We start from the raw sequence: 54,954 nt of genomic DNA, 5'->3' as shown, positions 1-54,954 counted from the left end.
GGCGGCAACTGGAGCTTCGAGTTCTACATGGAACAAAAACACGTCGGCTTCGCAACCGGAAATCACAACATCATGCAGCTGGGGAAGTGAAAACGACTGCACTCGAAATACGCGCTAAGAAACTCTAACTCCAGGAGGAGACCATGGGAGAAATCGTACTTGCCGCCAAAATGACTCACGTGCCTACCCTGCTCATGTCCGAGCAGGAAGGACCGATCAAAGGCAAGCGTCAACCGGCTATTGATGGCCACCGGGAGATTGCTCGTAGCGCCAAGGAACTGGGCGCAACAACTGTTGTCATCTGTGATACGCATTGGGTGTTGAACGCGGGCTTTCACATAAACGCCAACGACCATTTTGAGGGTCTATTTACATCGAATGAATTCCCCCAGTTCATTCAGGACCTGCCCTATAAATATGAGGGCAATCCCGAATTGGGTGATGCGATTGCGCGGATTGCGACCGAAAAGGGTGCTTATACGTTGGCCCATCACCTGGACAGCCTTGAGGTGGAATACGGCACGCTGGTGCCGATGCGGTTCATGAGCCGTGAACACGAAATGAAAGTGGTGTCGATCGGTGCGTGGTGCACTGTGCACGCTCATGACGAAAGCCGTATCGTCGGCGAGGCAATCCGCGAAGCAGTCGAGGCCAGCGACGAAAAGGTGCTGCTGGTTGCGTCGGGTTCGCTGTCGCACAAGATCTGGGCCAACAAGGACTATGCCGCCAATAACGGCACTTTCACAATCAGCTCAGAATTCAATCGCCAGATGGATCTGCACGTGCTGGAAATGTGGAAAAACGGCGATCACGCTACGTTCCTCAAGATGCTGGGTGACTATGCCAACTTCTGCTGCGGTGAAGGTTCGATGCATGATACCGCGATGCTATACGGCGCACTCGGCTGGGACGCTTACGACAAGAAATGCGAGGTTGTGACCGAGTATTTCCCGTCCTCTGGCACCGGTCAGACTAACGTCATATTCCCGGTCTGAGGGTCGCGGTTCCCATACCGATTGCTTGCCCCTGGTGCCTTTTGGCGGGGCAAGCCGTTGATCTATCTAATTCGAACTGATGCAGGTCCCCAAATGTTTCCTTTGAAAGACCCCGGTTTGCTGCGAGAGGCTGCCCTTGTAGGTACACGCTGGAATGAAGCTGACCCGGCCAACGGCCTTGCCGTCACCAACCCTGCCACCGGTGAAGTTATTGGTCATGTTCCCAATCTGGGCGCCGCCGAAACCGCCGAAGCTATTGCTGCCGCCGAGACCGCGCGCCACGGGTGGGCTAAACGCACCGCCAAAACGCGTAGTCAAATTCTGCGTCGCTGGTACGAACTGATGATGGAGAACCAGGACGATCTGGGTGCCATCCTGACAGCTGAGCAGGGCAAGCCACTGGCCGAAGCCAAAGGTGAGATCGCCTATGGTGCCAGCTTCATTGAGTGGTTCGCAGAAGAGGCCCGCCGCGCCTATGGTGATGTCACCCCAGGCCACGCGCCAGACAAACGCATCCTGACGATCAAACAACCCATCGGGGTTGTAGCCGCGATTACGCCGTGGAATTTCCCAAACGCTATGATCACGCGCAAGGCTGGCCCTGCTCTGGCGGCGGGCTGCTCCATGGTTCTGAAACCGGCCAGCCAGACTCCATTCTCAGCTATCGCGTTGGCGGTTCTGGCCGAAAGAGCGGGCCTGCCTGCGGGGCTGTTCTCGGTCGTCACCGGCTCAGCCCGTGGCATTGGCGGCGAGATGACCGGGAACCCGACAGTACAGAAACTGACCTTTACCGGTTCGACCGAGATCGGAACGCTTCTATATGCGCAATGCGCACCAACGATCAAAAAACTGGGGTTGGAGCTGGGTGGCAATGCGCCCTTCATTGTTTTCGATGATGCTGATCTGGACGCTGCTGTGGAAGGAGCGGTGATCGCCAAGTTTCGAAATAATGGTCAGACCTGCGTTTGTGCCAACCGCATTTACGTGCAGGCCGGTGTCTACGATTCCTTTGCCGCCAAGCTGCGCGACAAAGTAGCGACTTTGCCCACTGGTAATGGCTTTGACGAAGGTATCATATTTGGTCCGCTGATCGATCAGGCGGCAGTCGACAAGGTTGCTGAGCACATCGCTGATGCGACCTCGAAAGGTGCCGAAGTCACTCTGGGCGGCAAGTCGCACGATCTGGGTGGCACATTCTTTGAGCCAACCATTTTGACCGGTGTTACTTCGGAGATGGCGGTCGCGACCGAAGAGACGTTTGGCCCGGTCGCACCCCTTTTTAAGTTCAACACCGAAAGCGAAGTCGTCGCTGCGGCAAATAACACCGAGTTCGGCCTTGCCTCATATTTCTATTCCCGCGACCTGGCTCGCGTTTGGCGAGTTTCCGAGAAGCTGGAATATGGCATGGTCGGAATCAACACCGGCCTGATCTCGACTGCGGAAGCTCCGTTTGGCGGGGTTAAGATGTCTGGTCTGGGCCGTGAAGGCTCGCGCCATGGGCTGGATGACTTCATGGAACTCAAATACCTGTGCATGGGCGGCATCGACACCGCCGAGGAGGCTTAATGCGCTTTGCTACTTTTACCACCGAAGGGGATACCTTTTTTGGCGCGATTACCGATGATGGTGCGATTGCCCTGAACGGTGATTTCCCCGAGTTTTCCAGCCTGTATGAGGTCATCGCTGCGGGTGAGTTTAGCCGGTTGGCTGCGGCGGCCGAGGGTAAGCCTGTGACCCATTCCGATTTCACCTATGAAATGGTGATGCCGGATGCACGTCGCATTCTGTGCGTCGGCGTGAACTTTCCGGACAGAAATGCGGAATACAAGGATGGCAGCGCGCAACCGGAATATATGTCGCTGTTCCCCCGCTTTGCCAGCGGTTTTACCGGCCACAACCGCCCGCTGATCCGTCCGCCGGAAAACCACACGCTGGACTACGAGGGCGAAGTGGCCATTGTAATCGGCAAGGCGGGTCGCCGGATATCGCAGGACGAAGCCTATGAGCACATCGCCGCGTTGACGCTGTGCAACGAAGGCACGATCCGCGATTGGGTGCGCCATGCCAAGTTCAACGTAACTCAGGGCAAGAACTGGGATAATTCAGGGTCGATCGGCCCTTGGCTGGTGCCCTTCACCGACCCGGCGCAATTGGATGACGCCCGCATTCAAACCCGCGTCAATGGTGAGTTGCGTCAGGACGACACCCTCGACCGCATGATGTTCCCGATCCGGCGCGAGATCGAGTATATCTCGACCTTCATGACCCTGAAACCGGGTGACATTATCGTAACCGGCACCCCCACCGGTGCGGGCGCGCGCTTTGACCCGCCAAAATATCTTGCACCGGGTGACGTGGTCGAGGTTTCTGTCGAAGGTATCGGCACCCTGCGCAACACAGTCGAGGATGAGAAGGCATGACACCCGAAGAGCATGCCCGCGCAGCAGCCGACCTGCTTCAGGCCGAACGCACCGGCGACCAGATCGGTCTGCTGAGCCTGCGCCACCCCCAGATGGGTATGGACGACGCTTATGAGGTGCAGAACGCCATCTATCGCCAGAAGCTGGCCGAGGGGCGCAAGGTCATCGGGTGGAAAATCGGTCTGACATCGAAAGCGATGCAATATGCGCTGAACATCGATATTCCCGACAGCGGCATCCTGTTTGATGATATGGCGTTTGAAAACGGTGGTATGGTCCCTGCGGGCCGGTTCATCCAGCCCCGGATCGAGGCTGAAATCGCCTTTATCATGAAATCCGCAGTCGGTGGCGAGAATGTCAGCCGCGACGACATCGTATCCGCCACGGACTACGTCTCACCGGCGATTGAAATTCTGGACACACGTATTCAGCGTCAGGACCCCGAGACCGGCAAGGCCAGAACCGTCTTTGACACGATCAGCGACAATGCCGCCAATGCAGGGATTGTGCTGGGTACAGAGCGCCACGCGATTGACGAATTCGACCTGCGCTGGGTTGGTGCCTTGACCTTCCGCAACGGTGAGATTGAGGAAACCGGCCTTGGGGCCGGCGTATTGAATGATCCTGTTGAAAGTGTTGTCTGGCTGGCCCGGCGCATGGCGCAATACGGACAAAGTATTGAACCCGGACAAGTGATCCTGTCGGGCAGCTTCATTCGCCCCGTCGAATGCCCGCCAAGCACGGAAATTCACGCCGATTTCGGACCCTTCGGCTCGGTCGATATCAAATTTGATTGAAGGAGCACCTTAATGCCCGCGCCAACAAACCCCTTCAAGGCCGCACTGAAAGCCGGAAAACCCCAGATCGGATGTTGGATTGGGATGGCCAATGCACATGCCGCCGAAATCGCCGCCACATCCAGATTTGACTGGCTGCTTGTTGACGGGGAACATGCCCCGAACGATCTGCGGTCTATCCTTGAGCAAGTGAGGGTCATCGAAGGCACAGGTAGCCAACCGGTAGCGCGCCTGCCAATTGGCGAGACCTGGATGATCAAGCAATATCTCGATGCTGGCGTCCAAAGCGTATTGGTGCCAATGGTTGAAAGCGGCGATCAAGCGCGGGAATTGGTGCGCGCGGTGCAATATCCACCACATGGAGTTCGAGGCGTTGGGTCTGCTCTGGCGCGTGCTTCGCGTTTCGCGGCGATCCCGGATTACCTGACAACGGCAGGCGACCAGATTTGCCTGTTGGTTCAGGTGGAAAACCGCCTTGGCCTGGATGCACTGGATGACATTCTGACGACAGATGTCGACGGCGTATTTATCGGTCCGTCAGATTTGGCCGCGGATATGGGGCACATCGGCAATGCTGGCCACCCCGACGTGGTCGAAGCGGTTTTGGACGCGTTGTCAAGGATCGTGGCAGCGGGCAAGGCAGCGGGCATCCTAACGTTGGACCCCGTGATGCAGCGCAAGTGTCTGGATCTTGGGGTTACGTTCCTGGCCACGAATATCGACGTAACACTTTTTGCCAAGTCTATGCGAGGGGCGGCCGAAACTGCGTTGGAAATGTTGCCAGACCAGTGCGCGTCTGGAAATGCGCGAACAGAAATGGCCAGCAAGTATCTTCAGCAGTTATGCAAGCACTGGTCCCACAAAGGGCAAGTCGAATTTGGCGCAACTGAAGGAAACGTTTCGTTTGAAAACCGGCGCGCGGTTGCGATGAAAGCGACGGACGAAGGGCTGGAAATAGTTGCTTCAGTCGGCCCACGTGAGGATTTGAACTTTTGGATGGGTGTTATAGAGGACCACCTGAAACGCTTTGCGTTTCGCGAGGAGTTCGAGGTTGTTTGGAATGCATAGCGCTGGAATGCAAGGGCAACCGAGCGCGCCCGGGACTTTCGGACACCGCCGCAGGCTACGATTTGTAGTCAGCGGGTATTCGACAAGATCCTGCACCGGATTCTGACTCGGGTAAAACAAGCCGCAACTGCGGATTTTCCAAACCTAAAGCGGCATCAACCTCGATAGACGTTGTGACAGTGGAAACAGACAGGCTTGCAACGAGTGATAGATGTCCGGCTTGCCGTCAAAGATGGATGTCACAACAGCCCCTGCCCCATCTACTGCTGGATACCAGCCGCCATGCTGATGATCGACAAATGTTTCATTCGCATAGGTCCAGAGCTTTCTGTACCACTCCTCGTCTTCTGGCCTTCTGTCAAGCACGATCAGAGCGGCAACCGCCCCGATGGCTTCGGTGATGGGCCACCAGAACCGCGAAGCGTTGGCAACGCGGCCATCAAAATCAAGTGTGTAGGCCAACCCGCCATCAGGCAGCCACGCATCTTTCAAAGCCTGCGCAATCAGGTGGCGCGCCGTGTTCGGAGTATTAGGGCTCGTTCGGCCTGACAAATCCCAATGCTGAAGCTGAAGCCGACCCAATTCGAACGAATGCCCCGGCGTTGTTCCGGAAGGCCTGAACATCGGATCGCCCGCATAATCTCGGTTAATTTGCCAATCAGACGAATAGTGTTCGGGAAGCCGCCAGTTTTCACCGGGTGCAATTTTGCCAATGAAAAAGTCCAGAATGCGACCGGCGCGGGACAGGTAGGTTTCGTCCCCTGTTGCCTCAAAGGCAGCCAGCATCGCCTCAACGCCGTGCATATTGGCATTCATTCCACGATATGCGGAAAACGGCGTCCAATCCCTGTTCCATTCATCGCGAAACAGGCCCGCTTCTTCGTCCCAGAAGTGTTTTTCCAGAACATTTCGGACATCTGTCATTAGTTTGTCTGCATCCGGGTGACCCGCCATTTTCGCACTTGCCGAGGCAAGAAGGACAAAGACGTGCCCATAAGCAAGCTTGCGGTCATCCTTGATCTGATCCCCTTCCAGCGCCCAAAGATATCCGCCGTGGTCGCGATCTCGGTGATGGCTTTCAAGAAATGCCATACCGTGATCAATGATCCGTTCAGCACCTTGAAAACCAGACAGATGTCCTAATGCATAAGAATGAATCAACCGGGTTGTCGTGTGCAGCTCCTGCAGCTTGCCGGGCAGCGGGCGACCATCGTGACCAAGTGTATAGAACCCGGGCTCATCCCGGCAACTCGCGCTGAAGAACGTAAGTTGCCGCTTGGCCTGGTTCATCAACCAATCGCGGTGTCTTGGCGTTTCAATCCAAAACCCGGTCTCGGACTGTGACCCCGGAAGCAATAACTGATTGTCGTTCATCTAAATATCCCGCGGATGGAGTCCTGTCGTGCGCGACTTGGCCCGATCTTCCAAATTGCCCATCATCTCAGCAAGCCCGTCGCAACGCTGTACCATCCGAGGCAAACAGATGTGCATTCTGTGCTTGAATGCGCAAACCGAGGCGATCCCCGGATTTCACGGGGATATTGCCATGCTTGCGCACCATCATGGGGCCGATCCCCTCGGCATTGACGTAGATGTTCGTGTCCGACCCCAGATGTTCAACAACATCCGCAACGGCCGACAGATCACCGGCACCGTTGTCCACGACATCGATGTGTTCCGGCCTTACACCCAGTTCTTTGGCCTGAGCGGTAAGGGGTTGATCGAGGATTTTTATTTCAACCCCATTCCCGACATTCACACCAGTTTCAGTTCCCAATACAGGCACAACATTCATGGTGGGTGAGCCGATAAACTGCGCAACAAACTTGTTGGCCGGTCTTTCATAAAGCTCAAGCGGGCTGCCGACTTGCTGGATGTCGCCTGCGTTCAGAACAACGATCCGATCTGCCAGCGTCAACGCTTCGACCTGATCATGGGTCACATAGATCATGGTCGCGCTGAGCTTTTGATGCAGCCGCGCAATCTCCAGCCGCATCTCGACACGCAAAGCGGCGTCAAGGTTTGACAATGGCTCGTCAAACAGAAATGCGCGCGGGTCTCGGATGATGGCCCGTCCCATAGCAACCCGCTGACGTTGACCACCTGAAAGGGCTTTGGGCAAGCGATCCGTCAATTTGGTCAATCCCAGCGTCTCTGCCGCCTGGGCGACCTTTGATATGCGTTCAGCCACCGGAGCTTTGCGGATTTCCATTGAGAAACCCATGTTTCGCGCGACATCCATATGCGGATAGAGAGCGTAGGATTGGAACACCATCGCGATGTCCCGGTCCCTTGGTCTCACATCGTTCATACGCTCGCCATCGATCAGAAAGTCGCCGCTTGATATCGGTTCAAGACCAGCAACCATGCGCAGCAAAGTGGATTTGCCGCAGCCTGACGGGCCGACCAGAACGATGAACTCACCATCCTGAATTTCAAGGTTGATGTTGCGCAGGACCTCGACGGATCCATAGCGTTTTGCAACGTCACGAAGTTCGATACGTGCCATGATCTGGCCTCCTATCCTTTGACCGCGCCGGACGTGAGGCCCTGCACGAGATAGCGTTGAATGAAGATGAAGAAGAGGCAACTTGGGATCAGCGCCAGCACGCCGGCTGCCATCATTTGCCCCCAATCGACCGAGAATTTGGAAACAAACGTCAACAAGCCAACCGGGAATGTCATCGCGTCGTTCTTCGAGATCAGCATCAACGCAAACAACAGCTCGGACCACGCGGCAGTAAAGACAAACCCAAGCGTCGCCCCTAACCCGGGCAATGTCAGCGGGAACACCACTTTGCGCAGCGCCTGAAACCGTGTACAGCCATCCATCATCGCCGCATCTTCCAGATCTTTGGGTATGCCATCAAAAAATGACTGCATCAGGAATGTTGCAAAGGGGATGTTGAACGCAGTGTAGACCACGATAAGGCTTGTCAGCGAATTCAGCAGCCCCAGGTCCGCGATGATCTTGTAGATGGGTGCGATGATCATCAGCAGGGGGAACATCTGGGTGACTAGCATCAAGGCGATGATGATGCGTTTGCCCGCAAAGACGAAGCGGGAAAAGGCATAACCCGCCCCAGCCGCGAACAAGGTCGTAAAGAACGCCGCGCCCAGCGACACCACAAGAGAGTTCCGGAAATAGACCACAAAATCGGTCTGAAAGATAACCGTTTTGAAGTTTGAAAAGGTCACCTCGCTTGGAAACAGGCGGGTGCCCTCTGAAAAGATCAGTGCGTCCGGCGTCAACCCGATCTTGAGCAACCAATAAAGCGGGAACAACGCAAAGATCAGATAGAACGCAAGTGCCGCGTATTTACCCACAACCAGCAGGGGGTTGGGTTTCCTGACAGCTGACATGGTCAACTCCTCAAATCTTGACCAGCTTCTTGCGAAGCCAGAGCAGGATAACGGCGTAAATCAGAAGGATCAGCAACAGCGCCACAGCAATGGTTGACGCGTAGCCGAAGTCCAATTTGCGAAAAGCGGTGGTGAATATGTAGGTCGACAGGATTTGCGTCGAATTGGCAGGCCCGCCGCCGGTCATCACATAGATCAGGTCGGCGAAATTGGCGATCCAGATCGTCCTCAGCATCACGGTGATCGCGATCATCGGAGCAAGAAACGGCAACGTGATCTTGGTGAAGGTCTGCCAGGGGGTCGCGCCATCGACTTCTGCGGCCTCATAAAGCTCATCGGGTATTGATTGCAAAGCCGCCAGCAGCGTGATCGCAAAGAACGGCACGCCAAACCAGATATTTGCTGTGATCGGACCCCACATGGCAAGCTTGGGGTCGCCAAGGATATTGTAGGGCTCTGACAGAATGCCAAGCGCGGCCAGCCAATGCGGCAGCGGGCCGATGACAGGGTTAAAAAGCCACGCCCAAGTCAGCGCGGAAAGGAAGGTCGGGACAGCCCAGGGTAGGAAAACAAGCGCCTGAAAAAGTTTCTTTCCAAAGAACTGCGTGTTCAAAAGCATGGCAAGGCCAAGGCCAAGCAGAAACTGGAATGTTATCGACCAAAAGGTCCAGAACAGCGTGTTCTCCATCGCGATCCAGAACTTGCGGTCTCGCCACAGGTCAACGTAGTTTTCAAACCCGATCCAACCAGAAGCAAAAGGCTTTAACAGCTCAATGGATTGGAACGAATATGAGATTCCGATGATTAGCGGAACCATGATCACCGCACCGATCAAAAGAATTGCGGGCGACAAATAGAAAAAAGGCTCGACCATGTATTGCAGGTAGAGCGAGCGTCGTGCCCGGGTTTCCCCGGGCCTGACAGTTTTCTGAGTACGCGAAATCACTGTTTTGCCTTCCACTTGGCATGCTCGTCGGTGAGGAACTCTGCCCACTCATCCGCGACGTCCTGCGCGCTGCGCTGCCCCAACAGGGCTTCCTGACTGGTTTCCAGCAGAAGTGTGCTGCCGAAGTAGCCCCACTGCTCCAGGTTGGTTGGCATTGTTGTCGGCACATATTGCTCACCGTTCAGTTCTTCGAACCAGCCTTTGAATTGCTCGGTCTGGAAATGAGGATCCTGGTCGGCGCCTTTGTGGATCGGAATGACGCCAACACGCTTTGCCCACGTGGCGTTGGCTTCGGGCGTCGACAGGGCTGCGACCAGATCAAAGGCTTCGGCTTCATGTTCAGTTGCACTGAAGATCGACCAGCCTGCGAACCCAATGGTCGGGAAAGCTTTGCCCGAAGGCCCAACAGGCATCGGAATGACCGCGAAATCTTCGGCAGGCATCCGCTCGGCAATAGCGATCAGTGCGTCCGGGTCCTGATCGAGGAATGCACAGGTGCCGGAATAGAAACCAGCCACAATCTCGTTAAAGCCCCAACTGACGGCATCCTTGGGCGCATATCCGTTCTGATACATGTCGATCATGAACTGGATGCCTTCGACCGAGCCGGGCTCGTTGATGCGGCTGGTGCCGTCTTCTGTGAAAAACTCGTTGGTGCCGTTCATGGCTGCGGCGAACATGATCCAGCCATTTGTTCCACCGGGACCACCGCGCAGACAGTATCCGTACTTGCCTTCAAGCTCGGACACCGCGGCAGAGGCAGCCTTGAACTCCTCCATCGTAGTCGGAGGGGTGTCGATACCGGCTTCGGCCAGCAGTTTTTTGTTGTAGAACATCGCCCGCAGGTAGAAGCCGTACGGGATCATATAGAGATCACCCGCCTGGCTGCCCATGGCAACGGTCTTGTCTGTCAGCGTTGCCCCGTGTTCCCATCCAGCGACATGGTCCTTGAGACTGACCAGCTGGTCGGACCCGGCATAAAGAGCCTGCCAGGTATCAGGCATTTCAACCACATCCGGGATGTCGCCACCTGCCACCATTGTCGCCAGCTTTTCGAACGCGTTGCCCCACGGCAGCGATACAATCTCGACAGTGACGTCGGGATTATTGGCTTCAAATTCATCAACCAGCCCCTGAAGCACCTCTGTACGCTCGGGGCTCGTAATAACCTCGACCAGTTTCAGTGTGGTCTCGGCATAAGATGCCGAACCCATGAACACGGCCGCAGCCGTCATTCCTGATAGTAGTTTTTTCATGTTTTCCTCCTGTTGATTTTATTGAGCGAACAGTTCTAAGCCGTGCTTTCGGCGAGAGCCGAAGCAAAATCGGCCCACAAGTCTTCTGCCGACTCGAGCCCCAAACTCAGGCGCACCAGATTGGGTGAGACCCCAAATTTCTGCATTGAGTTCTGTTCGCCAGCCTGAGCAAGCCCAACGCGTGCAGGCAGGATCAGACTTTCGAAGCCGCCCCAGCTCACGCCGAGGCGGAATAGGTTCAAAGCATCAGAAAACTTTGCGATGTCGACACTGTCATCAAACTCAACCGACATAAGTCCGGACCGCCCCGTCAACCCGGGAACGTCGTTGGCCCCGGGTGAGTTGACTCGCCTCACCTGCGGAACAGTGGCCAGGTGATCGACGAAGATGTTGGCAGTCGCCTGATGCTGCATCATGCGCGCATGCAAAGTACGCAGGCCGCGCGTCAACAGGAACGCTTCAAAAGGTGCCAGTTTAGCACCAAGCAAAGGAAGTGTCAGATCACGGATGCGGGCGATATGGTTTTTGGAGGCAACCGCCACGCCCGCAACCGTGTCCGAGTGCCCCGAGATATATTTCGAGGCTGAGTGGATGACGATATCGATGCCCAGTGTGAGGGGGCGTTGGAATACCGGGCTTGCCCATGAATTATCGATCATCGTCAGCACATTGTGGCGTCTGGCATGCTCTGCGACGCGGCGCAGATCCATCGCCTCAAAAACGACGGAACCGGGACTCTCCAGATAGGCAAGCGTTACATCGGCAAGCAGTTCGGGGTCGTTTTCGAAACGCTCCGGCGCGTGATAGTCGATATGCACCCCGAACGGGCGCAGGATGCGCTCCATAAACCGGAATGTGTCCGGATAGACATGTTCGACGCAGGCAATCCGGTCACCGGGTTTGACAAATGCCAGCAGCGTCGAAGATATTGCGGCCATCCCGGAAGCAAATGCAACGGCTGTCTGACCTTGTTCGGCTTCAGCCATGAGCGTTTCAAACGCGGCGACGGTCGGGTTTTCCACGCGCGTGTAGATGGCTGTTTCTGATCTTCCCGCCATCCGGTCTTCAAAACTCTGATAATTGTCGAAAGTGAATAGTGAGGTTTGAACAATAGGCGGCGTGACCGAACCTGCCGCGTCCGGGAAGATTGCTGCAAGACGCGTTGCAAGGTCTTTGTAATCAGACATTCTGACTTTCCATGATTTCCAGGACTTCTGCTTCGACCATGTCCATGATCTCGCCGACAATCCTTGCGGCTTCTTCTGCTCTGCCAGCGACGACTGCTTCGGCAAGTTGCGTGTGCATTGGAATTGAGGCCTGACCCAAGTGCGGTTGGCCGAATGGTGCTTCGTATACTTCGTTAAAGGCTTCTTGAATCTGCCGGATTAGCTGCCCGAACAATGGGTTTCCGCACGCTTCGTGCAGTGAAGCGTGAAACCGGTAGTCTGCCTGACGCCAGTCCTCACCGGCAGAATGAACAGCTATGAGTTCTGCAACGCGGGCCGAAATCAAAAGCCGCTGCGCGTCTGAGCAATTCAGTGCTGCCAACCTTGCTGCCTCAATTTCCAGTGGCCGACGCACGGCGTGCGTCCGCAAAAGGCTTTCGGCTTCGAGCTTCAGCGTGAATGGAAGGTGGATCGTGTTGGCAGATACCTCGGCCGCCAATCGCGTCCCGGCTTTCTTGTTCCGCACAACGATGCCCATGTTCTGCCAGCTTGTCAGAGCCTCCCGAACCTTCGCCCTTCCGATCCCAAGCTGATTTGCAATTTCGATCTCTGGCGGCAGGCGATCGCCTACCTTCAATCCTTCCAGTTCGATCATTCCAGAGAGAGCCTCCAGAACGTCCCGGCCGCTGCTGCCAGCCGGTAGCACCTTCAAGGTGTTGCCGACACTCTCAGCTTTTTCTTTTGGGGGCGTTCTTTTGACCACGCGCGGCTTCTCCGATTCGTATTTCATTCACTTTTACATTTAATGTAGGACAAAATAAACAATAATGTCCGACATTAAAAAACGCTTGTCATCCTTACAGTTGAAGTCGAAAAATCCGGTCTCGGTCATTTCGCGGCGGGATCAATGCAACCATAATCGCCTGCGGCTTGTTGGCGGGCTGCGGTCTTCGCGCGTCCGTCTATTTGCTGTATTCCGCCCGATTTGCCGTAATCCTGAAACGCCCGCCCAGCGGCGCCTGTAATTGCCGTTAGATTTTTGTCAGCTACGGCTGAATAGTGCTTCTTTACGCTAGGGACCCGCGGTTTCTTGCCCAAAAAAAGATGTGCAAACTTGGCAAGGCTGATCTAACTTTTTAAATGCGGGGGCGCATCTCCGGATAATATGGATTTAAAACATTGAAACCTGAACACCGCGTATCTGCGGCCCCCCGGCATGAACTGCGCAATGTGCGCAATCAGGGGATCGCGTTCCTTGCTTTGGCGTTCTTGTTCAGCATTTTTGTGAACCTGCTTATGCTGACTGGCCCATTGTTCATGTTGCAGGTGTATGACCGGGTATTGGGCTCGCGTGCAGTGGAAACACTGACAGCGCTGTTTTTGTTGGTGGCGTTGCTTTATGCGCTGATGGCGATGCTGGATTTTGCCCGCGGACGCATCGTGGCCCGGTTCGGCGCACGGTTCCAGTCACAGTTGGATGAGCGCGTCTTCGAAGCAACGCTGCGGCGTTCACTTTTGCCGCAAATACGATCTGCCCCGGCAACGGCCTTGCGTGATTTGGAATCCATTCGAAACCTGTGCTCATCCCCCGTTCTGCTGGCGGTGATGGATATTCCATGGACGCCTGTTTTTCTGGGTGCGATTTTCCTGTTTCATCCCTTGCTGGGCTGGCTGGCCGTGGCAAGCGGTGTTCTGCTTGTCGTGATTGCACTGCTCAATCAGGCTCTGACCAGCAGAAAAGTCGCTGAAGCACAAACTGCAGCAGCGCGGGCAAACGCCTTTGCGGAACATGCGAGACAAGCGGCAGAGGTTGTGCGCTCACAGGGTATGCAGGCGGACGTGACAAAGCGGTGGTTGGACCAGCGTTCGAATGCCTTGCGCCAAACCATTTCGGCCAGCGACTGGACAGGCAGTTTTACGTCTTTGACCAAGTCGTTACGACTGTTTCTTCAATCTGCAATGCTTGCCTTGGGCGCGTGGCTGGTTTTGCAAAACGAAATGACACCGGGCGCGATGATCGCGGGTTCAATCCTTTTGGGTCGAGCCCTCGCCCCGGTCGAACAAGCGGTCGGCCAATGGGGCATGATCGAACGTGCGCGAACGGCCTGGACTTCCCTAAGCCGGTTTTTGGATCAGACCCCGCCCGAAGAGCAGCGGATTCGCTTGCCCATCCCGAAGGCACAGTTGGAAGCCAAATCGCTGACTGTCATTCCCCCCGGGGCAACAACGCCAACGTTGCGGAACGTGAATCTGAAGTTGCAACCGGGCAAGGCGCTGGGTGTCATCGGCAAAAGCGGATCGGGAAAGACGACACTGGCCAAGGCGTTGCTGGGGCTTTGGAATCCGGCAGCCGGTGAAATTCGGCTGGGTGGTGCCACTCTGGATCAATATGACTCCAACGATCTGGGCAGCCATATCGGATATTTGCCGCAGCAGGTTACCCTGTTTAACGGGACTGTGGCCGAGAACATCGCCCGGATGTCAGAAAACCCGGATTCCGAAGCAGTGGTGGCCGCAGCCAAGAAAGCCAATGCGCACGACCTGATCCTGTCTTTGGAAAAGGGTTATGGTACCTTCCTTGAAGGCAATGACAGCCAGTTGTCAGGCGGGCAGAAACAGCGCATCGCGCTGGCCCGCGCCCTCTATGGCGACCCTGTTCTGCTTATTCTCGACGAACCAAACTCGGCACTGGACGCGGATGGCACCGAAGCCTTGAACGCAGCCGTGAGGGGGCTCAAGGCGGCCGGCAAAGCCGCGATCATCATGACACACCGCCCGCAGGCCATTTCGGAATGTGACGATCTGGCCGTTGTCGAAAAAGGACAAGTGGTCAGGTTCGGCAGCCGTGACGAGGTTCTCAGCGCAATGGTGCAGAATGCCGGCGCGATTAAGCGCAAGCTTAGCCCCGTAGGTGAATAATGGCAAAAAAGACGACCAAGAAGCAGGCGCAGGCCTGGAGTATGAAAATTCCTGCCTTGGTGGGATTCGCCGCACTTGCCATTTTGGTTGGCGGATTGGGTCTTTGGGCAGTGAAGACGCGCCTCGCAGGTGCGATCGTATCCTCAGGAGTGATCGAGGTACAAAGCAACCGTCAGGTGGTCGAACACCCTGATGGCGGCGTTGTTGGCGAGATATTTGTACGCGATGGTGATGTGGTCGCCTCGGGCGAGATGCTGTTGCGGCTGGATGATACTTTCCTATCGTCCGAACAGACGATTGTGGAAGCGCAGCTTTTTGAGCTTCTGACACGGCGTGTCCGGCTTCAGGCCGAACGCGACGGGCTTTCGTCGCAAGAGTTGGCGGCGCGGTTGCACGAGATTCAGACGGAATACAGCATTGATCTGGACCTGATCGAAGGTCAGCAAAACCTGTTCGACGCCCGGGTGGAAACCCTATCCAAACAGCAAGAACAGCTGAACAAGCAGCTGGTTCAGATCGAGAGCGAGATTGAAGGCACGCAGGCCCAACTCGTTTCGCTGCGCCGTCAGGTTGAATTGATCGAGGATGAGCTGGAAGACCAGCAAAGCCTGTTGAAACGAGGATTGACGCAAACCAGTCGTGTACTGGCCCTGCAACGGGAAGAAGCCAGCCTGACAGGTGAAATAGGCCGACTGGAAGCCGCAGTCGCCCGCCTCAAAGGGCAGATCGCTTCAACCGAGATCCAGATTGTTGAACTGACTGCTACCCGCCGCGAAGAGGCGATTACCACGTTGCGGGACGTACAGGCACAAGTTGCTGAACTATCGGAACGCCGACTGTCCCTGTCCGAGCGGCTGACACGATTGGACATCCGCGCACCGGTCAGCGGAACAGTATATGGAAGTCAGGTCTTTGCCCTTCAGTCTGTCGTTCAGCCGGGTGAACCCATGATGTATGTTGTTCCACAGGATACGCCATTGCTTGTCGCCGCGCGCGTTGACGCGATCCATGTGGATCAGCTGCATGTAGGTCAACCTGTCGCCCTGCGGTTTCCGGCCTTCAATCAGCGTGAAACGCCTGAATTGGACGGGCAGGTCAAAAACGTGTCAGCCGATACATTCACGGATGAAAAGTCCGGCTTTACATTCTACCGCGCCGAAGTGGTTATGAATGATGGCGAGCTGGACCGTCTCAACGGTCAGGAGCTTTTGCCGGGTATGCCTGTTGAGACACTGATCAAAACCGATGAACGCACCCCGTTGTCCTATCTGGTCAAGCCGATGGCCGATTACTTCAATCGTGCATTTAGGGAATGACGGCAGGGCTATCTCTGGATAACTGCGCTTTCCCATTCGGCCAGAAAACGGCGGCGTTTTAATCTGTCCAAAAACGTCATCAGCGCTGGATCAAGCCCAATCGTTTCACGTTCTTCGTCCGTGTCAAAAGGTGCCAAAGGCGGGAGGGTGTGGCCCCCACCTGACTGCGTGGATTGCTTTGATACAAGGTGACGAACAAAAGACGCGGCAAATTCGGGTACGGGTGTACCTTCAAGAACCATCACCGTGCGCATCATGGTCGTCTGAAAATCCGACGGCAGGATAACCTCAAGCGTATCCTTGTGCCCGGCGCGCGCATCCGCATAGCTGCCAAGTACATTATAGGCTACGGCGATCTCACCTTTAACAAGATCATCAATCATGTCGCCGGAACAGCAGTACAGACGCACATCCAACCCGCCCATGACTTCCATCAGGCGCCAGAACGTTTCTGACGCACGGGCATCCTGCGTCGCAAACAGATACCCTAGACCGGACTGACGGATGTCATAAGTTCCCACCCGGCCCCGAAAGCTGTCCGGTCGCATTCGAAGAGCTTCAATCAGTTGCTGTCGGGTCTCTGGGACAGGCGCGCCGGAAAAGGCGGCACGGTTGATCACGATGGTCGCGGGCTCGAACGTGAAGGCGAAAAGACTGCGATGCCACTGCGCCCAGGATGGCAGCGATATGTCATCAATCACGCGTCCATAACCGTCATTGGCCAGTTTCAGTTGCAGGTCCATGGCGCTGGAAATGACAATATCGAAATCTTCCGGTGCGGTGCGCACGATCCGATCGATGTCGGCAGTACCCGTCACCAAATACTCGACAGAAATGTCAGGGTTTTCCTTGATAAAGCTGGAAATCATAGGCTCAAACAAAAACGTATCGGTGCTTGAGATGACCCGAATATGTGCCTCGTCTGCTTCGGCGTTGAATACTTGCCAATCCTCCCAGACTTGCGCCTGTGTGACAGCGGGAAACCAAAGGAAGACTAAAGCGATAATGTAACGCATGCGCCGCCTCCCTGTCTGTTGGACAAGGCAAGCGCTCCACCATGCGCTGTTGCAACGTCCTGCGCGATGGTCAGGCCCAAACCGGACCCAATGGTACCACTTGCGTTCTTACCCCGTTCAAACCGACGCGTGAGAGTGTCAATTTCGTTTAAGGGAAACCCCGGGCCACGGTCTTTTACCCGGATTTGAGCCCATGGCTCCGACGTGACTTCGATGCGAACAGAACTGTCGGCCGGAGCATATTTAAGTGCGTTGTCAATCATGTTGCGCACGGCGTTTTGAATGAGGATGGGGTCACCTGAATACATGACCTGTGGGTCGCCACAAAGCGACAACGACAAGTCCTTCATCTCGGCAATTGGTGTCAGGCGCTGCACAAGGTCACTGACCAAAGCGTTCAGGTCAATGTCTTCCCGCTCAAGGTGGTCAGCCCGGAACGTGATCATCGCATGATCCAACAGCTGTCCGGCTGCACGAGAGCTTTCGTCAATGGCGCGCACCATCGAGCGCAGCGCCTCGCGGTTTTCTTCTTTTTCAACCCTTTGCAAAGTGGCGTCAGCATAGGACCTGACCGTAGCAAGAGGGGTGCGAACACGGTGGGCCGCCTCGGCAATAAAGTCTTCTGACTGGCTGAGTGACTGATCAAGCCGACCCATCAATGAGTTCAGTGAAGCAACCAACGGGGCCATTTCGCGGGGTACCGGCTTTTTGAACGGGCTCAGATCCTGCGGCCCACGGCGGGTGACAGAGGTTGTCAATCTATTCAACTGCCCGATGGTCGAGGACGTCGCCCAGAAGGAAAGAGCGGCAGCAAGGGCAAAGAACCCTACGCCCAGAATCGCTGCATTGCGCGAAATCTGGTCCAGAGTTTCGGCCAACGCGTCTTGTGTCTGCCCCAGCGCGACCACCAGTTCGGTTTGTTTGTCCAATCCCACCAAAGTCCGGCTGGCGCTGACCTGACGAATGGTTTCACCGCGAATCTGACTGGAACTGAAAAGCGACTTTCCGTCACGCGGTCCAATGGTCGGTGGAAAATCCTCGTATCCGGAAAGAAACGTGCCGTCCTGAAAAATAGAATAGAAGATCCGGTCGTCCGCAGGGGTGCTTAGCATCGCGAAGGCGGCATATGGGATATCGACCTCCAGCTCCCCTTCCCGCAAAGCGGCCGCATCGAGGATTGAGGCCACTGATGCACCAAGTATGTTGTCTTGCCCCTGTTGCGCGACCTGCGCAGCATAGTTTCGGACTGCGACAAACAGCAGGAACGCAAGTATGGCCGCGCCGCCGATCAGTGTCAGAACCAGCCTGTTCCGCAGCGATCCTGACACATTGGGATCAGGAGGCATGGTCAAGTCTGTATCCCAGCCCACGAAGCGTGGTGATCTTCAGGTCCGAGGGTTCCAGATGCTTGCGCAAACGGCCCACATAAACTTCGATCGCGTTATCAGAGACATCATCATCATAAGAAAACAGCCGGTCCGTTAGTTTTTGTTTCGAAAAAACCTGACCAGGTGCGCTGATGAACAATTCCAGCAGGCGCAGTTCACGATTGCGCAGCGACACGGTCTCGTCACCCACGGTCAGATGGCCAGCCAGGGGATCGAATACGATGCCGCCGACTTCTATCGTTGTCTTCGTATTCCCGGATTTACGACGCAGAACTGCGCGGCAGCGCGCTTCAAGCTCGGCATGATCAAACGGTTTGGTGACATAATCGTCAGCACCAAGATCAAGCGAGCCGATTCGATCCGAAACCTGACTGCGGGCCGTCAAAACGATCACCGGCGTGTCCAAATGGCTCGCGCGATGCCGCTTGAGGAAATCGCGACCGTCCCCATCCGGCAGCATGATATCCAGCAGGATCAGATCGTATTCCTGAGTTTCAACGAAGGCAGTAGCATCACCTAATGTAGACGCGTTATCAACCACATGCCCGTCTAACCTCATGCGGGAACTGATCGCGTTTGCGAGGTCTAGATTGTCTTCGACAAGCAGAAATTTCATCGGACTATAATACTATTCTCGCGCGTGACAGGTTGATGTCAGGTTGGTGTGTTTTTGTTCTTCCCAATCTGAGCCGCCATGCGGCCCGTTGTCAAATGGGAGGACATCATGACAACATTCGCACTGGGCCGTCGCGCCCTTATCGCAGCTGTTGCTGCAGTAGGTCTTGCAGGACCTGTTCTGGCTGAAGACCAGGTAGTGGACAGCATCCACTTTCTGATCCCCGGCGGCGCCGGTGGTGGTTGGGACGGTACCGCCCGCGGCACCGGCGAAGCGCTGACGAACGCCGGTCTTGTGGGCACCGCGTCTTATGAAAACATGTCAGGCGGTGGTGGCGGCAAAGCCATCGGCTATCTGATTGAAAACGCCGACAGCAACCACGGGACATTGATGGTAAACTCCACGCCAATCGTGATCCGTTCGTTGACTGGCGTGTTCCCTCACAACTTCCGCGACCTGACGCTGGTGTCGGGTACGATCGGTGATTACGCAGCCATTGTTGTCGGTAAAGACAGCCCCATCAATTCTATGAGTGATCTGCTGGCAGCTTTCGACGCCGACCCCGGCAACACGGCCATCGGCGGTGGCTCGGTTCCTGGTGGTATGGACCACCTGGTCGCAGCCATGGTGATGGAAGCGGCCGGAAAAGATGCGCTTGGCGTGAAGTACATTCCATATGATGCGGGTGGCAAAGCCATGGCTGCCCTTCTGTCCGGTGAGATCGCAGCGCTGTCTACAGGTTTCTCTGAAGCCGTCGATCTGGCCAACGCAGGTGAAGTTAAGATCATCGGCGTCACATCGGCAGATCGCGTAGATGCCGCCCCAGACGCGATGACCATGAAAGAACAGGGCATCGACACCACCTTTGTGAACTGGCGTGGCTTCTTTGCGGCCCCGGGTCTGCCCGAGGACAAGCTTGCAGCCTACCAGGCCGCGATTGCCAAGATGTACGACACCCCGGAATGGGAAGAGGTTCGTGCACGCAACGGTTGGGTGAACATCCACAACTCGGGCGATGATTTCCGGTCATTTCTTGAGCAGCAGGAACAACAGATCGGTGATCTGATGAAGAAGCTGGGCTTCCTCTGAATACAATTTGGGCAGAGCGGTAACCCGCTCTGCCATCCCTGACGACGAAAAAAAGGAGGGGGTCTCATGGCGCTGGATCGCTGGATCGCGCTCATTCTTCTGGGTGTTTGTTTAACATATGGCTACGCCGCTTGGTTCACGATGGACAGTAGTCTTCCCCCTTTCATGCAAAGAAACCCCATATGGCCAAGCACTTTCCCAAAAGTCTTGTCAATTCTGGGGATCATCACGGCCACGATCATTCTGCTGGGCTTTGAAAAGGCTGAACCCAGCGAACCTGAAATCGATTACCGGCGGTTGGGCGATTACCATCTTGGTCAGGCGATCATGCTGCTGGTTCTGATGGTTGTCTACGCGTTGTGCCTGCGTCCCGTCGGGTTCCTGATCTCAACTTCAGCCTTCCTGATCTTTGGGTCTTTTATCCTGGGTGAACGAAAATGGCATATCATGCTGCCCGTCGCCCTGATCGCCACCGGTACGGTCTGGTATCTGGTTCAGGAAGTCCTTGGCATATACATGCGCCCTTTGCCCGGCATTTTCGGAGGCTGACATGCTTGAAGGACTTCTGATTGGCCTGCAAACGGCATTCTCACTGCAAAATCTGCTGATGGTCGTGGCGGGCTGTCTGATTGGCACATTCATCGGAATGCTGCCGGGTCTGGGCCCGATGTCGATCATCGCCATCATGATCCCGGTAGCTATTTCCATGGGCGACCCGTCCGCTGCGCTGATCTTGCTGGCCGGTGTGTATTATGGCGCCATTTTTGGTGGTTCGACCTCTTCTATTCTGCTGAATGCGCCGGGGGTCGCGGGTACCGTCGCCTCAAGCTTTGACGGCTACCCAATGGCACGTCAGGGCAAAGCGGGCAAAGCCCTGACCATTGCAGCAATCGCGAGTTTTGCAGGCGGTACGCTAGGCGCATTGCTTTTGATGATTTTCGCCCCTGCCCTGTCGTCTGTTGCGTTGCTTTTCCATTCAGCCGAGTATTTCGCGCTAATGGTTGTCGGCTTGTCGGCCATTGCCGCCTTTGCGGGAACAGGTCAGGTTGCCAAGGCTATCATAATGACAATCCTTGGATTGATCATGGCCACCGTTGGCGAAGGCGCACTGTTCAATATGCCTCGTTTCACCATGGGCATCATGGATTTGCAGTCGGGCTTTGGCTTTATCACACTTGCAATGGCCATGTTCGCGTTACCCGAGGCGCTGTTTCTTGTTCTCAAACCCAAGGACCTTAAGGGCGAAGAAGGTGAAATCAAGGACCTGCGCATAAGCAGGGAGGAAGCCAAAGCCATTGCTCCGGTGATTGGCCGCCAGTCTATCCAAGGGTTTTTCATCGGCGTTCTGCCCGGTGCAGGCGCAACGATTGCCAGTTTTCTGGGCTACGCAGTCGAACGTAACATCGCTCCAAAGGCCGAGCAGGACGAATTCGGCAAAGGGTCAATCAAAGGGCTGGCCGCGCCTGAAACAGCAAACAACGCCGCCTGTACAGGCTCGTTCGTGCCGCTTCTGACGCTTGGCATTCCCGGATCGGGAACGACGGCGATCCTGCTTGGCGCATTGATTGCCCTGAACGTGACGCCGGGCCCACGCCTTATGCTGGACGAACCGCAGATCTTTTGGGCGGTCATCATGTCCATGTTCATTGGCAATCTGGTACTTCTGATCCTGAATCTGCCGCTGATCCCCTATATTGCCAAAGTTCTCTCGGTGCCGCGTAACTATCTGATCCCCTTTATTTTGTTCTTTACTCTGATGGGGGCCTATATCGGACAGAACAATGCAACCGAACTGCTGATACTGGTGGGTTTTGGGGTATGTGCAACGGCGTTGAAATTTGCTGATTACCCACTGGCACCACTGCTGATCGGTTTCATCCTCGGCGGTATGATGGAAGACAACTTCTCACGGTCCATGCAGTTGTACGATGGTATCGCCTTTATCTGGGAACGCCCGATGACGCTGGGTCTGCTGGTTATTGCGGCGCTTCTGGTGCTCCTACCCAGCTACCGCGCGCGCCGTGCACAGGCCCGGGCGGAAGGGGTTGCCGAAGGTGACTGACCCGCTGGCGGGAATACGGGTTCTCGATCTGACCAATGTCCTCGCGGGTCCGTATTGCTGCTACCAACTGGCATTGATGGGTGCCGACGTGATCAAGGTCGAACGCCCCGATGGTGGCGACCTTGCTCGCGTTCTGGGTGCAGATCCCGCCAGAAACAAGGCGGGGATGGGGATCAGTTTTCTGGCGCAGAACGCCGGAAAAAAGTCTGTCACGCTGGACATGAAATCGGAAAAGGGCAAGGCGCTGCTGAAACGCCTTGTCCAGTCAGCTGAAGTTCTGGTGGAAAACTTCCGGCCCGGAGTAATGGATCGTCTTGGTCTTGGTTATGAAGTTCTGCGCAACGTTAATCCCAACCTGATCTATTGCGCCATCAGCGGGTTCGGGCAGGATGGCCCCCGGCGCGGCGATCCAGCTTATGACCAGATTGTGCAGGGTATCAGCGGCGTGATGTCAATCACCGGCGCCCCCGACACGGCACCGTATCGCGTCGGCTATCCGTTGGCGGACACGGTCGGGGGGATGACGGCCGCCTTTGCAGTCGCGGCGGCATTGAACGCCAACCCACGCGGCACCTATCTGGATGTTGCGATGTCCGAAGCCGTTATTTCGACAATGGGTTGGGTTGTTTCAAATTATCTGGTGGGTGGCGTAACGCCCGGAGCGCATGGGAATGAGAACACAACCTCGGCCCCCTCAGGTACATTTGCCACGCGGGACAGCCCTATCAACATCGCGGCCAATCGGGACGAGCAATGGCAGGCACTTGCCCGCTGTCTCGGGCGGGATGACCTGCTGGACAACCCCGACTACGCAACGCGTGAAGATCGCAAAACAAACCGCCACGCCTTACGTACAGAACTGGAACGCACCCTAAAGACGAAGGCCGCGTCCGAGTGGGCGAGTGAACTAAACGCATTGGGGGTACCGACAGGACAAGTTCTGACCGTGCCCGAGGCCCTTGCAGACCCGCAACTTTCCGATCGCGGTCTGATTGGCTCTTTGTTGGTTCACGGCGAACAAATGCAACTTGCAGGCAGTCCCGTCGTAATGGATGGCGCCCGGCGAATGCCGCAAATCGCGCCACCAAAACTTGGGGCCGACAACAAGGCGGTGTGGTCCGAAATCGGATTGACCGACGCGGAAGTCGACGCGCTGAGCAGAGAGGGGATCATATGAGCGATGTGTCAGATTGGTGGGCAACATCCATCATCGATATGGAACCTGGCCGGATAGACCTGCGCGGGGAGCCGATTCAAAACCTGATCGGACGCTTTGGTTTTGCGGAGATGATCTGGTTTATGGTACGCGGCGACCGCCCATCAAAAGCGCAGGCCCAATTGTTCGAAGCCGCGCTGGTCGCGGCAGTCGACCACGGTCCTCAGGCACCGTCGATTGCAACCGCGCGCATGGCGGTTACCTGTGGCCTGCCTCTCAACAACGCGATGGCGAGCGCTGTGAACATGTTGGGCGACATTCATGGAGGGGCTGGCGAGCAGGCCGTGGAACTCTACCACTTTGTGGGCCATTACCCTGGCACTTTGGCGCAGGCAATCGATGCGTGGATCGAAAGCCACGGAAAGATACTTCCGGGTTTTGGACACAGGTTTCACACGCCCACAGACCCCCGCGCGCCGCGCCTGATGGACTTGGTCGCCGAAGCGGTGAAAACCGGTGCTTGCGATGGGCAATTCATGCGCATTGCGCAGCAGATCGAGGCAGAAATTGCGCGGCGTAAGGGTAAACCCGTCCCGATGAACATCGATGGCGCAACCGCAGTTATTTATGCCGAGCTTGGGTTTGCGCCACCATTGGCGCGCGGCCTTTTCTGCCTGACCCGATCAGTGGGTATTCTGGCACATGCCTGGGAGCAGATGCAGCAAGGTGGTCGCAACAAAGGGCCGACCCCACCCTCATATCGCTGGACGTACCAGCCGGGTTAAGCGCTTTTCCGATGGGATCGATTTGCCAACAGATCGGCGGCCGCACGGGCAATAACCAGCTCTTCATTTGTCGGGATAACCATGGCGACCACTCGGGACAGGTCTGTCGAGATGATCCGATCATTGTCCGCGTTGGCATCGGGATCCAGTTCAATCCCCAGCCAGCCCATTCCGGAACATACCCTGTCGCGTACAAGGCGCGAGTTTTCTCCGATACCACCTGTGAAGATCAAGGCATCAATACCGCCCAATATTGCGGCCATTGCCCCAAGTTCGCGGCGGATGCGGAACGTGAAATAGCTAATGGCCTGTCGGCTTTCGCGGGTATCTGCTTTTTCAAGAGTGCGCATGTCGCTTGAAAGTCCCGAAAGACCCAGCAACCCTGATTTGCGAAACAGAAGGTCGGAAATCTCTGAGGCGCTCAACCCTTCCTGATCCATCAGATACAACAAAACACCGGGATCAAGCTGACCGCAACGGGATCCCATCGGCAGACCGTCCAACGACGAAAACCCCATGGTCGAACCGACGGATCGCCCCCCGATCATGGCACACATCGACGCACCGTTGCCCAGATGCGCAACCACAACCCGCCCCGCGTGCAAAAGCGGCGCGGTTTTGGCCAAATGGTCTGAGATGTATTCATAACTAAGCCCGTGAAAACCATAGCGTCGGACGCCTTTGTCGTAATACTCGCGCGGCAGGGCGAATACGTCGTTCTCCCAGGGGTGGTTGCGATGAAAGGCCGTGTCGAAACAGGCAATCTGGGCGGCATTCGGAAAACGTTCCATAGCTGCCTTGACGCCAGCCAGGTTGTGCGGCTGGTGCAGAGGTGCATACGGAGAGAGCTTGTCCAACTCCTCCAAAGCAGCGGCGGTCAACGGCAAAGGCGTATCGATCTCAGGTCCGCCGTGAACAATACGATGCCCAACCGCGGTGACCTCGCAACTGGGGAAGGCCCGTGACAACAGGTTCAGTACCCAGTCCAGGGCGGCGGCGTGATCGTGAATATCTCCTGCCGTGCCATTCGCCAGAACTCCACCGCCAGATGACCGCGCCTTGACGATTGGCTCAGGCTCACCGATCCGTTCGACCACACCGGTGCACACCATGACTGGATCGTCTTCTGTCAGTTCGAACAGGCCGAACTTCATCGAAGACGATCCGGCATTCAGTGTCACGACATGTGTCATGCATATCCTCTGGTTTGCGAAAAGGTGAAGTTCCTAAGGTTTACTGATCCGCTCTGGTACAAGGTTGAGTTTAAGACATTACCCAAGACTACGAGCCAGCCAACCGCTACGAACCCCGGTTTTTGCAAATCTCCATGGAAGAAAAGATCGTTCAGCCCAATTTTTCCGGGGTGCCAACAACACCTTCATTCCTGCCAACCTAGTCGTAATCATGGATTGGAACACGTGCAAGGCACTAAGCTGACGCTGTCAAACACGGGTTCCGAAGCACAGTTCACTTCATCCTCCGCGACGGTTTCCTCCACCCCCTTGTTTTCGCATGGTCAACCCAATGCGCTTTCTCGCGACATCAACATCGACGACACGTACTTTAACCACCTGCCCGGTTTTAACCACGTCATGCGGATCTTTGACAAACCGGTCCGCCAGCTGGCTGACATGAACCAGCCCATCCTGATGCACGCCGATATCCACAAAAGCGCCGAAGGCGGCGACGTTGGTGACTGTGCCTTCCAAAACCATTCCGGGCTTCAGATCGGTGATTTCTTCGATGCCATCGGTGAAAGATGCGGTGACGAAACTGGGGCGGGGGTCGCGACCGGGCTTTTCCAGTTCGGCAAAGATGTCCCGAACTGTCGGCAGGCCGAAATCCTGAGTTACAAATTGTTCCGCCCGCAACCCCTTTAACGCGCCATCATGGCCCATGATGTTTCGGATGTCGCGACCGCAAGCGGCAACGACCCGGCGCGCAATGTCATAGGCTTCAGGGTGCACTGAAGACGCATCTAAAGGCTCGGAACCGTCCCTGATGCGCAGGAAACCGGCGCATTGTTCGAACGCACGTGGTCCAAGGCGGGCGACTGACAGCAAATCCTTCCGCGATAGGAAGGGCCCATTCAGATCACGGTGGGTGACAATCGCTTCGGCCTGCGCCGGACCCAGACCAGACACGCGTGACAGCAAAGGGGCAGATGCGGTGTTCAGATCAACCCCGACAGCATTCACCACATCCTCGATCGCGGAATCCAGCGACTGTGACAGGCGATGCTGATCCACATCATGCTGATACTGGCCAACACCGATGGATTTCGGTTCGATTTTAACCAGCTCGGCCAAAGGGTCCTGCAATCGGCGCGCAATCGAGACCGCTCCACGTAGCGAGACATCCAGATCCGGAAATTCGCGCGCAGCCAGTTCAGATGCGGAATAGACCGAAGCGCCAGCTTCTGACACCACAACTTTTGTTGGTGCTTTCACCGTCTTGGGTAGAAGTGCAAGAGTGTCTGCAACCAATCTTTCGGTTTCACGGCTGGCCGTCCCGTTCCCGATTGCGATCAGTTCGATCCGATGAGCTGATATCAGATTGAGGATACTGGCCTGTGCACCTCGCAGATCATTCTTCGGCTGAAACGGGTACAAGGTGTCGGTGGCGACAACCTTGCCGGTTGCATCAACAACAGCAGCCTTTACGCCCGTACGAATGCCCGGATCCAGGCCCAAGGTCGCCTTGGCACCTGCCGGTGCGGCAAACAGCAGATCCTTGAGGTTTCGCGAGAAGACCTGAATGGCTTCGTCCTGCGCCCGGCTGCGCAGATCAGCCATCAGTTCGACCATCATTGAGAGCGAAAGTTTCACCCGCCAAGTCCAGCCCGCGACTTTGCGCAACCACACGTCTGCTAGCCCAGTGCCACGTGTCTGTAGATGGGCGGCGACAATCGTCTCGGCCCGCGCGGCACCAAACTCCGGTTCAGGCGCGATATCCAGCGTGACGATGCCCTCTTTGGATGCCCGCAGCATCGCCAATGCCCGATGTGACGGCACGTCCGCCCACAATTCGGAATGGTCAAAGTAGTCACTGAACTTGGTACCGTCCTTTTCCTTGCCTTCTATGACCTTTGCGCTGAGCAGAGCCTCGTGCTGCATGAAACTGCGCAATTCGCCCAGCAGAGCGGCGTTTTCTGTCAACCGCTCGGTCAAAATATCCCGCGCACCGTTCAAAGCATCCCGGGTCGTTGTTACCGCCTCGGTGAGGTACGCCGCGGCTAATATTTCAGGGTCGCAGTTGCGGTCCGCCAGAATAGCGTCAACCAAAGGTTCAAGCCCATTTTCGCGTGCAATCATCGCCTTGGTGCGCCGTTTTGGCTTATACGGCAGATAAATGTCTTCCAACTGCGCTTTGGTTTCCGCGCGCGCAATGGATTTACTCAGATCGTCGGTCAGTTTGCCCTGATCCTTGATCGAGTTCAGGATGGTTTCACGCCGCGCTTCAAGCTCGCGCAGATAAGTCAGCCGCTCAGACAGCAGGCGCAATTGGGTGTCGTCCAATCCTCCGGTTGCTTCTTTCCGGTATCGGGCGACAAAAGGCACGGTTGCACCTTCGTCCAATAGCTTGATCGCGGCACCGACCTGCTCGGAACGTGCCTTAATCTCGGTGGCGATAGTGCGGGCGATACGGTCCAATGGTGCCTCCTGAAGCGACGGTGGAAGAACTTCTTAACCAGCCGTTTCGGCAAGGGGAAGACCCTTGGTTCACTCCGCAGTCAGGCCGTTTCAGTTTGGCTGTTCATCAAGTCAGCACGCCAGGCAGTGTCCACATCAAACCCACGGCATAAGTCCGCGATACGGGCTACGCGTGCTTACCGAATGGGCCATATGTGCCAAGGTCACCAGATCATAAACCGGCAGGCTCAATTCCTTCTGAATTGAGGCCGCGTAAGGCGGTAGATCGGTGCATTCCAGTACCAGCGAACGGATTTCCGGTGTATCGCGTTTCAGTTTGCGTACAGCATTCAGAACTTCAGCCTCAATCAGATCGGTATCCATTCGGGTGCGCGTATTGCGCAGGATGACTTCGGCGAACTCGGTCGTGTTCTCAAGACCCTGCACAGCTACGGGGATATCCCCTGCCCCAACTCCATCGAAATGGCGTTGCGTCAGCGCCGAGGAATCGGCGGTTATCACTCCTACCGGTGCACTGGCACCGGTCATGTAATAAGCCAGCGGCACCTGAATCAGGCTTGAGGCAAAAACGGGCACGGACACGGCTTCGGCCAGCTCTTTCTGGAACAATGCAAGAAACCCGCAACTGCCAGTGATGGCCCGCACACCTTCGGATTCAAGCCTCTGCGCGCCTTTGATGAAGGGCTCCAGCAACTCTGGTGTCGGGTTGTTCAGCAGCTTTGGTACTGTGACGCCTTCAATCATCTCATACAGCACCGGGAACGGAAGACTCGATGGGTTTTTGATATGGCCCGGAGGTTTGGGGAAATAGCTTTCCAGGCACAAAACCCCGATGGATGCCCCGCAGATATTCTGTCCACCTGGGTAGATCGGCATGACGTTGTGATCCTTCTCGAGAAGTCGCTTCGCGTGTTTCAAAACCGCGACAAGGCAAATGGGTCCAGACTGATGTTCAGACGCTGTCCAGCTACCAGATCGGCCACAAGCTCTCCAGTTTTAGGCGCCATCATCAGGCCATAGTGGGAATGACCGAAAGCGCTGAACAACCCCTGATGTCCGTCAATCGGCCCGATGGCAGGCAAGCTGTCTGGAAACGATGGGCGGCGCCCCATCCAGAATTGCGTGTCGGCGGTATTAAGATCCGGTATCATTGCCTTGGCTTGTCGCGTCAGTAACGCCTGTTTTCGTGGATCGGGCGGGGCATCTACACGCGCAAACTCGGCGGTGCCTGCCACACGCAGCCCGCCCTGCATCGAACTGGCAACCACTTTGGCATCCACATCCATGACCGAATTCTGAAGGCTCGCCAAAGGTGCGGGGAACTGAACATGGTACCCGCGTTCAGCAGCCAGCGGCACAGACAGACCCAAAGGTTTCAAAAGCTCGGCAGACCACACACCTGCAGCCAATATGACTGTATCAGCCTGAAGCGTATCGGTCTGGGTTGTCAGGTGCCACCGCCCCTCGTCGGTACGGTTCAGTTTTCGAACTTCGGCCCGAATAAACTCAGCGCCTTGTTGGCGCGCTTTTTCTGCCAGAACCGCGCCAACCTGACCGGGTGATGTAATCCGTGCCTGACCTTTGATAAGGATCGCTGCTTCGAAATCCTCGGATAGAGCGGGTTCAATTCGGCGCAACTCTGGGCCGTCGATCCTCTCGAGTTGCCCACCTTTCTCCTGTCGGATCAGATATCCCAGCGCCTTCAGGTCAGCTTGATTCGGGTGGCGGAAAGCATGGATGTAGTTGGAATCGACAATCAGGTCTTCATAACCAGTGTTCTGCAAGTGACGTCGATACAACTCTATCGACGGTCTGCAAAGAAGCTCCATCGCATCCGAGATTCGGCGGACCGATCGTTCATCAGATGCCCTCAAAAACCTCATGCCCCAAGGGACCATCCTCGGCCAGAACGAGGCCCTGACGGACAGGGCGCTTTTGGGGTCCAGCAGCATCCGGGGGATTGCCTTCCAGATACCGGGAACCGCTTGGGGGATCACTGACCATGGCGAGACGACACCGGCATTACCGAATGAGGTCTCCTGCCCGGGCTCTCCCCGGTCAATCAACCGCACGGTTTTGCCACGTTCCTGCAATGACAGCGCGCAGCAGATGCCGACGATCCCGGCGCCAATTATGGTAACACGTTCAGACATGTCAGGCCGTTGCTTGAGTTCGGGTACGGGCGATCAACTGCGCAACGATCACGGGTGACGCCACTGCCAGCGCGATCAGGTCAGCCGTTAACGTGGGTGCCACGAAGATGATCCCGGCAAAGGCCATCAGAATACGAGAAAACACGTTGAGCGGTTGCAGCCAATAGCCGACGACCGCCGCGGACAGAGCGATGACCCCCGCTATGCAGCTTGCCGCAGTATATGTGAATTCCCAAAAATCAAACCCTGTGGAGGACACGAACAACAAAACCGGCGCATAGACGAATGCCATCGGCGCTATCACCTTGCCCAACCCGAGCGTAAACGCGGACAGCCCGGTGCGGAACGGATTTGAGTTGGCGATCGCAGCTGCCGCATAAGCCGAGGTACAGACCGGAGGTGTAATTTCGGATACCACACCGTAGTAAAGCACGAACAGGTGGCTTGCGATGGGCGGAACACCCAACTGGGCCAGCGCGGGCTGCGCGACAGAAACCAGCATGATGTAAAGCGCGGTGGTCGGAATACCCGCCCCCATCAAAATGCAGACGACAGCGATGAAGATCAGGGAGATGAACAGTTGCAGGTCTTCAATTGCAAACAGCTGGAAGCTGCCGAACGAGATCATATTATAAAGATCCGTCGCCAGATTGCCTGCCCCTTGCGTGACCATAAATCCGATACGAAAGCCGATACCGGTGGTGTTGATCACACCCACAACAATACCGACAGCGGCGGCAGCGGCACCCACCGCCAGCGAGTATTTTACGCCCAGTTCGACAGCAGCCAGCATCTCGGGTACTTCGATACGTTTTTGTGGGTTCAGTGTGGCTGTCACAGACAGCGCGCAGAGTATCGCGGTCATTGTCAGGTCGAACCCGCCATCCGAGAATTTCCACAACACAAAGGCCAGAAACGCCGCCGCGTAAATCAGCGTTGGTGGCTGCTTGATACGCGACATACCCGCGATCACCGCCAGCGATATGCCGCAGAAGGCCGACATGAATGGCGTGTAACCGGTAAACAGCACCACCAGCAGGCCAATCAGGGGCACGATATTGGCCCAACCTTCAGCCCAGACAGCTTTAAGCTGCGGTAATTGCTCTTTCGTCAGACCCTTCAGGTTCAGCTTGCGCGCCATCAGATGCACAACTGCAAAGACACCGACGTAGTGAAGAAGCGCCGGGAAGATCGCGGCAATGACAATAGTGGTGTAAGGCACCTCCAGGAACTCGGCCATGATAAAGGCCGCGGCTCCCATGATGGGCGGGGTGATCTGGCCGCCCGCCGAGGAAGCGGCCTCGACCCCGCCCGCGAAATGGCCCGGATAACCCAGGCGTTTCATGTTCGGGATGGTTAGCGCTCCGGTTGAAACCGTGTTGGCGACCGAAGACCCCGAGATCGTTCCAAAGAATGCCGATGAAACGACCGACACCTTGGCCGGGCCACCTGTATAGCGACCCGCCAGAATGGTGGCATTGTCGATAAACAACTGTCCCAACCCGGTGCGCTGCGCGATCACACCAAACAAAACAAAATGGAAGACTATGGTCGAAACGACCCAAAGCGTGACGCCATAGATGCCTTCCTGCGGAAAGTACATCGACGACACGAAGGTTTTGAAATTTACACCGGGATGCTGCAACAAACCGGGAAAATAAGGACCAAGCAGAGCGTAAGAGATGAATACGCAGATAATCAGCGGCAGCACCCAACCCAGCGTGCGACGGGCGATGTCAAGTACCAGCAGAATGATAACCACGCCAAGAAAGACATCGTAATTGTTGGGATTACCCATACGAAAAGTCTGTTCCTCGATCCCGAGAAAGGGAATACCGCGCCAGGCAAATCCAACGTAAAGCGCCGCAACGATGCCAAATGCCATGAATACCAGGTCATAAAGCGGGACGTTCCCGATACGAAACCTGCTGATTTTGAGCGCATATAGGTTTTTGGCCCCGACAATCGGAATGGTCGCGTAAACCAGTATGAATAACAGGGCCAGATAAATGCCCATGTGCCAGTGGTCCGCCGGCAAGCCGAAACCTGCGGTGAAGAATTCATAGGACGCGAATAACAGGGCAACAACCCGCAGAACCTTGGCCGTGTTCGGTGTAACCTGACGTACTGCGGCGCCTTCGTCGAACTGTTCTTCGATGGCTGCCAGTTCTTCGGCTGTCAGGTCGTGGTCATCGCGTGTTTCGGTCTCGGACATGATGGCCCTCTGATTGCGCGTGTAAGGAGAGTGCGGTGCCCCGCACAGGGGCACCGACGACAGGCTTCAATGAGGTTCGATTACTGCAGAAGGCCTGCTTCTTTATAGAACTTCTCTGCACCAGGATGCAGCGGGACACCCAGTGCTTCGACCCCGTCCAAAGCTGTGTCAGCTGTGATCTGCTTGCCTTTGGCGTGACCGTTGTCCAGCAGTTTTCGGGTGTTGTCGTTCCACAGTGCTTTGGTCAGCTGATAGACCAGTTCTTCGGACAGATCCGACGACACAACCAGCATAGCGCTGACCGCTGGGGTCTTGGTTTCGGAGTCAATCCCTTCATACACACCGCCCGGTATGGCGGAAGGGATATAGGCCGGAATGATCTCGTTAATCTTGGCAAGGTCTTCGTCACTGAACGAGTGCAGGTTCATGCCTTTTGTCGATGACAACTGCACCATAGCGGCGACCGGCCAGCCAGCTGCGTAGAAATACGCGTCCAGCTGCCCATCGGCCAGACGCTCGGCGCTCTGACTGTTGTTCAGCTCTGCTTCGTCCATGTTATCGCGGTTTACGCCCCATGCATCCAACATCTGCAGCACGGCCACCTGTGTGCCTGAACCCGCCTGTGCGATACCCACGCGCTTGCCTTTGAGATCGCTCAGGTCACCAATGGTCTGACCTGCGGGCAGAACCAGATGCAGATCCTCTGGGAACAGGTTTGCTACAATGCGCAGCTTGGGATGCGGCTTGCCTTCGAACTTGCCTTCGCCCAGATACATCGAACGGGTGACATCAGCGGCGGCCAGACCGGCCTCAAGCTCGCCATTCTCCACTGCCGCGTTGTTAAAGACTGACGCAGTTGTTGATTGTGCAATCGCGATCAGGCCGGGTACGCCGCACTGACCACCCTCTTCGCAGGGGCGCGAGCCCGGAGGGGCCGAGATCCCATTTGCGATAGTTCCGCCAATCGGAAAATAAGTGCCGCCTGCACCACCGGTGCCAATACGGAAAAAAGTTGGGTCCTGTGCAAGTGCAGGCGCGGCCATAGCGCCTGCCAAAGCCAGACCTGTCAGGCATTTCATCAGTCTCATCGTAAGCTCCCAGTTTTGGATCATTGGATTCGGTTTGTCCGAACTCTGATCCAATCAGCCTATGGAGATTTACCATAAATACAAATTTGTTATATTTAACTAAACTGAAGTTTGGCTTATGGATGTGGAATGAACCTTACTCAATTGACTGTTTTTCGTGAGGTGATGGAAAGCGGCTCTATCTCTCAAACCGCAAAAAAGCTGAACCGGACACAGCCGGCCATCAGCCTTGCGCTCAAGAACCTAGAAAAAAGTTTGGGGCTGATCCTGTTCGAACGAAGAGGGCGCCGTTTGATTCCAGTACCGGAAGCGCACTACCTATTGTCAGAAACCACTGGTATTCTGGACAGATTATCTACGATTTCCAATACGATGCACGGGCTTCTGAAAGGGAGTTCCGGTAGCTTGAATATTGCAGCGATGCCAGGCCCTTCCACTTTTGCCTTTCCGAATTTCATCAGCCGTTCAGTTGGTGGAAACCCCGATATACAAATTACACTTTCAACCCGCAGCTCTCCGCAGATTATGGAACTGGCGGGTACTCAGAACATCGATTTCGGGTTTGCGGATTTTGAGCATCCGACAGGTAAGCAACCACAGTTCTCAGCCGAGATCATAAGCGGCGACTGTTTTTGCGCGCTGGACAGAGACAACCCTCTGGCGAAAGAAAGCGCCGTTACGATATCCGATCTTGACGGAGTTCCAATGGGCGGGCTGCATGACACGCATCCGTTTCAGGAAAAAGTGCGACAAGCGTTTCAGATGGTCTCGGCGAATTATACGCCAACCGTGACCTGCCAATATTTTCTGCCGCTTATCCCTTTTGTCGGATCGGGCCAATGCTGCACGATTGTCGATCCGTTGACAGTCGTTACCGAGCGGGAGTTGAACATTTCAAACGACCGTGTCGTGTTTTTGCCCTTCAGTGAACCGTTGAGGTATGAATATGCGATCCTGTCACCGAACCACCGGCCTCCGTCCCAGCTAGCGTTGCAGATCAAAGCCGGCTGGAAGGCTGAGGTTTTGTCGATGCTGCATCGAACAGGTGCCAACCCACAGACAGAAATCGCCTGAAAACATACACGTTTCCAGTGCTGCTCAGTTGCGTTGTTCAATTGATGACTCCAGCGTTGACCGCAAAAGTTGCGCATCAAGCGGTTTGTAGAGCAAAGGCAGATTGGCGCGCTTGCAGCGCCTGGCCAGTTCAGATGATCGGTTGGCCGAAATAACGCAGCCGGGCAGAGGTCCAAACTCGTTCGTCAGGGCATGTATCGCGTCGACACCGGTTCTATCGTGATTCAACTGAAAATCGGCAACTATTGCATCGGGCAGAATGTCAATTTCACGAAGAAGATTGATTGCTTCGTCTTCGCTTTCGCTCTCCAAAACCTCGACCCCCCAGGATTCGATGGTCATGGTCAGTGCGCTACGAAGGTTTTCATCATTCTCAATCAACAATACGACCGTGTTACCAAGTACCTTGGAGCCCGGATCGTGGGCCGCAGGGGCGCTGCTGGATGTGGTCTGCTCTTCCTGCGCCAACGGCACTTCGACCGAGAATCCAGTGCCTTTGCCTACTTCGGAAAACAGCTGGATTGGATGTTGCAACAGCCCACAGGCGCGCTCCACGATTGCAAGGCCCAATCCCATACCCTCTGCGGCGCTGGCATCAGAATGCAGGCGCTGAAATTCCTGAAAGACGATGTCTCTTTGGTCTGACGCGATACCGATACCTGTATCCCAGACTTGCAAGGCAATTGCGCCTTTGCGACGCCGCACACCGACCAGAACCTTTCCGGTCTCGGTATATCTGATCGCGTTCGACAGCAGGTTCTGCAAAATCCGACGCAAATAGCTGGCGTCGCTGGTCACACGCGCGTTCGTGTCAACAAATGAGAGCTCAAGCCCTTTTGCCTGCGCCACCGGGCGAAATGCGTCTTCCATCTGCGAAAACAGCGTGCTCACAGATATGGTCGACAAATGCGCGGTGGCCCGTCCTGAATCCAGCTTCGAGATATCCAGCAGCGCTTCCAGAATGTGTTCAACGCTGTTCAGCGCACTTTCAGCCTTGCCTGCAACGGTCTTTGCGTCGTCTTTATCCAGGCCGCTGCCCAGCGATGCAACATAAAGCTTTGCCGCGGAAAGAGGTTGCAACAGGTCGTGACTGGCAGCTGCCACGAATCGCGACTTGGATGCATTTGCACGCTCGGCCTCGTTCAACGCGTCAGCCAGTTCCATTGTGCGAGATGTTACGCGTTGTTCCAACAGCTCTTTGGCTTCGTATAAGGCCTGAGCGGACTTTCGTTCTGCGGTTACATCGGTGAAGGATATCACAAAGCCCCGGTCCGGCATCTCCTGCGCAAACACCGAAAGAATTTTTGACCTTCCGCGGTGCATCTGAAATTGCAGAGGACGGCGATAAGTTTGCCGCGTCACCCAATCCAGCAGATCGGCTTCCGTTACCCCCTTCTGGAACTTGATGTTCGTGCCAAGGCGATTGGACAGCGATTCAAACCGGGTCCCCATCTGAAACTGTGCGATCGGAATGGCCAGCAACTCGCTGGCGCGGTTGTTCCACCCGATCAGACGGTGTTTGTTGTCAAAAATGCAAACGCCCTGTTCGATATGTTCCAGCGTCGCGCGGATCAGCCTGGCCTTGTCATCCAGTATCCGGTCACGCTCCTGCCGTTCGATCCGCATGATATCGGTCACATCGGTTTGCAGGATAACAGTGCCGCCATCCGGCGTGCGGTGTTCGGATACTTGCGACCACCGATTGCCAACAAGCCGGACGTTGAACACCACATGATCGTCCGTATGCCGGTCCAAACGGCTTTTGGCCCAGTCTGTCGGTGTCATCGTTTCAGGCAGGGACAGAAACCCGGATCGGCTGACCAGTTCAACATATTCGGCAAAGCTCAGCCCCGGGCTCAGCCGCTCCTGAATGTCAGGCATATGCAGACCAAAGCGGCTGTTGCACAGCACCAGTTTTTCGTCGCGATTGAAAAGGGCGAACCCCTCCTGCACCGTTTCGATTGCATTGGCCAGGTCAGCGCGTGCGGCTTCTGTGTCCTTGTTCGCCTGTGCCAGTCTGGCATTGGAATCGTTCAGCAATTCAAGGGCACGTTCCAGATCATTCGTCCGGGCGCGGACCTCTTGTTCAAGCACGGCCGCGCGCTGAAATTGCGCATAAGCTGCGCCTGACGCATCGGTGGATTCTTCTACCCGGCGCATTAGCGCTTCGGCAATCTTGCGAAGTTTCTCGTTCTGGCGGTCAACCGAGTCCGTGGGATCTGTAAGATGCTCGATCATACGTTACTCTTTCTCGGGTGGATAAATCGCAACACCCGTCAGAGTTTGGTTCACATGGATTGAGTTGTACTGCTCTCCGTAAGTTGAGAATCCGACAACGTGGTTGCGGGCCAGAATGTCCGAGATTTCGCGGGTCTTTTGCTTTTCCTGCGCTTCCAGTCGGCGGAGAATGCAATCACAGCCCAGAATGGTGTCGGGTTGCCGTTTCTCGGTCAGAAGGCCTATTTCTTCCTCAAGGTGCTCGACCATGTCCCTTGGTTCGGCCAGCGTCAGCACAAGCCCTTCATCAATGGCCGAGAAAAAGACGAGGTCCCCGTTGCCCGCCACCTGCTGAATGGCGCGGACGTGATGCTGCCCGCCAATCTGTACAACAACGGGGTGCGCCGCAAAGGTGAATGTCGTCAGTTGTTCCGGATCCTTGCCAAGGATACGGGCGTATTCGCGGGCGGCGGGCTCAGCGTTGATCTCCTGAACGATGCGCTTTGCCGGATCCGCCTTGGTTACGACCATACGCCGGGTCGTTGGTACCAGATGATCGGTTTTGAACACCTTGATCGGGCACCGCGTACGAACCTGAGTCAGTATGGCAGCATTGCTCAGCGCCTTGCCCTGATGCAGCACATAGGTACGCCGGAACCGGGTTCCATCACCGGCCGATCCGCCAAACAATGGCACCGGCCCCAAACCGACGGCCAACTCGGAGGTCAACGCATCCTCTTTGGTCGACAATCCGTCGATCATCAGGAATGTAAATTCATGGCTCCAGTCGGGCGCCGTGACCATCATGGCATTTCGGTTGTGGATCATCTCGTTGATGATGCTTTCCGCCTCAAAATCGTTCAGATCGGAAACCAGGACCGTACGCGTGTCGAAATGGGATTGCGGAAGGCCGATTGCGACGATCTGGTCTTCGCAATAACCGCTGTCCGCAAGTTCTCCGGCGGTGGTGCAGCCAACCACCGGCGTAGGCGCAAACACCTGCTCGGCTTTGGCAATGACCGCAGCCGCGTCCGCGTTCGGACTAACAAACAATATCACCAGCGCAAGTGGTTCAGCTCCGAATTGACGTTCGAGCACCCCAAGCGCCTGCCCGGTGTCGTAACGCACGAAAGCCGTTTTGACGATGCCTGTTGCACCGGTCCGGGCTGTCGCCCACCCGACTGCTTGGTCCATCGAGCCTCCTCCCTAAAGCGCGACGATGTGGTGAGAGTATGACGCTTAGCCTTGGTCTTGCAAGACGCTGGCAAACGACGCTTTCTTTGCAATCAGAACGGCTTGCGTCCGGCTTTGCACACCCAGTTTCCGCATGATTGCCGTGACATGCGCTTTGACCGTGGGTTCCGCAATGGACAGGTCATAGGCAATCTGTTTGTTCAGCTTGCCCTCACAGATCAGTTGCAGAATGCGGGCCTGCTGATTTGTCAGCGTCGCAAGCCGATTGACCGCGTCGGCGTGTTCATCCTCTTCGACATTGATCAGAACGCACCCTTCGGGCACGAAAACTTTGCCGGAATGCACTGTCTCGAATGCCAGGCGAAACACATCGCGTTGGCTATGCTTGGGCACATAACCCGATGCGCCCGCCTGAATCACCTGACTGACAACGCGATTATCCGTCATCGAGGACACCACAATAACCGGGGCATTCGCAGCAGCCTTCAGACGGACAAGGCCGTCCAGCCCTTCCACATCCGGCAGGTTGAGGTCCAGCATGACCGCGTCCGGTTTCAGCCCCCCTGACAGAAGTTCCATCGCGCCTTCCAATCGGTCTGCGGTATGGATTTCGCCGATCTGCGCCACGCTTTGCAAGGTCATCGACAGCGCGTCGCAAAACAGGGGGTGGTCATCGACGATCAGCACTTTCTCGAAGCCAGACCTTACAACGGAGTCAGCAAGCATTTGGTATTGCCTTTTTCAATCAGGTTGTCCCCAGCTTACCCAATCCTAACAACGAAAGTAATCTGCGCCTACTGGCCCAAAGTCGTACATAAGATCGGCTCGGCGACACCTACACCCAAGGTCTAATAGGCAGGGCGAAAAACACCACGTAGCGTAAGAAAAAACACCTGGAGAAGAGAAATGGAGCTTAGTGACAGCCGCGTCATTGCCGCGCCGCGATCCAAGGTCTGGGACGCGCTTTTGTCGGCTGAGGTTCTGAAAGAATGCGTTCCGGGATGTCAGGAAATGACGGGCTCGGTCGATGACGGATTCGAAGCGACGGTGGTGCAGAAAGTCGGCCCCGTAAAAGCGACCTTCAAAGGGGCCGTTACCCTTTCTGATATCGTAACGCTTGAAAGCGTGAAGCTCTCGGGTGAAGGTAAGGGTGGGGCTGCTGGTTTTGCCAAGGGTGCGGCCGATGTCAGTTTGTCTGATGTGCCCGAAGGTACTCTGCTGACCTATACCGTCGACGCACGTGTCGGTGGCAAGCTGGCCCAGCTGGGCAGCCGGGTCATCGATGGCGTCGCCAGAAAAATGGCCGACCGGTTCTTTGAAAATTTTCAGAACGCGGTCGAACCCGAAAAAACACCCGATCCGGAAACCTCGGATCAGGTTCAAGCTGAACCTTCTGCCGAGGGTGAAGGCGGCGAAGCAAAAAAAGGTTGGTTCAAGCGCGTATCGGGCGGTTGAACCGTTGGAATTCAGGGAGGAGAAAGTCATGAAAATTTCCATGACCGTGAACGGCAAGGCCGTTAGCGGCGAGGTTGAGGGCCGGACGTTACTGTCCGGCTTTCTGCGCGAGCAACTGTCATTGACGGGCACGCATGTCGGCTGTGATACGGCCCAGTGCGGCGCCTGCGTTGTACATGTGAACGGTCAGGCCGTGAAGTCGTGCAATATGCTGGCGGTCGAAGCCGACGGTGCTGACGTTGGCACCATCGAAAGTCAGGCAAATGCGGACGGTTCGCTGAACGTGATCCAGCAAGCCTTTCAGGATCATCACGGCCTTCAATGCGGGTTCTGTACACCGGGTATGGTGATGAGCGCCGCAGCGCTGCTGAAAGACAACCCACGCCCATCTGAGGCCGAAATCCGAAAGTACCTGGAAGGCAACCTGTGCCGCTGCACCGGGTACCACAATATCGTCAAGGCGATCATGGCCGCCTCAGGCCAGGACGTCGGCAGTATCGCTGCGGAATGATGCCGCTGCGGGCGTAAACATTGCGCCCGTGGGACAAGTGAAGGGTGCAGCAGCATCCGTTTATGGGAGGAGAACAAGCAATGCCCAAAGACAGTGGCATCGGAGCCAGTTCCAAGCGGCGCGAGGACGTCCGCTTTCTGACCGGAGCAGGCAACTATACCGACGACATCAACGTACGTGGTCAGGCTTACGTATATTTCCTGCGGTCCGACATCGCGCATGGTCGGATCAATTCTGTAGATACATCAACCGCCGAAGGTATGCCCGGTGTGGTCAGAGTATTCACCGGCAAAGACTTTGAAGGCGTGGGCGGAATGCCCTGTGGGTGGGAAGTGACCGACAAGCACGGCGCGCCGATGCAGGAACCACCACACCCAATTCTGGCACAGGGCAAGGTGCGCCACGTGGGTGATCCGATCGCTGCCGTGGTGGCTGACAGCCTGGAACAGGCCCGTGACGCGGCCGAGGCTATTGATCTGGATATCGAGGAACTGCCCGCCGTGATCGACATGAAATCCGCCGCGCAGGAGGGCGCGACGCTGGTTCATGACGATCTGAAAAACAACATCTGCTATGACTGGCAGCTGGGTGAGGCCGACGACGCCAAGGTGAATAACGTCTTTGCCAATGCGGCGCATGTCACCACTTTGGATCTGGTGAACAACCGGCTGGTCGCCAACCCGATGGAGCCGCGCGTGGCTGTGGCCGAGTACAGCCGGGGCACGGATGAATATACGCTCTACACCACGTCGCAGAACCCGCATGTCATCCGCTTGTTGATGTGCGCGTTCGTTCTGGGTCTGCCGGAACATAAAGTCCGCGTCGTAGCCCCGGATGTGGGGGGTGGTTTTGGCACCAAGATTTTCCATTACGCAGAAGAAGCGTTCTGCACCTTTGCCGCCAAGGCCTGCAACCGCCCCGTCAAGTGGACGGCCAGCCGGTCCGAGGCGTTCATGTCGGATGCGCAGGGTCGTGACCATGTCAGCACGATTGAGCTGGCTCTGGATGCGGATAACAACTTCATCGGCCTGCGGACCAACACCTATGCCAATCTGGGCGCTTACCTGTCGACTTTCTCCAGCTCGGTTCCGACATGGCTGCACGGGACGCTGATGGCTGGCAACTATAAGACCCCGGTCATTCAGGTGAATGTGAAAGCGATGTTCACAAATACGGTGCCCGTGGATGCCTATCGCGGTGCTGGTCGACCCGAAGCAACCTTCCAGCTGGAGCGCGTTATAGACAAGGCCGCGCGCGAGCTGGGTGTCGATCCGATCGCCCTGCGTCGCCAGAACTTTGTCACGCAGTTCCCCTATGACACGCCGGTGGCGCTGACTTACGACACCGGGGATTATAACGGGACCATGGACAAGCTGGAGGCCGCTGCTGATCTTGCGGGCTTTGCCGCACGACGCGCGCAGAGTGAGGCCAAAGGCAAGCTGCGCGGTCTCGGCGTCAACTGCTATATCGAGGCCTGCGGCATCGCACCCTCGAATATCGTTGGCATGTTGGGGGCCCGGGCGGGTCTTTATGATGCGGCAACTGTCCGGGTGAACGCCACCGGTTCGATCAGTGTGATGGTTGGCGCACACAGCCACGGGCAAGGCCATGAAACAGCCTTCCCGCAGGTCGTGGCCGACATGATCGGTATCGATGAGTCGATGGTCGAGATTGTGCACGGGGATACCTCGAAGATCCCGTTTGGCATGGGCACCTATGGCTCACGCTCGCTGGCGGTTTGCGGCTCGGCTATGGTCAAGGCCACCGAAAAGGTGATCGACAAGGCCAAAAAGATCGCAGCCCATTTGCTGGAAGCGTCCGAGGCGGATATCGAACTTAAGGACGGTCAGTTCAGCGTTGCGGGGACCGACAAGTCTGTAGCTTGGGGAGATGTGACCCTCACGGCTTATGTCCCGCACAACTATCCGCTGGAAGTTGAACCTGGACTGGAGGAAACCGCGTTCTATGACCCGGCCAACTTTACTTTCCCGGCAGGGGCTTATGCCTGTGAGGTCGAGGTTGATCCAGACACAGGTCAGGTCAGTATCGAGAAGTTCACGGCTGCGGATGACTTTGGCAATATCGTCAATCCAATGATCGTTGACGGACAAGTGCATGGCGGTATCGGCCAGGGCATCGGTCAGGCCTTGCTGGAGAACTGTGCCTATGATGAGAACGGCCAATTGCTGAGCGCGTCCTTCATGGATTACGCGATGCCACGCGCTGATGACGTCCCGTTCTACGGCGTGGATCATTCCAGCCAGACGCCCTGTACGCACAATCCGCTGGGCGTGAAGGGTTGCGGCGAGGCCGGAGCGATCGGCTCACCGCCTGCGGTGGTCAACGCGGTGCTGGATGCGTTGAACTCGGGTGGAAGGGCTGTTGATCATATCGACATGCCGATGAGCCCGTCACGCGTTTGGACGGCGATGCATGGTTGAGAGGTTGGGGTGCGAGGGGCCAGCCCCTCGCGCTCCCCGGGATATTTATAGCCAGATGAAGGGCGGATCAGCGCCTTTCGGAAAGGAAGAACGAAATGTACAATTTCGAGTTTGAGAAGCCCTCGACCATTGCTGACGCGGTTGCAGCATTGGCAGCAGAGGATGTGCAGGCGTTGGGAGGCGGACAAACGCTGATCCCGACATTGAAGCAACGGTTGGCGGCACCGTCCAAACTGGTGTCGGTGAGCGGCATTGCCGAGATGCAAGGCGTCTGCGTTGATGATGACGGCTCAGTCTCTGTTGGGGGTGCAACACCTCACGCTGTCGTTGCTCGCGACGCTGCAGGATCTTATCCCGCGCTGGCGGCATTGGCTGGACAAATTGGCGACCCGGCAGTGCGCAATCGTGGAACCATCGGTGGTTCGGTTGCGAACAATGACCCGGCTGCCTGTTATCCGGCGGGTGTGCTGGGATCGGGCGCAACCGTGGTGACCAACGCGCGTCAAATTGCGGCAGATGACTTTTTTCAAGGCATGTTCACCACAGCCCTGGGTGAAGGAGAGATCATCACCTCGATCCGCTTTCCGGTTCCGCAGGCGGCAAGCTATCAAAAATTCCTGCAACCAGCATCGCGGTTTGCACTTGTTGGGGTATATTTGGCCCGTTTCACGGACGGCGTGCGCGTGGCGGTGACCGGGGCAAGTGAGGATGGCGTCTTCCGTTGGAGCGAAGCCGAGCAGGCGCTGAACAAGGAGTTTCGCCCGGACGCCTTGATGGACCTTCGGATTAACCCCGCCAACATGATCGCTGATTTACATGGCAGCAAGGAATACCGGGCGCATCTTGTGTCGGTCATGACCAAACGCGCCGTTGAAGCCTGCATGTAGGCATTTCACGACAAGATGCTCAAAAGTCCCGGTTTTTACCGGGGCTTTTTCGTTGAGATATGGTTTGGGTGTCTCACCAAGGTCGGGCTGGCCAGCACTTTTCCGTTGTTTGAGGGTCGTGGCCAGTGTCTGCGCAAAATGAAATCAGGCCGCCCATTTCCGGGCGGCCTGATCAAGTCATAAACTAAGCTTTCGCTTTATTCGGCGGCTTGTGCACCTGTAGCGGCGTGTTTGTCACGCTGGCTGTCGCGGAACAAAGCTTTGGCCAGAGCAATACACATCAGACCCATCACAGCAGTAAAGGGCAATGCACCGATGATCATCGCGTTTCGCAGCGCATCCATCGGGTTGTTTTCACCGGCTGCGAGGATCAGCGCGCCGATCACAGCCGTCAGGATGACACCCCAGATGATGCGGTGCTTGATGCCCGTCTCCTGGCTGCCACCCGACATGATGGTGTTCATCACCAGAATGCCCGAGTCTGCCGACGTGACGAGGAATGTCATGATCAGGATCACGCACATCACGTTCAGCATTGACAGCAGACCACCGTCAATCATGTAAGATAGTGTCACGAACAGCTTGTTGGTGTTCGATGCACCGATGATTGCACCTTCTGCGGCGCCTGCCAGTTCCAGATCAATCGCAGTTCCTCCCAGAACAGTCATCCATGCAAAGCACACCAAAGCCGGGGCGAACACACAGCCTACGATGAACTCGCGGACAGAGCGTCCTTTCGATATGCGCGCGAGGAACAGGCCCACGAAGGGCGAGAACGCGATCCACCAGGCCCAGTAGAACGTGGTCCAACCCGACTGCCAGCCGAACTGACGCCCCTGCTCACCCGCCGCATAAACGGCTGCCAGGGTTGCTTCATCCAACTCTGCTGCTGCCCCTTCCAGGCCACTCTTGAAACCGTCAAAGCTGCCCCACGCATTGGTAGCTCCGCCCATCAGATCATTGGCATGGGCTTGTGCTTCGGCAGGCAAAGCCGCAGCGAAGGCTTCAACTGACAGTGGACCATAGGCGTTAAAGCTGAGCGACAGGATATGCAGGATATAGTCGACCATTGCAGTGCCATAAGTGGTCATAGCAAAGACGAACGAGCCGAAAACAACAAACGTGCCCAACAGGATGATCGACAATACGAGGTTCAGGTTCGACAGGTATTTAACACCACGACCAACGCCTGATACGGCCGAAATAATCGACAGGCACATGATGACGACCAGACCGGTGATCAGACCCACTTTGCTGGGGGTTGGAACTTCACCACCCAGATCCATGACCCACTCCATACCGGTGATGGCATAAAGCCCGTCGATGAACTGGCTGACACCATAGCCGATGGTGACGGAAACACCGAGGATCGTTGCAACAACGCCAAGTACGTCAACCACATGGCCGAAGAAACCATTGACGAAGCGGCCAAACAGAGGCGTCAGCGCCGAACGGATGGTGAGAGGCATGTCGCGGGTATAAGCGTAATATGCCAGCGACAAACCGGTCACCACATAGATGGCCCAAGCGTGAAACCCGTAGTGCAAGAAGGTATAGCGGTAAGCCGACTGCAGTGCTTCGGGTGTATTTCCAACGACCGCCTCGGATACGATTTCGGGGTTCGAACCCCACAGCCCCAACGGTTCTGCGGTTGCAAAAACCATCAGACCAACACCCAGGCCGGCGCCGAACATCATGGAGAACCATGAGAAGTTCGAAAACTCGGGCTTTTCACCGGGTGTTCCCATCACACGGCGACCCGTGGACGGAATAGCGGCGACAACGGCCAGAAAAACGAGGAACAACCCGACAATGACAATGTAGAAGCTGTTGAAAAGCTCGAGCAGCCGCCCGTTCAGGCTGCCAAGCGTGCCGTTTGCATTTGCAGGGAATACTAGTGCCCACAAAACCAGCGCAACCATGATGGCCTTGCTGATCAGGGCAATTGGGACGCTGTAGTTTTCATAAAAACCGGCATCCGCCGTCTTTATCTCAACGTCCGTGAATGGATCGGGTATCGACATATTGCGTTTTCCTCCGTGTGTTCGCCGTTTCTTGTTCTTTTGATTTCTGCTTGGGGTGCACCGCGCGGGACGGCGTAAACAAACATGCCCAATGCACCAAACGATCAGCGAGTTGACTGCAACTCAGCTGAGACTTACGGGGAAGACCACACACCATGTGGGATCGCCCACCGCTCTTTTCCTCCCAGATTGTGTTCGCTTGCAAAAGCTGTTGGTTCGTTGTGGCAAGTCTGTCTGCCGTTGAACCTGGTAGCAGCTTCGCAAGAAGTGGTTGCGCCCTTCAATTCGGGAAAACCTATGACAGAGGTTAGGGCAGCTCACCCAAGAATCCGACCCTTATGCTACTCGAAACGACGCACTCGGTTACTCGAAACATGTGTTAGCGAGAACAAGTAAAGGGCGTGATTGTGGTTCCTTCTACAGTTTCAATACCAATTTATCCGACTTGGCCCGCGAAACGCATGTGCACAGGAACTCATGCGTTTCCTGCTCTTGCGGAGTAAGTATACCGTCGCGATGATCAACTTCGCCGGAAACGACATCAACGATACAGGTTCCGCAAAGCCCTTCGGAGCAGCCGAAATCAACCTGCACACCATTGGCCTGCAAAACCTCCAGAATAGATTGGTCCTTTCCAACGGGATAGACCGCGCCGGTCGACTGGATCTCGATCTGGAAATCGGCGTTCGGGGCATGTTCAATGTCCGACGCGGCGGCGAACCGTTCAAAGTGTATCGCGCCGCCACGCAGCAAGGCACCCGCTTCCAGTACCGCATTCAGCATCGGTTCCGGGCCGCAGGTATAAACGTCTGCGCCCATCGGCATCGATTGCATGACCGATCTCAGATCGAATAGCCCGTCTGTGTTATCACAATGCAAATGATACCATTCATCCAGTCCAAGCGCCCGGAATTGCGCATCCATCGCCGCGTATTCTTTCGATCGAACAAGATAGTAGACACGAAAATCCTGCCCTCGGTTCAGCAACTCACGTGCCATTGCAACCAATGGTGTGGCCCCGATACCGCCAGCGATCAAAGTGACGTGTCGATCATGGCTTTCGAGTTTGAAATGGTTGCGGGGACCGCCGATTTCCACGGTCACGCCCTCTTGCAGGTCATGCATCGCCAGTGACCCGCCTCGCCCTTCGTCTTCGCGTTTGACGGCCACGTTGATCAGGCGTCCATCCTGGCTCCAGCTCCACAGCGAGTATTGCCGTATCAGACCGTCTTCAAGATGGATGTCCACATGCGCCCCGGGCTCAAGGCTGGTGAAGCGCCCGCTTTCGATCTCGAAGCAGAAATCAGAGGTGTCGGGGCTGAGTGGTGTTTTTCGCACAAGGCGGGCAACTTGAGTATCCATCACTTGTCCTGTTCGGTCTCACGTGGCGTACATTCTGCGTCGTTCAGCAAACAACAGGAAAAAAGATAGATTTCAATTGCAAAATTTCTAACATTCGGGTGAATTGAGCTCACCCAGAGTTCGAAAGCCAACAAATCTCCATGTCTCGACGCCACTACAACCTTCCTCCACTTACGACACTATCGGCCTTTGAAGCCGCCGCTCGGCATCTCAGTTTCAAAGAAGCCGCAAGCGAGCTTTCCGTGACGCCGGGTGCCGTCAGTCATCAGATAAAGGCGCTGGAAAGCGAGCTGGGCGCGGCACTTTTTGTCCGGAAACACCGCGGCGTGGAACTGACCGAGGATGGGCAAGACCTGTTTGAGGCACTCGGCACTTCGTTCCGGCAGATTTCAAAGGTGCTTGAAAAGATTCGCAGCAATGATTCCGAAAACCACGTAACCGTTGGGTCAACCACTGCCGTCGCCGCACTTTGGCTGTCGCCGTCTGTCATCCGGTTCTGGCAGGATTTTCCGCACGTGAAAGTGAACCAGATGGCGCAGGACAAGGCCTTCACGGACCGGCCGGATATCGACCTGTTCATCCGCTATGGCCGGGACGCCAACGCGCAACTCACGCACACGAAACTGTATCGCGATATCCTGACACCCGTTTGCAGCCCCCAGATGGCCGCGGACCTTAAAGGGGCCAGCCTTGAAGACCTCGTGCAGCGGCGGCTGATCCATCTCGAAACTCAGGACAGCACCTGGACGACCTGGTCATCCTGGTTCCACGACCTCGGGTTTTCTGGAGTTGTTCCCGTGGAATCGCGGGTGAACAGCTATGCGCTTGCCCTTCAGGTGGCGCGTAAAGGGGCGGGCCTTGCGCTGGGATGGAAACGTCTGGTCCAGCCCATGCTGGCTTCGGGGAAACTCGTCGCGCTGGAGGAATTCAGCCTGCCCGCCCCGGACAACTTCTATCTTGTCGGTCGCCCGGACGATCAGCTTTCGGAAGGGGCGCTGGCTCTCAAGAATTGGTTGCTCAACGAACTGTCTGAAGGTTCGGTTTAGCCTGCCTCAATTTGCCATTAGGTTTTTTAGTATTGAACGTAGGCGGCCTCAGCCGCCAATGGATGCAGCGATAAACTCATTCAAAATCACTCAGGAGTGGCCGATGAACAAGCACGCACCGCTTTCGTCTGTTCTGACACCGGTAAACACCGCAAAGGGTCTGCCGAACGAGCATTATATTGATCCCGCAGTTTTTGCCGAAGAACGGGATGCGGTCTTGTTTGCGAACTGGTCCGGCATCGGCTTTGGCAAAGACATTCCCGAGGCGGGAGATGCATATCCGATCGATTTCCTCGGTGTGCCGCTGTTGATGGTTCGTGATCGCGACGGTCAGATCGGCGTGTTCCAGAACACCTGTCGTCATCGCGGCATGATTTTGGTCGACAAGCCGCAAAAAATCCGCGGCGCGATCCGCTGCCCCTATCACAGCTGGTGCTACGGCCTGAATGGTGAATTGCGGACTGCCCCTCATGTCGGTGGCCCTGGGCAGAACACCCATGAGGATCTGGACTTCGCCGAGTTGGGCCTTATCCGCATCCGCTCGTATGTCTGGCGGGATGTTGTCTTTGTCAATGTCAGCGGCGACGCGCCGGAATTCGAAGATGTCCATGGCGAGTTGATGGAACGCTGGAAAGAATTCGATCAACCGATGTATCACGGTGGCGCTGGCGCATCGGTTTATCTTGAGTTGAACTCGAACTGGAAACTGGCTGTTGAGAACTACTGCGAAAGCTATCACCTGCCCTGGGTTCATCCCGGCCTGAACAGCTATTCGCGTCTGGAAGACCACTACAACATCAACGAACTGGGCAAATATTCGGGTCAGGGCACCTATGTCTACCGCCAGTTCGAGGGTCACGATGGCGAAAAGCTGGATGATTTCGAGAATCTGAGTGAGCAGTGGAATGACGGCGCGGAATATATCGTCGTTTACCCGAATACCCTGCTGGGTGTTCAGCGTGACCACGGCTTTGCCTTCCTCATCGATCCGATCACGCATGAGCGTTCGAACGAACGGATTGAGCTCTACTACGCCAAAAAACCCGAAGACGCACCCGAACACGAAGCGCTGCGTGCCAAGAATGCGCAACTGTGGAAAACAGTGTTCGAGGAAGACGTCTTTGTGGTTGAAGGCATGCAGAAAGGCCGTCACGGCGTGAAATTCGATGGCGGCCGTTTCTCGCCCGCGATGGACGGCCCGACCCATTGTTTTCATCATTGGGTGGCCACGCAAATCGAAAAAGCCCGCGCTGAAGTGTAAGCAATCCTGAAAATGTTGATCTGGTCAGGCCCTTCTGACCAGATCGCGGATCGGTTGTAACAACAGCAGACGGGACGGCGTTGCGTCTTTTGTCTCCTAGTGGACAGCCGGTGAATTCGCTGAAAGGGTCACAGTGGATCTGGACGAACTCGACAAACACCTCTTGCGGGCCCATGCGGAAAAAGATGTACCCGCATTGATCCGGCTGTATCACCAAGCGGCGATTCTCGCCGAAGAGCGCCAGCATCATGAAGCCGCGTGCTTCTATCTGACCCACGCATTTGTGTTTGCGCTGGAATACGGCGCGCCGGAGGCAGATGAGTTGAACCTGAAGTTGTTTGAACGTGGCCGCGCACACCGATTGACGTTCTGACGAGCTCATTTGCTTAAGCGTACCGCGACGCTAGGCAATTTTCAAAGTTTGAGTTTAGCTGACTTCATTCGATCTCGAATTTTGTCGACATTGTCGATGGGCCAGTCTTCATGAAAGAACAGGCGCGAACGAAAACGCGCGAGATAGCCAAAATGCGAAACGAAGCTCAGGCCGTGGTCATCGGCGGGGGAGTGATCGGGTGCTCGATCCTGTATCATTTGACCAAACTGGGATGGTCGGATGTTGTTCTGTTAGAGCGGGACGAGCTGACCTCGGGGTCAACCTGGCACGCAGCCGCCAACATTCACGGATTGCACGACAGTACCAATATCAGCCGCATCCAACATTACACGATGAGCCTGTATAAAGCGCTGGAAGCTGAAACCGGTCAAAGCTGCGGAGTATTCCAGCCCGGCTCGTTATACTTGGCCCAGACAGAAGAACGCGAACATCAGCTGAAGCTACAGGCCGCAAAGGCCAGGCTGTATGGCATGAATTTCTATGAGATCAGCATCGAGGAAGCCCAGAAGCTGAACCCGCTGGTCAATTACGAGGGCATCCGTTGCGTGATGTTCGAACCCGATGGCGGCAATGTGGACCCGTCGGGCGTGACCAATGCCTATGCGGTCGGCGCACGTCAACGTGGGGCGCAGATTCACCGTTTCACTCCGGTCACCGCAACCGAGCAGCAGGAGGATGGTAGTTGGATCGTCAGAACGCCAAAAGGTGACATCAGGACACGCTGGGTGGTGAACGCAGCGGGCCTGTGGGGGCGCGAGGTTGCTGCACTGGCTGGAATCGAACTGCCGCTGCAACCTACAGAGCACCAGTATTTCGTAACCGAATCCATGGCGGATGTGAAAAGCCACGGCACCCGCCTGCCGTCTGTGTCGGACCGGGATGGAGAGTATTACCTGCGTCAGGAAGGCAACGGCTTGCTGGTCGGCGCCTATGAGAAAGACATGAGGTTCTGGGCCGAAGAAGGCACGCCGCTGGATTTTGCCCACGACCTGTTCCCTGATGATCTGGAACGGATCGAAGAGAACGTGATGAACGCCATCGAACGCCTGCCCGCGGTTGGTGAAGCCGGGATCAAGCGTGTCATCAACGGCCCAATGATCTGGTCTCCGGATTCGAACGTTCTGATGGGGCCGGTGCCCGAGGTCGACGGCTATTTCTGCTGCAATGGTATCATCCCCGGCTTCTCGCAATCGGGTGGCATGGGCCTGATGGCAGCGCAATGGATCATCGAGGGTGAAACGGAATACGACATGTTCGCCTGGGATCTGGCGCGTTTTGACAGCTGGGCCACCAAGGCATTCACCAAAGCGCGCGTGGCAGATCAGTACAGTCATCGGTTCGCGATCCATTTCCCCAATGAAGAACGCAGCGCCGGTCGTCCGGCACGGGTTCGCCCGATCTATGAGGCGCAGAAAGCCATGGGCGCGGTTTTTGGCCTGAACGCCGGTTGGGAACATCCGCTGTGGTTTGCCGCAACGCCCGGCACCAAAGACACCAATGGCTTTACCCGTCAGAACTGGTGGGGACCGGTGGGCGAGGAATGCAGGATGTTGCGCGACCGTGCCGGGATCATCGATATCTCGAATTTCGCCAAATATGTCTGCAAGGGTCCGGGTGCAGCAGACTGGCTGAATGCCGTCTTTGCAAACACCATGCCCAAAACCGTTGGTCGGTCCTGTCTGACCCCACTGATTTCAAAGCGCGGCGGTATTGCAGGCGACTTTACCGTCACCCGCGTGGCTGATGACGAGTTCTGGGTGATCGGCTCGGGCATGGCAGAACGGTATCACAAACGCTTTTTCAAACAGGTTCCGCTGCCTGAAGGCACCGCTTTCGAAAGCAAAACCGAAGCGATGTGCGGCTTTAACGTGGCCGGGCCCAAATCCCGTGACATCCTGCAACGTCTGACCAACACATCGCTGGCAACCGAAGATTTCCCGTTCATGCGGTCCGCCAAGATCGAGCTGGCGGGAGTCCAGGTCCTTGCCCTGCGCGTCTCCTTTACTGGCGATCTGGGGTGGGAGCTGCATTGCGCCACCCAAGATCAAGCACGACTGTACAATGCCTTGATTGAGGCAGGCAAAGAGTTCGGGGCTGGCCCTGTTGGCAGTCGGGCACTGATGTCTATGCGGGTCGAAAAGGGCTATGGGTCTTGGAGCCGCGAATACAGCCCGGAATACTGGCCACATGAAGTGGATCTTGATCGCCTCTGCAAATTCGAAAAGGACTTCCTCAACAAGGCAGCTGCGCAGAAAGTATTGCAGAACCCAGCTCGGGAAGACCTGGTGATCCTGCACCTTAACGAAACGGATGTGACAGCGTCCAACGCGGATGCAACAGGTGGCGAGCCGATCTTCAAGAACGGTGAAGGGATCGGTCGGGTGACCTCAGGCACCTATGGCTACACCGTCGGAATGTCGTTGGCCTTGGGATATGTGAAAAATGCCCAGCCAGGTGATGAGGTCGAGGTTATGGTTCTGGGGCGCCCACACAGGGCCACAATCCTGCATGAACCGCCCTTTGATGCCGCAGGAAAAGCGCTTAGGGCTTAAAACCGCAATAGCTCAAGGCGTTGCCCTTCGGGATATTCCGTCACCTCTGCCGGGATGATCGCCAATCCATCCGCTTGTGCAAGCAAAGCAACGCGGCCACTGTAGGACGGCTCCATCAGACGCAATCGGGGCCGTCCGTCCGGTGTGTAACCGTCAATCTGAACCGGGCGATATTCCTGTCGGCCTGCGGTACGGTACAAAGGTTCCGACAGAACTGCCTGCACGGCTGCCTGCGGTGTGTGGTGCAGACCGGCGCGGCGCGCCATCATCTGCGATCCGATAATTTGCCAGGTCAAAAAAGCAGAAACCGGGTTACCCGGCAGACCGATGTAAAGCGCACGGCCACGCCGACCGAACATGATGGGCTTGCCCGGTTTCATTGCGACTTTCATCACATCCGTCACGCCACCGATCTCGGTGAACAGACGCGGCATATGATCTTCATCGCCGACAGAAACACCACCGGTTGTAATAATCAGGTCAGAGGTTTCAGTCGCGTCCAGCAAGACCTGTTTCAAAAGCTCGGGGTCATCTTCGACCTGCCCCCGGTCCGTGAGGTCAATCCAGGGTTTCTGCAACAGCGCAAGCAGCATGTAACGGTTCGAGTTATAGATCTGCCCCGGCCCAAGGGGCTCACCCGGTTGGCGCAACTCACTGCCGGTTGAAAAGATCGAAACCTTCAGCTTGCGGAGGACCACGACCTCGCCATACCCGGCGGAAGCAAGGGCTGCCACCTCACGCGGGCCAATCTCGCAGCCGAGCCGCAGGATCGGCGCTCCGGCATGAAGGTCTTCACCGGCACGCCGGATATGTTGCCCGGGCTTTGGACGGCGGCTGAAGCGGATTTGCCCCTCTACAACATCACAATCTTCCTGCATGACGATGGCGTCGTAATCAGAGGGAACGGGCGCTCCGGTAAAAATCCTCAGCGCGCTACCCGCAGGAGCAGCATGAGATCCGCTGTCCCCCGCCGCGATGCGACCCGCCACCGGCATCTGGAACAGGTCGGTATCGCCAAGATCGGCTGTTCGAACCGCATAGCCATCCATTGCCGAATTGTCGAAAGCGGGCATATCGACCTTGCTGAAACAGTCGCAGGCCAATACTCGCCCAATTGCAGCGGCCAAAGGCAGCGTTTCCGTTTCTGTGATCGGATCAGCAGCGGACAGGCCACGGAGCAGGGCCTCATCCACGCTCAGATACACATGCGCGTGTCGATCACAGCCGCATCCATCAGCCATATCCAGCCTCCAACTCTGCGAACATGCCTTCCATCCATTCTAAGGTGGGCTAGGCTCGCTCAACCGACACGACATCCGCGGTACTGTCATTGACATAGGTCACGTGAAACCGCGTCGCGCGCTTCGAAACGACGGGTTGGCTGGCCAAGCGCGACTTCCGCTATAGTGGCTTCTCGGATGGCTCTCAGGCCGGGAACAGCTCTTCCTGATATGCGAACAGCGCCGGTTGCCCACCCGTATGCAACAGCACAACTTTCTGGCCCTGTTGAATTGTGTCGTTTTCAAGTAATTCCAACAAACCTGCAAAGGTTTTGGCCGAGTAGACAGGATCCAGAAAAATACCTTCGGCACGCGCCATCTGTTCAAGCGCCCTCTGTGTGGACGGACCTATCCGCCCGTATCCAGGGGGCAATGCGCCGTCCCATGTGATGATGTCTTTCATGACCAGAGCCGGGTCAAACTTCATCATACCCGCCAACCGTTCCAATACCTTTTGCAACCGCGCATGTTGCAGGTGGCGGTCGCGGCGAACGCAGATGCCATAAACAGGTGCCGTGTTGCCAGCCAGCCGCAGCCCGGCCAAAAACCCGCCGTGGGTCGAACCGCTGCCGGATGGCACCACCGCCACGTCGAAATCGGCGATCTGATCCAGTAGTTCGGCAGCCCCGGCCACATAACCTAACGCCCCCAAGGGCGGATGATCGATGCCCAAGTGAATTACATATGGCTTTCGGCCCTCAGAGATCAGCTGATCTGCCCGCGCGTGAAGGGCATTGTCGGCCCCGGCCTCGTCTTCTCCGGTACCGTAGTGCATGTGCTCGGCACCCAGAAGCCGGGCCAGAAGTACATTTCCCGAGGAATAATAATGGTCTCCCATATCCGGCACACGCTCTTCCAATTGAAGCACGGCCTCCATCCCAAGCTTCGATGCAGCCATGGCAGCCGTGCGCACGAAATTGGATTGCACAGCGCCGGTGATCAGAATGGTATCTGCCCCCTGTTTTTGTGCCTCGCCCATATAGAATTCAAGCTGCCGGGTCTTGTTGCCGCCAAAGCTCAACCCTGTCAGATCATCCCGCTTGATCCACAGATCCAGACCAAGCTGGTCGGACAGACGATCGAGCCGTTCGACCGGCGTAGCAGCTGTCATCAGTCTCGCGCGGGGAAAACCGACCAGTAGCTGTTCAATCGTCATGTCTGTGTTCCATCAACTCACCCACTCAGGATCGCGCCCGATAGGGCATGTCCAGCAAGAATAGGAAGGATAGTGATTGCCGGAAAGATCGCAGACCGGGAATGGCCAGTTTACTGCACAGAGCAACGGCCACGCGGCTCTATTTCTCGCTCGGGTCGCTTTCCGCGTAATTCCGTAATACATCCATATCTGCAATTTCCGCGTGGTTTCGGTTGATCTTAACCCCGACTGGTTTCAACCTCGAAAAAGCGCGGCTCAGGCTTTCGGGTTTCATCCCCAGACGCCCGGCGATCAGCATCTTGTCATACGGCAGTTCAACTTCGCACTGGCCGGCATCGCAATCACACAGGTTCAGCAGGAATTCCGCGACACGCTGCGCACCGGTCTGGGCTTTTAGCTGTTCGAGCTGCGCCACCAGGGAATGCAGATGCGTGAATGTGGCCGCCAGAATGGACACGCAAATTTCCGGATCTTGCTTCATCAGCGACAGCAGCACCGGACTTGGGATGTGCATGATCTCGCAGGGGGATACCGCCTCGGCCGAAACGGGATAGCGCACATTGCGCAGCGCAACGGCTTCGCCAAAGCTTTCACCGCGCGTGAAAACGCTCACCACGGCTTCGGCACCGGTCG

The 54,954-nt window shown here is 56.2% G+C and carries 45 protein-coding genes (1 of these 45 cut by a window edge); 21 read left to right on the top strand and 24 right to left on the bottom strand.

The genetic code is table 11. The features are described 5' to 3' along the window. Positions 1-143: 143 nt before the first annotated feature. The 5 genes from hpaD to ACR0M9_RS17700 all read left to right on the top strand — a co-directional run bounded on the left by hpaD (position 144) and on the right by ACR0M9_RS17700 (position 5,280). A complete protein-coding gene (gene hpaD / locus ACR0M9_RS17720; protein WP_480774245.1) occupies positions 144-995 on the top strand; it encodes a 3,4-dihydroxyphenylacetate 2,3-dioxygenase in 852 nt (283 codons plus the stop codon). A 93-nt stretch (positions 996-1,088) separates the two neighbouring features. Continuing rightward, positions 1,089-2,561 (top strand): NAD-dependent succinate-semialdehyde dehydrogenase, encoded by a 1,473-nt coding sequence (locus ACR0M9_RS17715; RefSeq protein ID WP_480774244.1) that lies wholly within the window; start codon positions 1,089-1,091, stop codon positions 2,559-2,561. After that, a complete protein-coding gene (locus ACR0M9_RS17710; protein WP_480774243.1) occupies positions 2,561-3,415 on the top strand; it encodes a fumarylacetoacetate hydrolase family protein in 855 nt (284 codons plus the stop codon). The genes ACR0M9_RS17715 and ACR0M9_RS17710 overlap by 1 nt, the downstream gene beginning before the upstream one ends. Beyond that, positions 3,412-4,212 carry a 2-oxo-hept-4-ene-1,7-dioate hydratase gene (gene hpaH / locus ACR0M9_RS17705; RefSeq protein WP_480484354.1) on the top strand — a complete coding sequence of 267 codons (801 nt, stop codon included), beginning with the start codon at positions 3,412-3,414 and terminating at the stop codon, positions 4,210-4,212. The genes ACR0M9_RS17710 and hpaH overlap by 4 nt, the downstream gene beginning before the upstream one ends. A 12-nt stretch (positions 4,213-4,224) precedes the next feature. Then, positions 4,225-5,280, top strand: a complete 1,056-nt coding sequence (locus ACR0M9_RS17700) for an aldolase/citrate lyase family protein (RefSeq protein ID WP_480774242.1) — start codon at positions 4,225-4,227, stop codon at positions 5,278-5,280. Between the two features lie 144 nt (positions 5,281-5,424). Here the strand turns inward: ACR0M9_RS17700 and ACR0M9_RS17695 are convergent, their stop codons facing one another. The 7 genes from ACR0M9_RS17695 to ACR0M9_RS17665 form a co-directional block, all read right to left on the bottom strand. Beyond that, positions 5,425-6,654, bottom strand: coding sequence for an AGE family epimerase/isomerase (locus ACR0M9_RS17695; protein WP_480774241.1), 1,230 nt, complete (start codon positions 6,652-6,654; stop codon positions 5,425-5,427). 67 nt (positions 6,655-6,721) lie between these two features. Next, complete coding sequence (locus ACR0M9_RS17690; RefSeq protein WP_480774240.1) at positions 6,722-7,789, bottom strand: ABC transporter ATP-binding protein; 1,068 nt, start codon at positions 7,787-7,789, stop codon at positions 6,722-6,724. An 11-nt stretch (positions 7,790-7,800) separates the two neighbouring features. Then, complete coding sequence (locus tag ACR0M9_RS17685; protein WP_480774239.1) at positions 7,801-8,643, bottom strand: carbohydrate ABC transporter permease; 843 nt, start codon at positions 8,641-8,643, stop codon at positions 7,801-7,803. A 10-nt stretch (positions 8,644-8,653) separates the two neighbouring features. Then, positions 8,654-9,460: a carbohydrate ABC transporter permease gene (locus ACR0M9_RS17680; protein WP_480774238.1), complete on the bottom strand. Its 807-nt coding sequence runs from the start codon at positions 9,458-9,460 to the stop codon at positions 8,654-8,656. Positions 9,461-9,585: 125 nt separating this feature from the next. Beyond that, positions 9,586-10,845 carry an ABC transporter substrate-binding protein gene (locus ACR0M9_RS17675; RefSeq protein WP_480774237.1) on the bottom strand — a complete coding sequence of 420 codons (1,260 nt, stop codon included), beginning with the start codon at positions 10,843-10,845 and terminating at the stop codon, positions 9,586-9,588. Between the two features lie 35 nt (positions 10,846-10,880). Beyond that, positions 10,881-12,032 (bottom strand): aminotransferase class I/II-fold pyridoxal phosphate-dependent enzyme, encoded by a 1,152-nt coding sequence (locus ACR0M9_RS17670; RefSeq protein ID WP_480774236.1) that lies wholly within the window; start codon positions 12,030-12,032, stop codon positions 10,881-10,883. Continuing rightward, on the bottom strand, positions 12,025-12,801 hold the full coding sequence (locus ACR0M9_RS17665; protein ID WP_480774235.1) for a FadR/GntR family transcriptional regulator: 777 nt from the start codon (positions 12,799-12,801) through the stop codon (positions 12,025-12,027). The genes ACR0M9_RS17670 and ACR0M9_RS17665 overlap by 8 nt, the downstream gene beginning before the upstream one ends. A gap of 389 nt (positions 12,802-13,190) precedes the next feature. Here ACR0M9_RS17665 and ACR0M9_RS17660 point away from each other — a divergent pair, with 389 nt between their 5' ends. Together ACR0M9_RS17660 and ACR0M9_RS17655 are read left to right on the top strand one after the other, a co-directional pair. After that, complete coding sequence (locus tag ACR0M9_RS17660) at positions 13,191-14,930, top strand: type I secretion system permease/ATPase (protein ID WP_480484348.1); 1,740 nt, start codon at positions 13,191-13,193, stop codon at positions 14,928-14,930. Continuing rightward, positions 14,930-16,246 (top strand): HlyD family type I secretion periplasmic adaptor subunit, encoded by a 1,317-nt coding sequence (locus ACR0M9_RS17655; RefSeq protein ID WP_480774234.1) that lies wholly within the window; start codon positions 14,930-14,932, stop codon positions 16,244-16,246. Before ACR0M9_RS17660 ends, ACR0M9_RS17655 begins: the two co-directional genes overlap by 1 nt. Before the next feature lie 8 nt (positions 16,247-16,254). On the opposite strand, the gene ACR0M9_RS17650 is transcribed toward ACR0M9_RS17655, so the two are convergent. From ACR0M9_RS17650 to ACR0M9_RS17640, 3 genes are read right to left on the bottom strand one after another with little or no spacing between them, the layout of a single operon-like run. After that, positions 16,255-17,262, bottom strand: a complete 1,008-nt coding sequence (locus ACR0M9_RS17650) for an ABC transporter substrate-binding protein (RefSeq protein ID WP_480774233.1) — start codon at positions 17,260-17,262, stop codon at positions 16,255-16,257. Next, positions 17,241-18,608 (bottom strand): sensor histidine kinase, encoded by a 1,368-nt coding sequence (locus tag ACR0M9_RS17645; protein ID WP_480774246.1) that lies wholly within the window; start codon positions 18,606-18,608, stop codon positions 17,241-17,243. The genes ACR0M9_RS17650 and ACR0M9_RS17645 overlap by 22 nt, the downstream gene beginning before the upstream one ends. Next, positions 18,598-19,266, bottom strand: a complete 669-nt coding sequence (locus ACR0M9_RS17640) for a response regulator transcription factor (RefSeq protein WP_267366073.1) — start codon at positions 19,264-19,266, stop codon at positions 18,598-18,600. The genes ACR0M9_RS17645 and ACR0M9_RS17640 overlap by 11 nt, the downstream gene beginning before the upstream one ends. A 108-nt stretch (positions 19,267-19,374) precedes the next feature. On the opposite strand from ACR0M9_RS17640, the gene ACR0M9_RS17635 reads away from it, so the two are divergent. From ACR0M9_RS17635 to ACR0M9_RS17615, 5 genes are all read left to right on the top strand, one after another. Beyond that, positions 19,375-20,355 (top strand): tripartite tricarboxylate transporter substrate binding protein, encoded by a 981-nt coding sequence (locus ACR0M9_RS17635; RefSeq protein ID WP_267366074.1) that lies wholly within the window; start codon positions 19,375-19,377, stop codon positions 20,353-20,355. A 66-nt stretch (positions 20,356-20,421) separates the two neighbouring features. After that, positions 20,422-20,904 carry a tripartite tricarboxylate transporter TctB family protein gene (locus tag ACR0M9_RS17630; protein WP_267366075.1) on the top strand — a complete coding sequence of 161 codons (483 nt, stop codon included), beginning with the start codon at positions 20,422-20,424 and terminating at the stop codon, positions 20,902-20,904. A 1-nt stretch (position 20,905) separates the two neighbouring features. Then, a complete protein-coding gene (locus ACR0M9_RS17625) occupies positions 20,906-22,417 on the top strand; it encodes a tripartite tricarboxylate transporter permease (protein WP_480588430.1) in 1,512 nt (503 codons plus the stop codon). After that, the gene (locus tag ACR0M9_RS17620) at positions 22,410-23,594 is read left to right on the top strand and encodes a CaiB/BaiF CoA transferase family protein (RefSeq protein WP_480774232.1); all 1,185 of its coding nucleotides are present in this window, start codon (positions 22,410-22,412) and stop codon (positions 23,592-23,594) included. Before ACR0M9_RS17625 ends, ACR0M9_RS17620 begins: the two co-directional genes overlap by 8 nt. Beyond that, positions 23,591-24,358: a citryl-CoA lyase gene (locus ACR0M9_RS17615; RefSeq protein ID WP_480774231.1), complete on the top strand. Its 768-nt coding sequence runs from the start codon at positions 23,591-23,593 to the stop codon at positions 24,356-24,358. The genes ACR0M9_RS17620 and ACR0M9_RS17615 overlap by 4 nt, the downstream gene beginning before the upstream one ends. On the opposite strand, the gene ACR0M9_RS17610 is transcribed toward ACR0M9_RS17615, so the two are convergent. The 6 genes from ACR0M9_RS17610 to ACR0M9_RS17585 all read right to left on the bottom strand — a co-directional run bounded on the left by ACR0M9_RS17610 (position 24,355) and on the right by ACR0M9_RS17585 (position 33,467). After that, the gene (locus tag ACR0M9_RS17610; RefSeq protein ID WP_480484341.1) at positions 24,355-25,551 is read right to left on the bottom strand and encodes an acetate/propionate family kinase; all 1,197 of its coding nucleotides are present in this window, start codon (positions 25,549-25,551) and stop codon (positions 24,355-24,357) included. The two genes, ACR0M9_RS17615 and ACR0M9_RS17610, sit on opposite strands and share 4 nt — an antisense overlap. A 279-nt stretch (positions 25,552-25,830) precedes the next feature. Continuing rightward, on the bottom strand, positions 25,831-28,011 hold the full coding sequence (locus ACR0M9_RS17605; RefSeq protein WP_480774230.1) for a Tex family protein: 2,181 nt from the start codon (positions 28,009-28,011) through the stop codon (positions 25,831-25,833). A gap of 135 nt (positions 28,012-28,146) precedes the next feature. Then, complete coding sequence (locus ACR0M9_RS17600; protein WP_480484339.1) at positions 28,147-28,887, bottom strand: aspartate/glutamate racemase family protein; 741 nt, start codon at positions 28,885-28,887, stop codon at positions 28,147-28,149. A gap of 38 nt (positions 28,888-28,925) precedes the next feature. Next, positions 28,926-30,164, bottom strand: a complete 1,239-nt coding sequence (locus ACR0M9_RS17595; protein WP_480774229.1) for an NAD(P)/FAD-dependent oxidoreductase — start codon at positions 30,162-30,164, stop codon at positions 28,926-28,928. A gap of 1 nt (position 30,165) precedes the next feature. Then, positions 30,166-32,379: a TRAP transporter permease gene (locus ACR0M9_RS17590; RefSeq protein ID WP_480774228.1), complete on the bottom strand. Its 2,214-nt coding sequence runs from the start codon at positions 32,377-32,379 to the stop codon at positions 30,166-30,168. A gap of 80 nt (positions 32,380-32,459) precedes the next feature. Beyond that, positions 32,460-33,467: a TAXI family TRAP transporter solute-binding subunit gene (locus ACR0M9_RS17585; RefSeq protein WP_480774227.1), complete on the bottom strand. Its 1,008-nt coding sequence runs from the start codon at positions 33,465-33,467 to the stop codon at positions 32,460-32,462. Between the two features lie 129 nt (positions 33,468-33,596). Here ACR0M9_RS17585 and ACR0M9_RS17580 point away from each other — a divergent pair, with 129 nt between their 5' ends. Beyond that, positions 33,597-34,541 (top strand): LysR family transcriptional regulator, encoded by a 945-nt coding sequence (locus ACR0M9_RS17580; protein ID WP_480774226.1) that lies wholly within the window; start codon positions 33,597-33,599, stop codon positions 34,539-34,541. Positions 34,542-34,565: 24 nt separating this feature from the next. Here ACR0M9_RS17580 and ACR0M9_RS17575 read toward each other — a convergent pair whose 3' ends face one another. From ACR0M9_RS17575 to ACR0M9_RS17565, 3 genes are read right to left on the bottom strand one after another with little or no spacing between them, the layout of a single operon-like run. After that, the gene (locus tag ACR0M9_RS17575; RefSeq protein ID WP_480774225.1) at positions 34,566-36,779 is read right to left on the bottom strand and encodes a hybrid sensor histidine kinase/response regulator; all 2,214 of its coding nucleotides are present in this window, start codon (positions 36,777-36,779) and stop codon (positions 34,566-34,568) included. Between the two features lie 3 nt (positions 36,780-36,782). Continuing rightward, positions 36,783-37,952 carry an FIST N-terminal domain-containing protein gene (locus ACR0M9_RS17570; RefSeq protein WP_480774224.1) on the bottom strand — a complete coding sequence of 390 codons (1,170 nt, stop codon included), beginning with the start codon at positions 37,950-37,952 and terminating at the stop codon, positions 36,783-36,785. 45 nt (positions 37,953-37,997) lie between these two features. After that, on the bottom strand, positions 37,998-38,678 hold the full coding sequence (locus ACR0M9_RS17565) for a response regulator (protein ID WP_480484332.1): 681 nt from the start codon (positions 38,676-38,678) through the stop codon (positions 37,998-38,000). A gap of 180 nt (positions 38,679-38,858) precedes the next feature. Here ACR0M9_RS17565 and ACR0M9_RS17560 point away from each other — a divergent pair, with 180 nt between their 5' ends. The 4 genes from ACR0M9_RS17560 to ACR0M9_RS17545 all read left to right on the top strand — a co-directional run bounded on the left by ACR0M9_RS17560 (position 38,859) and on the right by ACR0M9_RS17545 (position 43,246). Further along, the gene (locus tag ACR0M9_RS17560) at positions 38,859-39,407 is read left to right on the top strand and encodes an SRPBCC family protein (RefSeq protein ID WP_480774223.1); all 549 of its coding nucleotides are present in this window, start codon (positions 38,859-38,861) and stop codon (positions 39,405-39,407) included. Positions 39,408-39,435: 28 nt separating this feature from the next. Continuing rightward, positions 39,436-39,918 (top strand): (2Fe-2S)-binding protein, encoded by a 483-nt coding sequence (locus tag ACR0M9_RS17555; RefSeq protein ID WP_480774222.1) that lies wholly within the window; start codon positions 39,436-39,438, stop codon positions 39,916-39,918. An 80-nt stretch (positions 39,919-39,998) separates the two neighbouring features. After that, entirely contained in the window at positions 39,999-42,359 is a 2,361-nt protein-coding gene (locus ACR0M9_RS17550; protein ID WP_480774221.1) for a xanthine dehydrogenase family protein molybdopterin-binding subunit, read from the top strand. Between the two features lie 95 nt (positions 42,360-42,454). Further along, the gene (locus tag ACR0M9_RS17545) at positions 42,455-43,246 is read left to right on the top strand and encodes an FAD binding domain-containing protein (RefSeq protein ID WP_480774220.1); all 792 of its coding nucleotides are present in this window, start codon (positions 42,455-42,457) and stop codon (positions 43,244-43,246) included. Between the two features lie 197 nt (positions 43,247-43,443). Here the strand turns inward: ACR0M9_RS17545 and ACR0M9_RS17540 are convergent, their stop codons facing one another. Both ACR0M9_RS17540 and ACR0M9_RS17535 read right to left on the bottom strand, forming a co-directional pair. Continuing rightward, complete coding sequence (locus tag ACR0M9_RS17540) at positions 43,444-45,270, bottom strand: BCCT family transporter (RefSeq protein ID WP_480484328.1); 1,827 nt, start codon at positions 45,268-45,270, stop codon at positions 43,444-43,446. Positions 45,271-45,687: 417 nt separating this feature from the next. Then, positions 45,688-46,632 carry a PDR/VanB family oxidoreductase gene (locus tag ACR0M9_RS17535; protein ID WP_480484327.1) on the bottom strand — a complete coding sequence of 315 codons (945 nt, stop codon included), beginning with the start codon at positions 46,630-46,632 and terminating at the stop codon, positions 45,688-45,690. A gap of 140 nt (positions 46,633-46,772) precedes the next feature. Between ACR0M9_RS17535 and ACR0M9_RS17530 the strand changes: the two genes are divergently transcribed. The 4 genes from ACR0M9_RS17530 to ACR0M9_RS17515 all read left to right on the top strand — a co-directional run bounded on the left by ACR0M9_RS17530 (position 46,773) and on the right by ACR0M9_RS17515 (position 51,885). Next, positions 46,773-47,678, top strand: coding sequence for a LysR substrate-binding domain-containing protein (locus ACR0M9_RS17530; protein WP_480774219.1), 906 nt, complete (start codon positions 46,773-46,775; stop codon positions 47,676-47,678). 103 nt (positions 47,679-47,781) lie between these two features. After that, positions 47,782-48,939 carry an aromatic ring-hydroxylating oxygenase subunit alpha gene (locus ACR0M9_RS17525; protein WP_480488705.1) on the top strand — a complete coding sequence of 386 codons (1,158 nt, stop codon included), beginning with the start codon at positions 47,782-47,784 and terminating at the stop codon, positions 48,937-48,939. A gap of 133 nt (positions 48,940-49,072) precedes the next feature. Beyond that, positions 49,073-49,312: a hypothetical protein gene (locus ACR0M9_RS17520; protein ID WP_480488707.1), complete on the top strand. Its 240-nt coding sequence runs from the start codon at positions 49,073-49,075 to the stop codon at positions 49,310-49,312. A gap of 152 nt (positions 49,313-49,464) precedes the next feature. Next, positions 49,465-51,885 (top strand): GcvT family protein, encoded by a 2,421-nt coding sequence (locus ACR0M9_RS17515; RefSeq protein ID WP_480539694.1) that lies wholly within the window; start codon positions 49,465-49,467, stop codon positions 51,883-51,885. Here ACR0M9_RS17515 and ACR0M9_RS17510 read toward each other — a convergent pair. From ACR0M9_RS17510 to ACR0M9_RS17500, 3 genes are all read right to left on the bottom strand, one after another. Continuing rightward, the gene (locus tag ACR0M9_RS17510; protein WP_480507925.1) at positions 51,882-53,126 is read right to left on the bottom strand and encodes a molybdopterin molybdotransferase MoeA; all 1,245 of its coding nucleotides are present in this window, start codon (positions 53,124-53,126) and stop codon (positions 51,882-51,884) included. The two genes, ACR0M9_RS17515 and ACR0M9_RS17510, sit on opposite strands and share 4 nt — an antisense overlap. A gap of 184 nt (positions 53,127-53,310) precedes the next feature. After that, positions 53,311-54,321, bottom strand: a complete 1,011-nt coding sequence (locus ACR0M9_RS17505) for a D-cysteine desulfhydrase family protein (protein ID WP_480507923.1) — start codon at positions 54,319-54,321, stop codon at positions 53,311-53,313. Positions 54,322-54,460: 139 nt separating this feature from the next. After that, positions 54,461-54,954, bottom strand: partial view of a Crp/Fnr family transcriptional regulator gene (locus ACR0M9_RS17500; protein ID WP_267365173.1) — the 3' portion only. It continues 199 nt past the right edge of the window; 494 of the gene's 693 nt are visible here — the last part of the coding sequence; the start codon falls outside the window, past its right edge; it ends in the stop codon at positions 54,461-54,463.

Source organism: Ruegeria sp. CH2 (assembly GCF_056537065.1).
The sequence above is the reverse complement of the archived record's forward strand: the minus strand, read 5'-3'. Positions and strand labels throughout refer to the sequence as shown.

Excerpts from the sequence above, each read along its gene's own strand:
- hpaD (WP_480774245.1), top strand. The coding sequence starts at position 144 with ATGGGAGAAATCGTACTTGCCGCCAAAATGACTCACGTGCCTACCCTG.
- ACR0M9_RS17715 (WP_480774244.1), top strand. The coding sequence starts at position 1,089 with ATGTTTCCTTTGAAAGACCCCGGTTTGCTGCGAGAGGCTGCCCTTGTA.
- ACR0M9_RS17710 (WP_480774243.1), top strand. The coding sequence starts at position 2,561 with ATGCGCTTTGCTACTTTTACCACCGAAGGGGATACCTTTTTTGGCGCG.
- hpaH (WP_480484354.1), top strand. The coding sequence starts at position 3,412 with ATGACACCCGAAGAGCATGCCCGCGCAGCAGCCGACCTGCTTCAGGCC.
- ACR0M9_RS17700 (WP_480774242.1), top strand. The coding sequence starts at position 4,225 with ATGCCCGCGCCAACAAACCCCTTCAAGGCCGCACTGAAAGCCGGAAAA.
- ACR0M9_RS17695 (WP_480774241.1), bottom strand. The coding sequence starts at position 6,654 with ATGAACGACAATCAGTTATTGCTTCCGGGGTCACAGTCCGAGACCGGG.
- ACR0M9_RS17690 (WP_480774240.1), bottom strand. The coding sequence starts at position 7,789 with ATGGCACGTATCGAACTTCGTGACGTTGCAAAACGCTATGGATCCGTC.
- ACR0M9_RS17685 (WP_480774239.1), bottom strand. The coding sequence starts at position 8,643 with ATGTCAGCTGTCAGGAAACCCAACCCCCTGCTGGTTGTGGGTAAATAC.
- ACR0M9_RS17680 (WP_480774238.1), bottom strand. The coding sequence starts at position 9,460 with ATGGTTCCGCTAATCATCGGAATCTCATATTCGTTCCAATCCATTGAG.
- ACR0M9_RS17675 (WP_480774237.1), bottom strand. The coding sequence starts at position 10,845 with ATGAAAAAACTACTATCAGGAATGACGGCTGCGGCCGTGTTCATGGGT.
- ACR0M9_RS17670 (WP_480774236.1), bottom strand. The coding sequence starts at position 12,032 with ATGTCTGATTACAAAGACCTTGCAACGCGTCTTGCAGCAATCTTCCCG.
- ACR0M9_RS17665 (WP_480774235.1), bottom strand. The coding sequence starts at position 12,801 with ATGAAATACGAATCGGAGAAGCCGCGCGTGGTCAAAAGAACGCCCCCA.
- ACR0M9_RS17655 (WP_480774234.1), top strand. The coding sequence starts at position 14,930 with ATGGCAAAAAAGACGACCAAGAAGCAGGCGCAGGCCTGGAGTATGAAA.
- ACR0M9_RS17650 (WP_480774233.1), bottom strand. The coding sequence starts at position 17,262 with ATGCGTTACATTATCGCTTTAGTCTTCCTTTGGTTTCCCGCTGTCACA.
- ACR0M9_RS17645 (WP_480774246.1), bottom strand. The coding sequence starts at position 18,608 with ATGCCTCCTGATCCCAATGTGTCAGGATCGCTGCGGAACAGGCTGGTT.
- ACR0M9_RS17640 (WP_267366073.1), bottom strand. The coding sequence starts at position 19,266 with ATGAAATTTCTGCTTGTCGAAGACAATCTAGACCTCGCAAACGCGATC.
- ACR0M9_RS17635 (WP_267366074.1), top strand. The coding sequence starts at position 19,375 with ATGACAACATTCGCACTGGGCCGTCGCGCCCTTATCGCAGCTGTTGCT.
- ACR0M9_RS17630 (WP_267366075.1), top strand. The coding sequence starts at position 20,422 with ATGGCGCTGGATCGCTGGATCGCGCTCATTCTTCTGGGTGTTTGTTTA.
- ACR0M9_RS17625 (WP_480588430.1), top strand. The coding sequence starts at position 20,906 with ATGCTTGAAGGACTTCTGATTGGCCTGCAAACGGCATTCTCACTGCAA.
- ACR0M9_RS17615 (WP_480774231.1), top strand. The coding sequence starts at position 23,591 with ATGAGCGATGTGTCAGATTGGTGGGCAACATCCATCATCGATATGGAA.
- ACR0M9_RS17610 (WP_480484341.1), bottom strand. The coding sequence starts at position 25,551 with ATGACACATGTCGTGACACTGAATGCCGGATCGTCTTCGATGAAGTTC.
- ACR0M9_RS17600 (WP_480484339.1), bottom strand. The coding sequence starts at position 28,887 with ATGCCGATCTACCCAGGTGGACAGAATATCTGCGGGGCATCCATCGGG.
- ACR0M9_RS17595 (WP_480774229.1), bottom strand. The coding sequence starts at position 30,164 with ATGTCTGAACGTGTTACCATAATTGGCGCCGGGATCGTCGGCATCTGC.
- ACR0M9_RS17590 (WP_480774228.1), bottom strand. The coding sequence starts at position 32,379 with ATGTCCGAGACCGAAACACGCGATGACCACGACCTGACAGCCGAAGAA.
- ACR0M9_RS17585 (WP_480774227.1), bottom strand. The coding sequence starts at position 33,467 with ATGAGACTGATGAAATGCCTGACAGGTCTGGCTTTGGCAGGCGCTATG.
- ACR0M9_RS17580 (WP_480774226.1), top strand. The coding sequence starts at position 33,597 with ATGAACCTTACTCAATTGACTGTTTTTCGTGAGGTGATGGAAAGCGGC.
- ACR0M9_RS17575 (WP_480774225.1), bottom strand. The coding sequence starts at position 36,779 with ATGATCGAGCATCTTACAGATCCCACGGACTCGGTTGACCGCCAGAAC.
- ACR0M9_RS17570 (WP_480774224.1), bottom strand. The coding sequence starts at position 37,952 with ATGGACCAAGCAGTCGGGTGGGCGACAGCCCGGACCGGTGCAACAGGC.
- ACR0M9_RS17565 (WP_480484332.1), bottom strand. The coding sequence starts at position 38,678 with ATGCTTGCTGACTCCGTTGTAAGGTCTGGCTTCGAGAAAGTGCTGATC.
- ACR0M9_RS17560 (WP_480774223.1), top strand. The coding sequence starts at position 38,859 with ATGGAGCTTAGTGACAGCCGCGTCATTGCCGCGCCGCGATCCAAGGTC.
- ACR0M9_RS17555 (WP_480774222.1), top strand. The coding sequence starts at position 39,436 with ATGAAAATTTCCATGACCGTGAACGGCAAGGCCGTTAGCGGCGAGGTT.
- ACR0M9_RS17550 (WP_480774221.1), top strand. The coding sequence starts at position 39,999 with ATGCCCAAAGACAGTGGCATCGGAGCCAGTTCCAAGCGGCGCGAGGAC.
- ACR0M9_RS17545 (WP_480774220.1), top strand. The coding sequence starts at position 42,455 with ATGTACAATTTCGAGTTTGAGAAGCCCTCGACCATTGCTGACGCGGTT.
- ACR0M9_RS17540 (WP_480484328.1), bottom strand. The coding sequence starts at position 45,270 with ATGTCGATACCCGATCCATTCACGGACGTTGAGATAAAGACGGCGGAT.
- ACR0M9_RS17535 (WP_480484327.1), bottom strand. The coding sequence starts at position 46,632 with ATGGATACTCAAGTTGCCCGCCTTGTGCGAAAAACACCACTCAGCCCC.
- ACR0M9_RS17530 (WP_480774219.1), top strand. The coding sequence starts at position 46,773 with ATGTCTCGACGCCACTACAACCTTCCTCCACTTACGACACTATCGGCC.
- ACR0M9_RS17525 (WP_480488705.1), top strand. The coding sequence starts at position 47,782 with ATGAACAAGCACGCACCGCTTTCGTCTGTTCTGACACCGGTAAACACC.
- ACR0M9_RS17515 (WP_480539694.1), top strand. The coding sequence starts at position 49,465 with ATGCGAAACGAAGCTCAGGCCGTGGTCATCGGCGGGGGAGTGATCGGG.
- ACR0M9_RS17510 (WP_480507925.1), bottom strand. The coding sequence starts at position 53,126 with ATGGCTGATGGATGCGGCTGTGATCGACACGCGCATGTGTATCTGAGC.
- ACR0M9_RS17505 (WP_480507923.1), bottom strand. The coding sequence starts at position 54,321 with ATGACGATTGAACAGCTACTGGTCGGTTTTCCCCGCGCGAGACTGATG.